This window comes from Burkholderia stagnalis, from assembly GCF_902830275.1.
GTDB lineage: Bacteria > Pseudomonadota > Gammaproteobacteria > Burkholderiales > Burkholderiaceae > Burkholderia > Burkholderia stagnalis.
Window position 1 is genome coordinate 55019 of the sequence record NZ_CADESW010000003.1, and the last position, 57671, is coordinate 112689.

Annotated in this window: 47 protein-coding genes (1 of these 47 cut by a window edge); 19 read left to right on the forward strand and 28 right to left on the reverse strand. The window is 64.3% G+C overall.

Annotated elements, in window-relative coordinates; genetic code table 11:
• Nucleotides 1-108 precede the first annotated feature (108 nt).
• The 3 genes from HWY45_RS07325 to HWY45_RS07335 form a co-directional block, all read right to left on the reverse strand.
• Nucleotides 109-768 (reverse strand): methyltransferase family protein, encoded by a 660-nt coding sequence (locus tag HWY45_RS07325; protein WP_059879498.1) that lies wholly within the window; start codon nt 766-768, stop codon nt 109-111.
• Nucleotides 769-838: 70 nt separating this feature from the next.
• The gene (locus tag HWY45_RS07330; protein ID WP_170304049.1) at nt 839-1003 is read right to left on the reverse strand and encodes a hypothetical protein; all 165 of its coding nucleotides are present in this window, start codon (nt 1001-1003) and stop codon (nt 839-841) included.
• A 186-nt stretch (nt 1004-1189) separates the two neighbouring features.
• The gene (locus HWY45_RS07335; RefSeq protein WP_059879495.1) at nt 1190-1609 is read right to left on the reverse strand and encodes an HIT family protein; all 420 of its coding nucleotides are present in this window, start codon (nt 1607-1609) and stop codon (nt 1190-1192) included.
• Between the two features lie 285 nt (nt 1610-1894).
• Between HWY45_RS07335 and HWY45_RS07340 the strand changes: the two genes are divergently transcribed.
• Complete coding sequence (locus HWY45_RS07340; protein WP_230946796.1) at nt 1895-3067, forward strand: NHL repeat-containing protein; 1173 nt, start codon at nt 1895-1897, stop codon at nt 3065-3067.
• A gap of 227 nt (nt 3068-3294) precedes the next feature.
• Nucleotides 3295-4692, forward strand: coding sequence for a serine hydrolase domain-containing protein (locus tag HWY45_RS07345; RefSeq protein WP_059879492.1), 1398 nt, complete (start codon nt 3295-3297; stop codon nt 4690-4692).
• An 11-nt stretch (nt 4693-4703) separates the two neighbouring features.
• Here HWY45_RS07345 and HWY45_RS07350 read toward each other — a convergent pair whose 3' ends face one another.
• The 4 genes from HWY45_RS07350 to HWY45_RS07365 all read right to left on the reverse strand — a co-directional run bounded on the left by HWY45_RS07350 (nt 4704) and on the right by HWY45_RS07365 (nt 7911).
• Nucleotides 4704-5327: a glutathione S-transferase family protein gene (locus tag HWY45_RS07350; RefSeq protein WP_059879489.1), complete on the reverse strand. Its 624-nt coding sequence runs from the start codon at nt 5325-5327 to the stop codon at nt 4704-4706.
• A gap of 158 nt (nt 5328-5485) precedes the next feature.
• Entirely contained in the window at nt 5486-5956 is a 471-nt protein-coding gene (locus HWY45_RS07355; RefSeq protein WP_059565808.1) for a DUF2269 family protein, read from the reverse strand.
• Entirely contained in the window at nt 5953-7206 is a 1254-nt protein-coding gene (locus tag HWY45_RS07360) for an SDR family oxidoreductase (protein WP_059879617.1), read from the reverse strand. The genes HWY45_RS07355 and HWY45_RS07360 overlap by 4 nt, the downstream gene beginning before the upstream one ends.
• Nucleotides 7207-7377: 171 nt before the next feature.
• Nucleotides 7378-7911 carry a GbsR/MarR family transcriptional regulator gene (locus HWY45_RS07365; RefSeq protein WP_059565809.1) on the reverse strand — a complete coding sequence of 178 codons (534 nt, stop codon included), beginning with the start codon at nt 7909-7911 and terminating at the stop codon, nt 7378-7380.
• Nucleotides 7912-8059: 148 nt separating this feature from the next.
• On the opposite strand from HWY45_RS07365, the gene fabV reads away from it, so the two are divergent.
• Nucleotides 8060-9262 (forward strand): enoyl-ACP reductase FabV, encoded by a 1203-nt coding sequence (gene fabV, locus HWY45_RS07370; RefSeq protein ID WP_059565810.1) that lies wholly within the window; start codon nt 8060-8062, stop codon nt 9260-9262.
• 806 nt (nt 9263-10068) lie between these two features.
• Here fabV and HWY45_RS07375 read toward each other — a convergent pair.
• A complete protein-coding gene (locus tag HWY45_RS07375) occupies nt 10069-10308 on the reverse strand; it encodes a hypothetical protein (RefSeq protein ID WP_059982516.1) in 240 nt (79 codons plus the stop codon).
• A gap of 305 nt (nt 10309-10613) precedes the next feature.
• Nucleotides 10614-10793: a hypothetical protein gene (locus tag HWY45_RS07380; protein ID WP_124546231.1), complete on the reverse strand. Its 180-nt coding sequence runs from the start codon at nt 10791-10793 to the stop codon at nt 10614-10616.
• A gap of 302 nt (nt 10794-11095) precedes the next feature.
• Here HWY45_RS07380 and HWY45_RS07385 point away from each other — a divergent pair, with 302 nt between their 5' ends.
• The 10 genes from HWY45_RS07385 to HWY45_RS07430 are packed head-to-tail and all read left to right on the forward strand — an operon-like array spanning nt 11096 to nt 22527.
• A complete protein-coding gene (locus HWY45_RS07385; RefSeq protein ID WP_059879483.1) occupies nt 11096-12505 on the forward strand; it encodes an undecaprenyl-phosphate glucose phosphotransferase in 1410 nt (469 codons plus the stop codon).
• A gap of 52 nt (nt 12506-12557) precedes the next feature.
• Nucleotides 12558-13709, forward strand: coding sequence for a polysaccharide biosynthesis/export family protein (locus HWY45_RS07390; protein WP_059879480.1), 1152 nt, complete (start codon nt 12558-12560; stop codon nt 13707-13709).
• Nucleotides 13706-14203: a low molecular weight protein-tyrosine-phosphatase gene (locus HWY45_RS07395; RefSeq protein ID WP_059879477.1), complete on the forward strand. Its 498-nt coding sequence runs from the start codon at nt 13706-13708 to the stop codon at nt 14201-14203. Before HWY45_RS07390 ends, HWY45_RS07395 begins: the two co-directional genes overlap by 4 nt.
• Nucleotides 14200-16497 carry a polysaccharide biosynthesis tyrosine autokinase gene (locus HWY45_RS07400; RefSeq protein ID WP_059879475.1) on the forward strand — a complete coding sequence of 766 codons (2298 nt, stop codon included), beginning with the start codon at nt 14200-14202 and terminating at the stop codon, nt 16495-16497. Before HWY45_RS07395 ends, HWY45_RS07400 begins: the two co-directional genes overlap by 4 nt.
• The gene (locus HWY45_RS07405; protein ID WP_059879472.1) at nt 16494-17744 is read left to right on the forward strand and encodes a glycosyltransferase family 4 protein; all 1251 of its coding nucleotides are present in this window, start codon (nt 16494-16496) and stop codon (nt 17742-17744) included. The genes HWY45_RS07400 and HWY45_RS07405 overlap by 4 nt, the downstream gene beginning before the upstream one ends.
• Nucleotides 17741-18904, forward strand: a complete 1164-nt coding sequence (locus HWY45_RS07410) for a polysaccharide pyruvyl transferase family protein (RefSeq protein ID WP_059879469.1) — start codon at nt 17741-17743, stop codon at nt 18902-18904. Before HWY45_RS07405 ends, HWY45_RS07410 begins: the two co-directional genes overlap by 4 nt.
• Nucleotides 18898-20190: a lipopolysaccharide biosynthesis protein gene (locus HWY45_RS07415; RefSeq protein WP_059879466.1), complete on the forward strand. Its 1293-nt coding sequence runs from the start codon at nt 18898-18900 to the stop codon at nt 20188-20190. The genes HWY45_RS07410 and HWY45_RS07415 overlap by 7 nt, the downstream gene beginning before the upstream one ends.
• 34 nt (nt 20191-20224) lie before the next feature.
• Entirely contained in the window at nt 20225-21322 is a 1098-nt protein-coding gene (locus HWY45_RS07420; protein ID WP_230946794.1) for a hypothetical protein, read from the forward strand.
• Nucleotides 21319-22344, forward strand: a complete 1026-nt coding sequence (locus tag HWY45_RS07425) for an acyltransferase family protein (protein WP_059879462.1) — start codon at nt 21319-21321, stop codon at nt 22342-22344. Before HWY45_RS07420 ends, HWY45_RS07425 begins: the two co-directional genes overlap by 4 nt.
• 39 nt (nt 22345-22383) lie before the next feature.
• Complete coding sequence (locus HWY45_RS07430) at nt 22384-22527, forward strand: hypothetical protein (protein WP_155631916.1); 144 nt, start codon at nt 22384-22386, stop codon at nt 22525-22527.
• A 223-nt stretch (nt 22528-22750) separates the two neighbouring features.
• Here the strand turns inward: HWY45_RS07430 and HWY45_RS07435 are convergent, their stop codons facing one another.
• From HWY45_RS07435 to HWY45_RS07465, 7 genes are all read right to left on the reverse strand, one after another.
• The gene (locus HWY45_RS07435) at nt 22751-25813 is read right to left on the reverse strand and encodes an ATP-binding protein (RefSeq protein ID WP_059879459.1); all 3063 of its coding nucleotides are present in this window, start codon (nt 25811-25813) and stop codon (nt 22751-22753) included.
• Between the two features lie 1067 nt (nt 25814-26880).
• On the reverse strand, nt 26881-29943 hold the full coding sequence (locus tag HWY45_RS07440) for a hybrid sensor histidine kinase/response regulator (protein WP_059879612.1): 3063 nt from the start codon (nt 29941-29943) through the stop codon (nt 26881-26883).
• 148 nt (nt 29944-30091) lie between these two features.
• Nucleotides 30092-30766: a response regulator gene (locus tag HWY45_RS07445; RefSeq protein WP_059879456.1), complete on the reverse strand. Its 675-nt coding sequence runs from the start codon at nt 30764-30766 to the stop codon at nt 30092-30094.
• 170 nt (nt 30767-30936) lie between these two features.
• Nucleotides 30937-33543: a fimbria/pilus outer membrane usher protein gene (locus tag HWY45_RS07450; protein ID WP_311767918.1), complete on the reverse strand. Its 2607-nt coding sequence runs from the start codon at nt 33541-33543 to the stop codon at nt 30937-30939.
• Between the two features lie 164 nt (nt 33544-33707).
• Entirely contained in the window at nt 33708-34466 is a 759-nt protein-coding gene (locus tag HWY45_RS07455; RefSeq protein ID WP_060080943.1) for a fimbrial biogenesis chaperone, read from the reverse strand.
• Between the two features lie 107 nt (nt 34467-34573).
• Nucleotides 34574-35083, reverse strand: a complete 510-nt coding sequence (locus tag HWY45_RS07460) for a fimbrial protein (protein ID WP_425129105.1) — start codon at nt 35081-35083, stop codon at nt 34574-34576.
• A gap of 760 nt (nt 35084-35843) precedes the next feature.
• Nucleotides 35844-36863, reverse strand: coding sequence for a fimbrial protein (locus tag HWY45_RS07465; protein WP_230946793.1), 1020 nt, complete (start codon nt 36861-36863; stop codon nt 35844-35846).
• Nucleotides 36864-37345: 482 nt separating this feature from the next.
• Here HWY45_RS07465 and HWY45_RS07470 point away from each other — a divergent pair, with 482 nt between their 5' ends.
• From HWY45_RS07470 to HWY45_RS07485, 4 genes are all read left to right on the forward strand, one after another.
• Complete coding sequence (locus HWY45_RS07470) at nt 37346-38677, forward strand: TolC family outer membrane protein (RefSeq protein ID WP_063895621.1); 1332 nt, start codon at nt 37346-37348, stop codon at nt 38675-38677.
• A gap of 48 nt (nt 38678-38725) precedes the next feature.
• On the forward strand, nt 38726-39985 hold the full coding sequence (locus tag HWY45_RS07475; protein ID WP_059879447.1) for an HlyD family secretion protein: 1260 nt from the start codon (nt 38726-38728) through the stop codon (nt 39983-39985).
• 46 nt (nt 39986-40031) lie between these two features.
• Nucleotides 40032-42167 carry a peptidase domain-containing ABC transporter gene (locus tag HWY45_RS07480; protein WP_230946791.1) on the forward strand — a complete coding sequence of 712 codons (2136 nt, stop codon included), beginning with the start codon at nt 40032-40034 and terminating at the stop codon, nt 42165-42167.
• A gap of 272 nt (nt 42168-42439) precedes the next feature.
• Entirely contained in the window at nt 42440-43003 is a 564-nt protein-coding gene (locus tag HWY45_RS07485) for a flavodoxin family protein (RefSeq protein WP_059879441.1), read from the forward strand.
• Nucleotides 43004-43581: 578 nt separating this feature from the next.
• Here HWY45_RS07485 and HWY45_RS07490 read toward each other — a convergent pair.
• From HWY45_RS07490 to HWY45_RS07515, 6 genes are all read right to left on the reverse strand, one after another.
• Nucleotides 43582-44502, reverse strand: coding sequence for a fimbrial protein (locus tag HWY45_RS07490; RefSeq protein ID WP_230946790.1), 921 nt, complete (start codon nt 44500-44502; stop codon nt 43582-43584).
• A 162-nt stretch (nt 44503-44664) separates the two neighbouring features.
• Nucleotides 44665-44844 carry a hypothetical protein gene (locus HWY45_RS07495; RefSeq protein ID WP_150999117.1) on the reverse strand — a complete coding sequence of 60 codons (180 nt, stop codon included), beginning with the start codon at nt 44842-44844 and terminating at the stop codon, nt 44665-44667.
• Between the two features lie 211 nt (nt 44845-45055).
• Nucleotides 45056-46186, reverse strand: coding sequence for a fimbrial protein (locus HWY45_RS37285; protein WP_150999114.1), 1131 nt, complete (start codon nt 46184-46186; stop codon nt 45056-45058).
• Complete coding sequence (locus HWY45_RS07505) at nt 46102-48690, reverse strand: fimbria/pilus outer membrane usher protein (protein WP_059879439.1); 2589 nt, start codon at nt 48688-48690, stop codon at nt 46102-46104. Before HWY45_RS07505 ends, HWY45_RS37285 begins: the two co-directional genes overlap by 85 nt.
• A gap of 111 nt (nt 48691-48801) precedes the next feature.
• A complete protein-coding gene (locus tag HWY45_RS07510; protein ID WP_175038370.1) occupies nt 48802-49578 on the reverse strand; it encodes a fimbria/pilus periplasmic chaperone in 777 nt (258 codons plus the stop codon).
• 97 nt (nt 49579-49675) lie between these two features.
• A complete protein-coding gene (locus HWY45_RS07515; RefSeq protein WP_279607674.1) occupies nt 49676-50158 on the reverse strand; it encodes a fimbrial protein in 483 nt (160 codons plus the stop codon).
• A gap of 474 nt (nt 50159-50632) precedes the next feature.
• Between HWY45_RS07515 and HWY45_RS07520 the strand changes: the two genes are divergently transcribed.
• Entirely contained in the window at nt 50633-50926 is a 294-nt protein-coding gene (locus HWY45_RS07520) for a hypothetical protein (protein WP_150999112.1), read from the forward strand.
• Between the two features lie 28 nt (nt 50927-50954).
• Here HWY45_RS07520 and HWY45_RS07525 read toward each other — a convergent pair whose 3' ends face one another.
• Complete coding sequence (locus HWY45_RS07525) at nt 50955-51290, reverse strand: YhfC family glutamic-type intramembrane protease (protein ID WP_230946789.1); 336 nt, start codon at nt 51288-51290, stop codon at nt 50955-50957.
• 67 nt (nt 51291-51357) lie between these two features.
• On the reverse strand, nt 51358-51681 hold the full coding sequence (locus HWY45_RS07530) for an H-type lectin domain-containing protein (protein WP_059879432.1): 324 nt from the start codon (nt 51679-51681) through the stop codon (nt 51358-51360).
• A 342-nt stretch (nt 51682-52023) separates the two neighbouring features.
• On the opposite strand from HWY45_RS07530, the gene HWY45_RS07535 reads away from it, so the two are divergent.
• Nucleotides 52024-52584 carry an AidA/PixA family protein gene (locus HWY45_RS07535; protein ID WP_059879429.1) on the forward strand — a complete coding sequence of 187 codons (561 nt, stop codon included), beginning with the start codon at nt 52024-52026 and terminating at the stop codon, nt 52582-52584.
• Nucleotides 52585-52677: 93 nt separating this feature from the next.
• Here the strand turns inward: HWY45_RS07535 and HWY45_RS07540 are convergent, their stop codons facing one another.
• The 4 genes from HWY45_RS07540 to HWY45_RS07555 form a co-directional block, all read right to left on the reverse strand.
• A complete protein-coding gene (locus HWY45_RS07540) occupies nt 52678-54915 on the reverse strand; it encodes a TOMM precursor leader peptide-binding protein (RefSeq protein WP_059879426.1) in 2238 nt (745 codons plus the stop codon).
• 87 nt (nt 54916-55002) lie between these two features.
• Nucleotides 55003-55365, reverse strand: a complete 363-nt coding sequence (locus HWY45_RS07545) for a BMA_0021/BMA_0022 family TOMM bacteriocin (RefSeq protein ID WP_059565833.1) — start codon at nt 55363-55365, stop codon at nt 55003-55005.
• Between the two features lie 20 nt (nt 55366-55385).
• The gene (locus tag HWY45_RS07550; protein ID WP_059879423.1) at nt 55386-55730 is read right to left on the reverse strand and encodes a BMA_0021/BMA_0022 family TOMM bacteriocin; all 345 of its coding nucleotides are present in this window, start codon (nt 55728-55730) and stop codon (nt 55386-55388) included.
• A gap of 33 nt (nt 55731-55763) precedes the next feature.
• Nucleotides 55764-57671 carry the 3' end of a TOMM system kinase/cyclase fusion protein gene (locus HWY45_RS07555; RefSeq protein ID WP_230946788.1) on the reverse strand. It continues 2445 nt past the right edge of the window, so the window shows 1908 of its 4353 coding nt (coding positions 2446-4353); its start codon lies beyond the right edge, outside the window; it ends in the stop codon at nt 55764-55766.

The window sequence follows — 57671 nt, forward strand, 5'->3', positions numbered from 1 at the left end:
GGGTTTGCGGCTGTTACAGATACGCTCCGGCCCCGTGAAATCGCCCCGTGCGGCGTCGCGCGGATGCAACCGGCGGTCGGTCGTACCGCCCCGGCAAACGGCAAAGGGTCAGTAGACGCCGGGAATCAGGCGCCAGGTGTGCGCGCAGTACGCGTCGTACTCGGCCCCGAAATGCGCACGCAGCAGCGCTTCCTCGGCGCGGATGCGCGCGACGAGCGGCGGAATCGTCAGCACGGTCAGCAGCACGCCGGCGCCGGCGCGAAACGCCAGCGCCCAGCCGAGCGAATTGACGAGCAGGCCGAGATAGCTCGGGTTGCGGATCACGCGGTAGAGGCCGTCCGTCACGAGCGCATGGCCGGGCTGGATCGCGACCAGCCCGCTGAAACGGCGGCCCAGCACGAACACGGGCCAGATGCGCAACGCGCCGCCGGCGATGAACAGCGCCACGCCGGCCCAGCGCAGCGTTTCGCCGTCGAGGGTCCACACGTCCATGCGGTCCGTCCACGCGGGCACGTATGCGGCGAGGAAGCCGAGCGCGCCGAACGCGGCGAGCACCCAGCGATTGCCGCGATCCTCCTGCTCGCCGGGGCTCAGGTTGGCGCTGCTGAACAAGGCGACGACGGTCATCACGAGCGTCGCGATCGCGACCACCGTCAGCGCGGGATGCGCGAAGAATGCGGCGAACCCGCCGATGCCGAGCACCGCGAGCCCGAGATAGGCGAGCGTGGCCGCGACCGACAAGGCCGCGACGCCTGGCGTAAGCGACATGGGTGCCTCGCTTGGACGAGCCCTTTCCGCTGAAGTATAGGAGGACGGCGGCGCGGCGCCTCGTGCAAGGTCAGCGAATGCGGAACGAGCCGCCGATGCCGACGCTGACCGGCGGCGCGTAATAGGCCGGCGCGTAGCCGTAGTAAGCCGGTGCCGGCGCATAGCCGTAAGGCGGTGCGACGACGCAGCCGCACAGGCCGCTGATCAATGCGAAGGTGACGAGTAGTCTGGTCATGAACGGTTTCCCGGCGTGCAGGACGATGGACGCGTGCCCGATTCGAGCGGGTCGATCCACCTTCCCTGTCGCTCGATCAAGCAATGAATCGAGTCTAGCGCCCGCGCTTCGACGGCGCGTTTCGCGCGCCGTTACACGTGTTACCCGACATGACCGCCGCAACCTCCTGCTGCGGCAGGCGCGCGATTACACGAAGCGTTCGCGAATGCGCTTTGCGATCGATTCGAGGGCCGCCGCGTCGGCGACTTCGCGCGCGTGCATGCGCAGCGCGACGTCCTCCCAGCGCGGGATCACGTGGAAGTGCACGTGCGCGACCGTCTGGCCGGCCGCGCGGCCGTTGAACTGGCCGATGAACATGCCGTCCGGCTGCAGCGCGTCGCGCACCGCGGCGGCCACGCGCTGCGTCATGCGGATGGACGCGGCGGCCGCGTCGCCGGACAGGCCGAAGATGTCCACCGCGGGCTCCTTCGGGATCACGAGCACGTGGCCGTCGGCCTGCGGCATCAGGTCCATGATCGCGATCGTCGCGTCGTCTTCCGCGACCTTGACGCACGGCAGCTCGCCGCGAAGGATCCTGGCAAACGGGTTGTTGTTGTCGTAGGGCATGGCAGTTTCCGGTTGGCGTGGATTCGGTTGGTCGATCGATGCCGGACGATTATCGGCCGACCGCGGGACGGATTTCAACTCGTCAGGCACCGCCCGCATGGCGAACAACAGTGCGTGACAGTTCGCATGCAGTGCGCGAAAACACCCGGAATAATCGCCTGCCGCAAACCGTTTACTCCCAGCGTCGGTTCACGCCGCAACGCCGCGAGCCGGCGCCGGACACCCGTCGACTGCGCTGGCTTGCAGCCCGGATGCTTTCACGTGATCGCCAACCGGAGTCATGCCATGAACCCTCTCCCCGCCTGCGGCTCCCTCGACCCGCCCGTGAGCCGGCCGGCCGTGACCCAAAGCACGCGCGCGATGGCGCGCATGTTGCGCCGCGCGGCCTGCGGCGCCGGCCTGGTCGCGCTGTCGTCTGCCTTCTCGTGGGCCGGCGGCGAGACGATCCTGCCGCCTACCGCGGTGATCTCGTCGACGGTGCCGACCAACGGCGACGTCAATCCGTACGGCATCGCGTTCGTGCCGCCCGGCGTGCCCGCATGGAGCCCGCTGAAACCGGGCGACGTCGTCGTGTCGAACTTCAACGCGTCGTCCGGCCTGCAGGGCACCGGCACGACCATCGTGAAGCTGACACCCGGCGACACGCCGACAACCTTCTTCGGAGGCGCGAACGTCGGGCTCACCACCGCGCTCGCGGTGCTGCGCAGCGGCTTCGTGCTGGTCGGCAACCTGCCCGCGCCTGACGGCAAGAACGTCGTCCCGCCGGGCTCGCTGCTCGTGATCAATCCGCAAGGCCATCTCGTCACGCAACTCGTGAACGCCACGCTGCTCGACGGGCCGTGGGACATGACCGTGATCGATCGCAGCCCGCGCGTGACCGCGTTCGTGTCGAACGTGCTGAACGGCACGGTCGCCCGCATCGACCTGATGATCGACAACAATGGCGTCAGGATGTTGCCGAGCTCGCGCATCATCGCGTCGGGATACACGCACCACACCGATCCCGCCGCGCTCGTCGTCGGCCCGACCGGGCTCGCGTATGACGCGAACCGCGACGTCCTTTATGTCGCGGCCACCGGCGACAACGCGATCTTCGCGATCCATGGCGCCGCATCGACGAACGGCAATGCCGGCGTCGGACGGCTGATCTATTTCGACCGGGTTCATCTGCACGGCCCGCTCGCGCTCGCACTCGCGCCGAACGGCCATCTCGTGACCGCCAACGGCGACGCGGTGAGCGCCGATCCGCAGCAGCCGAGCGAGATCGTCGAATTCACGGTGGAAGGGCGCTTCATCGCGCAAATGCAGGTCGATATCGTCGAAGGCGCGGCCTTCGGCCTCGCGTTCGGGCGCAGCAGCACTGGCCAGATTCAGTTCGCGGCCGTCAACGACAACACGAATACCGCCACCGTCTGGACGCTGCGCCTGGACAACAACGAAAACAACAACAATCAATGACGTCGTGAACGAGCGCGTCGCGAGTCCCGCATCGCCGCGCGCGCCGCGCGAACGTCAGCGCTGCGCTTCGATGCGACGTGCAGTGCTTGCGGGCCGGCTGCGGCATCTGCCGCACGCCGGCCTTCTTGTTGCCGCGATCGCCATGCGGGCGCGATTGCCACCCGGCGCCCGAACCTGCGACACTGCCGGTTCGTGACCCGCCGGCCCACCACCGAGGACGCTCGCGCATGACCCTCCCCTTCAAGCCGCTGATTCGACGCGGCGCCGTGCTCGCGCTGCTGGCCGCGCTCGGCTACGCAGGCTACATGCTGTCCCGGCTCGCGCCGATCGCCACCGGCTATGCGGCGAAGGCGCTGTGTTCGGGCGTGTTCGTCTCCGGGCGCCCGGCCGCGTCGGTGATCGACGTCGACATCATGGCCGGCGTGCATCCGCTGCTCAAGCTGGTGCGCCCGTCGATCGACCCCGACCGTCATCTCGCGCGCGCCACCTTCGCCGGTTTCGCCGAACGCGAGGCCGTATTCCGGCCCGGGCTCGGCTGCACGCTGGCGCTCGGGCCGTCGACCCACGCACTGCCCGCCGCGGTGGCCGACCCGGACCCGCCCGCGCCTGCCGCTCCGCCGCCGGTGCTGCCCGCCGGCGTGGACGCGCGCAAGCTGCAGGACGCGCTCGCGCACGCATTCGACGAACCCGATCCCGTTCACCCGCGGCGCACCCGTGCGATCGTCGTGCTCCATCGCGGCACGGTGATCGCCGAGCGCTATGCGCCCGGCTTCTCGGCGGACATGCCGTTGCCCGGCTGGTCGATGACCAAGACCGTCACCGCCGCGCTGGTCGGCATGCTCGTCGCGCAGCACCGGCTGTCGCCGGACGCATCGGCGCTGCTGCCCGAATGGCGCGGCGACGGCGATCCGCGTGCGCACATCACGCTCGACGAACTGCTGCGGATGACGAGCGGCCTGCAATTCAACGAGGACTACGACGACCCGCTGTCGGACGTCGCCGTGATGCTGTTCACGCAACCGGACACCGCGCGCTTCGCGGCCGCCAAGCCGCTCGCGTCGCCGCCGAGCGCGCGCTGGCAGTATTCGAGCGGCACGAGCGCGATTCTCGCGCGCGTGATGCGCGACGCGATGGGCGGCACGAACGCCGACTATCTGGCGTTTCCGCGCCGCGCGCTGTTCGCGCCGCTCGGCATGCGCCATGCGGTGTTCGAGCCCGATGCGTCGGGCACGCTCGCGAGCGCGTCGTTCATGTACGCGAGCGCGCGCGACTGGGCGCAGTTCGGCCAGTTGCTGCTGCAGGACGGGATGTGGGATGGCAAGCGCCTGCTGCCGGCAGGCTGGGTGCGCTACATGACGCGCGCGACGCCGCAGGCGCCGCGCCGGGAGTACGGCGCGCAACTGTGGGTGGCCGTGCCGGAGCCGTTCAACGACAGCGATCCGCACGCGCGGGCGCTGCCGGCCGACGCATTCCATGCGGTCGGCCACGAAGGCCAGTTCGTCAGCGTGGTGCCGAGCCGGCAGCTCGTCGTCGTGCGGCTCGGGTTGTCGCGGCCGGAATCCGCGTGGAATCACGAAGCGTTCCTGACGCGCGTGCTCGACGCGGTTCCGGCGCGCGGCGAATAGGCGAGGTCAGCTCAGGGCCACTTGCTGCCGCCGTAGGCCTCGAAGCCCGGACGCGCGGCGAGACGCTCGATATAGCGCGACAGCGCCGGAAATGACGGATGCGCGAACGGCGTGCCGAACCAGCGGTTCACCGACAGCCCGATCGGAATGTCCGCGAGTGTGAAATGCTCGCCCGCGACGAATGCGCCGGTCGCCTCGAGCTGCGCGTTCAGCACCTGCGTATGCTTCGTCCAGTTCGCGATCGACTGCGCGATGGCGTCGGGATTCTGGTGATCGGGCGACTTTCGCACGAGGCCGAGAAACGCGGGAACCCATGAACGGTTGAGATCCGACGCCTGCCAGTCGATCCATTGATCGACCCGCGCACGCGCCTGCGGCTCGGCCGGGTACAGCCCCTCGCTGCCGTAGCGGTTCGCGAGATAGCGAATGATCGCGTTCGACTCCCAGAGCACGAAATCGCCATCCTTGATCACCGGCACGAGGCCGTTCGGATTCAGCGCGAGGTAGGCCGGATCGTCGGTCGAACGGAAGCCGGCGCCCCAGTCTTCGCGTTCGAACGGGAGGTTCAGTTCGGTGCACGCCCACAGCACCTTGCGTACGTTGATGGACGGAATCTTGCCGAGAATTTGCAGCATGCTGGCTCCTTGCGAGGTCGGGTAGCGCGAATCCGGAATCGTCTGATTATCCCGGATTCCGCGGGCTGCATGCATCGTCGCGCGGTGATCCGCGGCACGTCGTCCCCGGTGAATCCGGCTCATCGATTTTCGAGGCGCCGCATTTGCGCGCGCGCCGCTCACATCGGCTTCAGCACCATCAGGAAATAGACGAGCAGCATCGCGAGAAACGCCGGGTAGCCGAGCAGTTCCCAGGTCTTCGCGTAGCGCCAGTAGCGATCCGGCAGGTCGGCAGCGCCGTTCGCATGCGCGACCTTCGCCATCGCGGCCAGCTCGATCTGCAGCCACACGACCGGCAGCCAGCACGCGCCCGCGAGCAGGTACAGGCCGAGCGACGCGACGAGCCAGGGCGTGTGCCACGGCCAGCCGGCCGCGTGCGCGAGCCACAGCCCGGACGCGGGCTGGAAGATCACGGCCGGCGTCGTGAACCACCAGTCGGCGCGCACCACGAGCCGCGACACGGCGGCGATCGCCGGCACCGAGCGCGTGCGGTTCGCGAAGAACAGGTAGAACGCGGTGCCGAGGCCCGTGCCGACCATCAGCACCGACGACAGGATGTGCAGCGCCTTGACGACGAGATAGGTATTCATGAACGGTTCTCTTCACTGAACAGGATCAGCAGGATCGCGAGTATCGGCAGGTTCTTGACGATCGGCCCGAACGGCTCGGACAACTGGTCGGGCATCGCGACGGCGATGATCGTCGAATAGGCGGCGACCAGCGCGATCTGCGCGGCCCACAGCCGCCGGCCCGGCGCGGCGACGGTCGCGACGCCGAACGCGAAATCGAGCGCGCATGCCGCGTAGAGCGCGACCAGCGCCGGCACGCCGGTCAGGTGAACCCGCGCGAGCAGCGCGAGGCTGCCGGACAGCGGGTAGACGAATGCGCTCGCCACCGCCGTCCAGAGCCAGACGATCGCGAGCGCCCACGTCAGCAGCGGGCGCCGCCACGCGGCGAGCGCTTCGCGGCGCAGCGCCACGGCCTCCGTGCCGATGAACGCGCGCAGGCCGCGCGGCGGCCGGCCGAGTGCGGCGGTGGACGCGGCGACGTCGCCGGTATTGCCGGCTTGCAGCATCGACCACGTGTCGCGCGTCAGCATCGCGCCCGGCATCCAGCCGGACAGCGCCGCCGCCGCCGCGACCAGCACGCCCGGCGCACGGATGCGCAGCGCGGGCGGAAACCCCATCGCGCGCCGGTACGCCGCCAGCATCTCGCGGTAGTCGACTTCGTCCGCGCCAACCAGGTCGACGATTCGCCCGCACGCGGCGGACCGGTCGATCAGCCGCGCGACGAGCTCGGCCAGGTCGTCGACATGCACGGGACGCAGCCGTTGCCGGCCGCCGGCGGGCAGCACATGCACCGGCAGGCTCGCGAGCGCACGGAACAGGCGCGCGGACGTGCCCGACGTGCCGTACACGAGCGCCGGCCGCACGATCCGGCCATCGACCGGCAGCGTCTGAAGATGGGCATCGGCGGCAAGCTTGCTCGCGAAGTACGCGGTGTCGGCGCGCTCGACGCCCAGCGCCGAAATCTGCACGACCTGCCGCACGCCGGCGCGGCAGCACGCGTCGAACAACGCGCATGGCGCCGCGCGATGCACGGCGTCGAACGTCGCGCCGCGCCGCTCGCGGAGGATGCCGACCGCGTTGACCACCGCATCGATGCCGTCGAGCCGCGCGTGCCAGTGTTCGGGCCGCACGTCGTGCGCATAGTCGATCGCGATCTCGCCGGGCCCCGTCGCGCGCCGCACGCCGCGCACGACGCGATGGCCGTCGGCCTCGAGCCGCGTACACAGCGCGCGGCCGATGAAGCCGTTCGCGCCGCAGACCAGGATGTTCATGACGTGGCCTCCGGTGTGCGCGACGGACGGCATGCGATGGGCGCCGTGAACGGAAACATCCGACACGCGATTGCATTCATTTTCATCCTCTATTTACAGTTATTTCTGTATAGACAGAAATTCATGCCCCGAAAAAAGCGGGCTGCGCGCCCGCTTCGACTGACCCTCGATTTACTTCGGCGACTTGCGCCTGACGGTCTGGCTGATCTTCGCGCCGATGCCGAGCGCCTTCATCAGCGTGTCCGGCTTGAGCCGCAGCATCTCGTCCGACCACGTCGTGAGCGTCTCGACGAACTGCAGCGTGTCGCGGATGCGCTGCTCGGTCTCGCGGCTCTCGTCGGCGATCTCCGGGCTCGCCAGGCAATCGCGCAGCACGTCGAGCGTCGGCTCGATCTCGCGCTGGCGGCGCCCTTCGACGATCAGCTTGAACAGCTCCCAGATATCCGTCGACGTCTCGAAGTGATCGCGCCGGTCGCCCATCACGTGCACCACCTTCGCGAGCCGCCACGCCTGCAGTTCCTTCAGGCTCGTGCTGACGTTCGAACGCGCGACGTTGAGCGTCTCCGCGATCTCGTCGGCGGCGACCGGCCGCCCGAGCAGGTAGAGCAGCGCGTGAATCTGCGCGACGGTGCGGTTGACCCCCCAGCGGGAGCCCATTTCGCCCCAGTGGAGGATGAATCGTTCGGCAATCGGTGTGAGTTCCATGGCCGGAAATTTAGGCGTTTCAGTTATTTCTGTCAAGACAGAAATAAAATCCGGCCGGCTGACAGCGAGCGGGCCGCCGCATCCATTACAATGCGCGGAAATTTTTTCTATTTCCTGGCCGTTTCCGCCTTTCTCACAAGAGGTTTTCATGATCATCAAACCGCGCGTGCGTGGCTTCATCTGCGTGACGACTCATCCCGTCGGCTGCGAGGCCAATGTCAAGGAACAGATCGACTACGTGACTTCGCACGGCCCGATCGCCAATGGTCCGAAGAAAGTGCTCGTGATCGGCGCGTCGACCGGCTACGGCCTCGCCGCCCGGATCACGGCCGCGTTCGGCTCGGGCGCGGACACGCTCGGCGTGTTCTTCGAGCGTGCCGGCAGCGAGACGAAGCCGGGCACCGCCGGCTGGTACAACAGCGCCGCGTTCGAGAAGTTCGCGGCCGCCAAGGGCCTGTATGCGCGCAGCATCAACGGCGACGCATTCTCCGACGCCGTCAAGCAGGTCACGATCGACACCATCAAGCAAGATCTCGGCAAGGTCGACCTCGTCGTCTACAGCCTCGCCGCGCCGCGCCGCACGCACCCGCGCACCGGCGAAGTCATCAGCTCGACGCTGAAGCCGATCGGCAAGTCGGTCAGCTTCCGCGGCCTCGACACCGACAAGGAAGTGATCCGCGAAACCGTGCTCGAGCCGGCGACGCAGGAAGAGATCGACGGCACCGTCGCGGTGATGGGCGGCGAGGACTGGCAGATGTGGATCGACGCGCTGCACGCGGCCGGCGTGCTGGCCGACGGCGCGAAGACCACCGCGTTCACGTATCTCGGCGAGCAGATCACGCACGACATCTACTGGAACGGCTCGATCGGCGCCGCGAAGAAGGATCTCGACAAGAAGGTGCTCGCGATCCGCGACACGCTCGCCCCGGCCGGCGGCGATGCACGCGTGTCGGTGCTGAAGGCGGTCGTCACGCAGGCGAGCTCGGCGATCCCGATGATGCCGCTGTACCTGTCGCTGCTGTTCAAGGTCATGAAGGAAAAGGGCACGCACGAAGGCTGCATCGAGCAGGTCTACGGCCTGCTCAAGGACAGCCTGTACGGCGCCGCGCCGCACGTCGACGACGAAGGCCGCCTGCGCGCGGACTACAAGGAGCTCGACCCGGACGTGCAGGCGAAAGTCGTCGCGCTGTGGGACCAGGTCACCAACGACAACCTGTACGAGCTGACCGACTTCGCCGGCTACAAGACCGAGTTCCTGCGCCTGTTCGGCTTCGCGATCGCCGGCGTCGACTACGACGCGGACGTGAATCCGGACGTGCCGATGCCCGGCATCATCGACACGACGGCCTGAGCGACGCCAGCCGCTCGGGGCCCGTCGCGCGCGACGGGCCCCGGGCCACACACGCACCGCGCGGCCGGCCCCGGCTGCGCGTCAGAGCGGCGCCGCTTCCTGCACGCATTTCGTCGTGCGCGTGCAGCACGTGCACGTGTCAAGGAAATGCACGCCCACGAAGTGGCGATGGACGGATACAAAATGAGCGCGATCGAGACGAAGGCCAATGAAATCGGGCCGCCGCAAAAAGCGCCATGCAGCTCGCATCCCGCTTCCCTTTCGCCCGCACCACGCTTGATTGGATTGGACCGGCACCAGGCCATCGCGCCCTGGCTCGCCTATCCAACCAGCCACGCTTCCACCGCGCTGCGCGTACCTGGATCGAAACGCTCCGAGCAAGCTTCAATCACGATGCACCGACTACGACCGGCGTAGGTCGCAAAGCGCACTCAGCGGCAAGTTCCTGTTGACCGCATGGCGGAGCCGGGCGAAATCACGCCTCTCGTCGAGCAACTGGAAAGTGCGTACGGCACGCATGAGCGAGATGAACTTGCCCCGACTTCACGGGCAGCAAGAAGCTTAGCAATTCTACATTCAGCCGCTCGACGGATTTTCTCGATGATGCGCCGCAGGCGCGCACGGTTCCGACGGCGCCTCGACGACCGGCGCCCGTGCTGCGTCACGCCTACGCTCCCGCATGCAGCTTGCGGCATCGCATCACGTCAAGCGTCGAACATTCCGCAAGTCAAAAAAAAGGGCAGCGAATCGCTGCCCTCAAGATACCTCTATCTGTTTATTTTAATTCCAGGTTCAACGCCCTCGAATCAGAACTTGAACTTGAAAGACGAGCTGTAGCGCCCAATGACCACCCCGACGCCGTTCTTGCTCGAGCTCGTGGGAGAAACGGGCTGACCGTCGATCGTCACGCTGGCGCCCTTGCCGACGCCGATGGAAACGCCGACACCGTTATTCCCCGACGTACCAGCGTTGCCGCTGATGCCGCCGGCGATCACCAGGCCTGCACCCGAAATCTGCTTTGCTTCAAAAACATTCAATTCACGCATGTTATGCAATCCTCTAATAATGACACGTGCGAACCTCGTCGACTCCGGTATCGTCCGTACGTCGACTGCCGCACCATTGCAATGTAATGAGCCGCCGACGCAAGCGTCAATTTGACTTGTCTGAATCTGACTGCGCAGTGTGCAACCTTGCCCCGGGGGACGGAACTGGGTTGGCGGTCTGGTCTGCGCTCGATCGCGATGGTCGAGGCCATTTGGGAAATCGGTAATACCAAGGCGACCGAGCGGCGTTACTACGCGTCAAGCCGGCCTTCCGACGCGACACGACTGGCACGGGCCGTGCGGGCTCACGGCGTATCGAGAACAGCGCGCTGAACATGGCCTTCGGTAAAGGTCCATACCACGTTCGCGTGAATCGTGCCGCGAGGAACTGTGCGATCCCGCGTCGCATCCGCATGAACCTGCTCGAGCTTGCGATAGTTCATGCGGCTGCTCTGCCATAAGCCACCGGCTGCCTTGACTTTCATACATATCAGAAACACCAGGCAGCCCGTTTCAGACCAATCCCATTTAAATGCTTTCCCCAGTTTCCGATAATTGACCGCGTCGGGTTAATCAGCATGTCTCGTGAACGTTCATGGCGCGACGTTCAATTTAAAGCACCGGCGCGATGCGTTCGCCCGACCGGCAGATCAAGCCGCACACCGTCCATCGATTCCCATCCGACGCAACGACAACAGCCTCGTCCTGTTCCGCCTGGGCGCGTTGCGTTGCGTCGAGATCGGGCGACGGCAACGCAAAGTCAAACAAAACCGTAGCAACAGCTCAAATGGATATGTCATTCGAAGCGCGGCGCTGGAACGCGTCGCAAACCACCGGAGGATCGATTGCGCGAGTGTCCGATGTCGTGCTGATCTCGGCCGGCGCACTGGTGGCGGCATTGGTCTTTCCCGCCACAGGAAGCGATCAGTCATCCGAACTTGCGATCGTCGCGCTTTCAGCAACTTTCGCGCTGGTGTTGTTTCCCGCATTCGGCGTCTGTCGAGCGCCGCTGGGCCGGTCGAAATGCCGCACCGCCGTACTCACCGTGCTCGCGTGGCTGCTCGCCCAGGCCGGTGCGGCACTCGTGACGCACGTGCTGACTGCCACGCCGGCACCGCTGCACTGGTACCTGCTCTGGGCAGCAACGAGCGGAGTCGCGCTCATCGCGTCGCGGCTCGTTGCCGGCAGGACACTCGACCGAATCGGCCGTTCGCGCGAGTGCGACCGCCCGGTCGCCATCGTGGGTGCGGGCGCGCACCGAGACATGGTGCTCGACCGGATCGCCCAGGCGCCGTCGACCGGATTCCGCGCCGCGGCCGCGCTCGATCTCGATGGCACGCTCCGCGACAGCGACGCCGGCCTGCCGTGCTTTCGCACCCTTGACGCATTCGTGCAGCACGTGCGAGCGCATGCGATACCCGAAATCTGGCTTGCCTTGCCGATCGACGAGGCACGCGCCGTCATGACCGTGCTCGACGCGTTCCGCAACGATCTCGTCGACATCCGGTTCGTGCCCGATGTCGGCAAGCTCGCGATGTTCGATGGCGAAATGATCGACCTGGTCGGCGCGCCTGCGATCAATCTCGTCGCATCGCCGCTGTCGTCGGGTGCGCTGCTCCAGAAGGCGATCTTCGACCGCCTGTTCGCGGCCGCCGTCCTTGTCGGCACTGCCCCGTTGTTGTTCGCGATCGCGGTCGCAGTCCGGCTGTCGTCGAAAGGCCCGGTGCTGTTCCGGCAGCAGCGCAAGGGCGCGAACGGCAAGGCGTTCACGATCCTCAAGTTCCGCACGATGCAGCTTCACGACGAAGGCGGCGCGATCCGGCAGGCAACGCGCGGCGACCCGCGCGTCACGCGAATCGGTGCGCTCCTGCGCCGCACGAGCCTCGACGAGCTGCCGCAGTTCATCAACGTGCTGCGCGGCGAGATGTCGGTCGTCGGGCCGCGCCCGCATGCGCTCGAACACGATCATCTGTACCAGCGGATCGTCGACGGCTACATCCACCGCTACCGCGTCAAGCCCGGCATCACCGGCTGGGCGCAAATCAACGGGCTACGCGGCGAAACCGATCGCCTCGAGAAGATGGAGCGTCGCGTCGAAGCCGATCTCTTCTACCTGCGCAACTGGTCGTTCGCACTCGACATGCGCATCGTCGCGGCCACCGTTCTGCACGGCTGGACGCACCGCAACGCGTACTGATACGCACGCGGCGTCTTCGATCGATTTCGCCGCCACATGACAAGGATGACTGATGAAAACCGCCATGAACGCGCGGAATGGATCCGCATGTCCATACGGCGCGCGTGCGCTGCTGAGCGCGACGCTTTGCATCGCATTGTCGGCCTGCGCCGTCGCGCCCGGCATGCGGATGGGCACGCCGCCCGTTGCGACCGATGGCCGGGCGGCCGACGACGCGCCGTCGTTCCGGCTGACGAAGATCGACACCGCCCTGATCCGCCAGCTCGATGCGCAGGAGACGCGCCGGCAGGACACGCAGTCCGACCTGCTCGCCGCGCCAGCCGGCCAGTACCGGATCGGCGCCGGCGACGTGCTGCAAATCACCGTGTGGGATCACCCCGAACTGGCGTCCGCGCAGGGCGCCGCGCCGCAAGGCACGCCGCGCGCGGCCGATCCCGTCGCCGGCTTCGTCGTCGATCCACGCGGCAACCTGTCGTTTCCGTTCGCGGGCGAACTGCACGTCGCCGGGCTGACCGTCGACGCGGCACAAGCCGAGATCGTCCAGGCGCTGTCGCGCGTCTACCGCGATCCGCAAGTGACGCTGCGCATCGCGTCGTTCCGCTCGCAGCAGGTCTACGTCGACGGCGAAGTCCGCACGCCCGGCGTCCAGCCCGTCAATGACGTGCCGATGACGCTCTACGAGGCCCTCGGCCGTGCGGGAGGCCTCAGCCAGAGCGCCGACCAGAGCCGCATGACGCTCGTACGCGGCGGCGTAACCTATCCGCTCGACCTGAGCCGGATGCTGCGTCACGGCCGCAACCCGGCCGACGTCACGCTCGCGGCCGGCGATCTCCTGCACGTGCCGGCCCGTAACGACTATGGCGTCTACGTAATGGGCGAGGTCAACAAGCCGGCGCTCGCCGTGCCGCTGCGCGACGGGCGGCTCACGCTCTCCGACGCGCTGTCGCAGGCAGGCAGCATCAACGCCGGCACGGCCGACGCGGCCCAGATGTTCGTGATCCGCGGCTCGGGCACGGATCACCCGCAGGTATTCCATCTCGATGCGCGCTCGCCGGTGTCGATGGTGCTCGCGAACGAGTTCGAGCTGCAGCCGAAGGACATCGTCTACGTCGACGGCAACGGTCTCGTGCGTTTCAGCCGCGTGCTCAGCCTGCTGCTGCCGGGCGTCAACACCAGCGCCGCCGCGGCGCTCGCCGTCAAATGAGGCCCGTCGCCACCCTGCTCGTCGTGTGCATCGGCAACGTCTGTCGCAGTCCGATGGCCGAGGCGCTCTTTCGTGCGCGCCTGCCGGGCATCGACGTGCAGTCGGCCGGCATCGGCGCTCGCGACGGCCAAGCGGCCGATCCGCATGCGGTCGACCTGATGCGCGCGCGCGGCTTCGACATCACCCCCCACCGCGCGCGCCGCCTGCTGCCGTCGCTCGGCGCACGCGCCGACCTGATCCTGGCAATGGATCTCGATCAGAAGCGCTGGCTCGAGCACTACCTGCCGGCACTTCGCGGCCGCGTATTCCGGCTCGGCACGCCCGTCGCGTCGACCGGCCAGCCCGACGGCTTCGACGTGCCGGATCCGTATCTCGGCCCGCGCGCGTCGTTCGAGCACAGCCTGCGACTCATCGAGCGCGGCGTCGACGCATGGTGCGCGCGCCTCGCGCCGTCGCTCCCTTCCACTCCCCAGCCTCCTGATTCGAACCGATGACATCCCATCCCTCCCACGAGCGTCCGCATGATCGTGACGCCGAGCTCGATCTCGCCGGCGCGATCGATGTCCTCGTTTCCCAGCGCTGGCTGATCGCCCTCGTCACCGCAATCTGTGTCGGCGCCGGCACGCTGTACGCGTTCCTCGCTCACCGGCAGTACCAGGCCGACATCATGGTGCAGGTCGAGGACAGCGGCGACACGTCCGCCGCGAAAAGCGTGCTCGGCGACGTCTCGTCGCTGTTCGACATCAAGTCGAGTGCCGCGGCCGAAGCGCAGATTCTCGCGTCGCGACTCGTGGTCACACGTGCGGTCGACGAACTGCGCAGCTACATCGTCGCGCAGCCGAAGCGTTTCCCCGTCGTCGGCGAATTCGTGTCGCGCTTCAACACGGGAATCACGCGCCCCGGCGTGTTCGGCCTGGGCGGCTACGCATGGGGCGGCGAATCCGTCGAACTCGCGCGCTTCGACGTGCCGCGCTCCGTCGAAGGCGAGCGCTTCGAACTGTCGATGCTCGACGGCGGCCAATACCGGCTGACCGGCGCGGCACTGTCCGCCCCCGTCACCGGCACGATCGGCCGCCCGGAGACATTCCAGAGCGCCGACGGCCCGATCGCGATCGACGTCGTGCGCATCGACGCCCGTTCCGGCACCCGCTTCACGGTCGTGCGCGAATCGCGCGCCGAAACGATCGACGCGCTGCGTCGCGGGCTCGACGTCCAGGAGAAGATCAAGCAGTCGGGCGTCATCGTCGCGACGCTGCGCGGCCCCGACCCGCAGCGCGTGCAGGCGCAGCTGCAGGCCGTCGCGAACCACTACATTCGCCAGCATATCGAACGCAAGTCCGCCGATGCCGCGCAATCGCTCACCTTCCTCAACGCACAATTGCCGGTGCTCAAGAAGCAGCTGCAGGATGCCGAGCAGCGCTACACGAACCTGCGCAACGCGAACGGCACGATCGACCTGGACGAGGAAGCGAAGCTGCTTCTGCAGCAATCGGCGGATGCGACGACGCGCCGGCTCGAACTGCAACAAAAGCGCGACGAGATGGCGTCGCGCTTCGCGCCAGGCCACCCCGACATGGTCGCGCTCGATGCGCAGATCGCAACGCTCGCGCGCGAACAGCAGGCATTCGAACACCGGGTCCGGCGCTTGCCCAATCTGCAGCAGGATGCCGTGCGACTGATGCTCGACGTGAAGGTCGATACCGATCTTTATACGGCACTGCTCGCCAACACCCAGCAGCTCGAACTGGTCAGGGCCGGCAAGACGGGGAGCGTGCGACTCGTCGACACGCCGATCGTCCCTGAGGACGCCGTCCGCCCGAACCGCCCGGTCGTCATCGTCGCGGCCGCGCTGCTCGGCCTCACGCTCGGCGTCGCGCTCGCATTCGTCCGCGATTACCTGTTCGGCGGCGTGCGCAACGCCGACGAGGTCGAGCGGCATCTCGGCATCGACGTCTACGCGACCATTCCCGATTCCGCGGGTCAGCGGCAGATCGCCCGGCGTATCGCCCGGCGCCTGACCGGGCCGCATCTGCTGAGCGCGCTCCATCCTCACGATCCGGCGGCCGAAAGCCTGCGGAGCCTGCACACCGCGCTTCGCTTCACGATACAGGACGCGCGCAACAACATCCTGCTGCTGACGGGGCCCGTCCCCGGCGCAGGCAAGTCGTTCGTCGCGGCGAATTTCGCGGCGCTGCTGGCCGCCGGCGGGGAACGCGTGCTGCTCGTCGACGGCGACCTCCGCAAGGGCTATCTGCACGAATCGCTGGGCGTCCCGCGCGAACCGGGCCTCGCCGAACTGCTATCCGGCGCCGCTGCGCCGGAGGACGCAATCCATCGGAACGTGCTCCCGAATCTCGACTTCATCGCGACCGGCGCGATGCCCGAACATCCGGCGCAATCGCTCGCCGACCATCGCGTCGCGGCGCTGCTCGACACGCTCTCGGCCCGCTACGACCGCGTTGTGATCGACTCTGCACCGATCCTCGCGGTCGCCGACGCCGTCGTGCTCGGCCGCCACGCAGGTATCGTGCTGCTGGCCGCGCGCGCAGGATCGACGCGCATCGCCGAACTGGGCGAAGCCGTTCGACGGCTTGCGCACAATGGCGTCGAAGTAAGCGGCGTCCTGCTCAACGGCGTCGACCCGCGCGCAGGCGGCTATGGTTCGCGCTACGGCGCTTACCGCTATACGCATTACCGCTACGCGCCGCCGCGCGGCGGCGTCGCCGCGTCCGTCGGGCAGTCGCTGCGCGGGCTAGTTTCCCGGTTCCGGCGCGGAGGCCCGCGATGAGCGATACCCGTCACCTCGAACGCGCGGCGGCCGGCAATGCTCCCCGTACCCCCACCCTGCTCGCCGACGAAACCCGTGCGCCGTCGCACGCGGCCCGCGCACCGCGCCTGCGCATCGCGCTCGTCGTCGAAGCGGCGGGCGGCGGCGTGGCCGTGCATCTCGCCGACCTGATCGAAGGGCTGAGCGCGACCGACGGAGTCGAGCTGCACCTGATCGCGCCTGACGGCCCGCGCTTCGACGACCGGATTCTCGATGCCCGCGTGCTGTCGCGCTGCACCAGCGTTCATCGCGTGCCACTGCAGCGTGCCGTCGGTTGGCGTGACGCACTGGCAGTCGCACACGTGCATCGATGCCTGCGGCGCATCCGCCCGGATATCGTGCACAGCCACAGCTCGAAGGCCGGCGCGATCGCCCGGCTGTGCATCGGCCCGTGGCGTCAGGTCTATACGCCCCATGCGGTCTACACGCTCAATCCGTCGCTGACCGATGCGCAGCGCCGCTTCTACGGCACGATCGAGCGATGGCTCGGCCGGCTGTGCACGCACGGCATCGTGGCCGTGTCGCAGGACGAAGCGCGGCATCTTCAACACGCACTCGGAATACCCTCGCATCGCGTCCGGACGATCGTCAACGGCGTCCCGCCACCCGACACGCTGCCGCGTCGCGACGCACGGCGGGCGCTCGGCCTGCCGGACGACGCGATCGTCGTCGGCTTCGTCGGGCGCTTCGATCACCAGAAGGGCGTCGACCGGCTCGTACGAATCGCACGCGGCGTGTATCGCCGGTGCGGCCACGCCGTGCAGTTCGTCGCGATTGGCCCCGGCAATTTCAGCGCCGCGGCCGGCCCCGACGCGGACGACCTGCCGCCGACGCTTCGCGTCGCGGGCGCGGTCGAGCGCGCGAGCCGCTACTTTTCCGCATTCGACCTGTTTGCGCTGCCGAGCCGCTACGAAGGCTTTCCGTACGTCTGCCTCGAAGCGATGGCCGCGCGCGTGCCGATCGTCGCATCGCGGGTCGCCGGCGCGGTCGAACTGGTCGATGCGCACGGCATCGGCGTCATCGTCCCGAACGACGACGACACGACGCAGTTCGCGCACGCCGTCGTCGCGCTCGCCGACGATCCGGCGCAGCGCGATCGCATGCGGGCGAACTGCGTGACGGCACTCGACCGATTCTCGGCCGCGACGATGGTCCGGCACACGCTCGATTTTTATCGCGCACTCGTTCCACAAGGAAAGACCGCATGACTTCGCCCTCCCACATCGCGCTGCTCCATGCATACAGCACCTGCAACTCGGGCGACGGCCTGCTCGTCGACCTGTCGGTCGGGCTACTTCGGGAGGCCTTCGGCGACGCGACCCGCGTGTCGATCGTCGCGGCCGATCCCGCATCGTTCACCGCCTACGACGACGTCCGCGGGGCCCCCGTGCTCGCGGACCGCGGCTGGCGCCGGCTGACCGCCGCGGCCGGCGCCGCGCTGCACATGCGCTCGAACCGGCTACTGCGCCCGCTGGGCGAACTGCTCGACGACGCCGACCTGATCGTAGGCGTCGGCGGCGGCTACCTGCGTGCGCGCAATACCATCGAAGCGCTCAAGCTCGAAGCCGGGCATCTGCTGCAGATGCGCGCTGCGCACGCATCGGGCAAGCCAACCGTCTATCTGCCGCAAAGCATCGGGCCGGCGCTGTCGGCGCACCCGGTGGGCGCCCATCTGCGCTCGCTGCTTGCCGCCTTCGATTCGGTATTCGTCCGCGACGACCGCTCCGCGGCCTTTCTCGCCGCGAACCCGAATACGCGGCGCGCGCCCGATCTCGCAGTGCTCGATTTCGCGCATCGCGGCGACGCGATCCCGCCGCAAGCGGAGCATGCCGTGCGGCACGTCGCGTTCGTGCTGCGCCGCGCGCCCGCATGGTCACCCGCACGACGCGCCCGGTACGATGCGTCGATCCGGCAGCTCGTCGAACGGATGCGCACGTCGTGCCGGGTCAGCTTCGCGGTGCAGAGCACCGGCCGCGGCAACGACGATCTCGCCTACTACCACGGCCTCGGCATTCGCGACGCGCTGGTGCCGCTCAGGACGCTGCTCGAGCACGACCGTCCGGACATCGTCGTGTCGGTCCGGCTGCATGGGGCGCTCGAATCGATCCTGCACGGCGTTCCGGCATTCCACGTCAGCTACGAGCGCAAGGGCTTCGGTGCGTACTCGGACATGCGGCTCGACGACTGGGTCGTCAACGGCGCGAACTTCGATCCCGCGTACGTCGCCGATACGATTCTTGCCCCCGGCGCGACGGCCGCGTTCTGGGACGCCGCCCAAACCGGCTTCGCGGGCATCCGTGCGGCCCGCGCGCGCGTGATCGACGCGCTGCGCGCCGCGCGTGACATCGCCGGAGGCGAACGATGCTGACGCGTCTTTTCCTCCGGTTCTCGGCGCTCGGTCTGAAGTTCGCGCTCACGATCGTCATCGCGCGCACGCTGGGCTTCAACGCGGTCGCCGTCTACGGGCTCGCGGTCGCCGCGTCCGTCATCGCCTCCAAAGCGCTGGGGCTCGGCTTCGGCCCCGAACTCAACCGCCGGCTGAGCGAAACCCACCCGCTGGCCGCGATCGGCGAAGCCCGCACGGTAGGCGCCACCTATGGGGTGTTGTACCTGCTGATCGTCGCGGCATTCGCCGTCTCGACGACGAACGATGCCGTTGTCGGGCTGCTCGACCGGTTCTCGCTGTCGACGCCGCTGGCGTGGTGCGTGCTGCTCGTCGCCCTGTCCGAGCATGCGGCGTTCGAGGTCAACGGCTGGCTGTTCTCGCTACATCGGCCTCGCATCGGCTCGATGCTGCTGTTCGTGCGCACCGGCGCCTGGGCCGGCCTCGCGTGCGCCGGCCTGCTCGCCGGCGTCCTGCATTCGATCGAGGTCATATTCGCGCTGTGGATCATGACCAACGCGGTCGTCGTCGTCGCGGCGTGGCACAAGATCGCCGCCTTCGACCGGCGTGCGCGCGGCATCGGGCTGCCCGGCGCAGCACGCTCCCCGCGCCCCGTGCTCGCGGTCTGGCGACACGGACTGCCGTTCTATGTGGCCGGCGTGATCCTGTCGTCGCTGCAATACGCGGAGCGCTTCATCGCGGGTGGCCGGATCGGCGCCGACGTGCTCGGCCAGTATGTGTTCGCGTGGTCGATCGCGAACGCCGTGCAGACCGTCGCGTTTGCGACGGTGGTGGTCACGGCCGGCCCGCGCCTCGTCCGCACGCTGATCGACGCGCCGGATGCGTTCTCCCGTCGCACGATGCATGCGGTGGCGGCAAGCGCCACCGTGACGCTGCTCGCGTCGGTCATCATCCTTGCCGCGCATCGCACGCTGTTCGCGCTCGCGCACGAACCGACCGATTCGGGACATGTCACGCTGCTCGCGGTGCTGCTCGTCTCGTTCGTGCTGCGTGCGGCCACGGACGTGCTCTGGGCCGCCGCGATCGCGCTGCGCGCCGGCGGCATCGTGCTGGCGGCGATTGCCGCGCTCGCGCTGCTCTACGTCCCGGCCGCCCGCTATCTGATCGACCAGGCGGGCGTCGAAGGCGCGGCGCTCGCACACCTTGCGGCAAGCATCGCGGTCACCGCCGCGCTCGCGCTGATCGTCGCGCGCCGTGCGGATGCAAGACGCATCGCACGCCCAATGGAGCATCCGTCGCATGCTGGATAACCTGCTCCGCGCCGGCCCACGACTCAGCCGCGGCATGACACGCGCCATCGCAACGCTGGCCGTGCTCGCGTACTGGATCATCTACGCGAAGGCCGGCGCGTTCCTGCCTGAATTCGTTTTCCGCGACGCGGAGAAAATCCAGAGCCAGATCGGCGGTGCAAGCACCTACGAGGGCACGTCGTTCGACGCCGTCGCGAAGTTCTACGCTGCGCTCGGCGCAACCGGTACGCACCTGTTCGTGGCTGCCGTCGGCGCACTGTGCATCTGGCGCGTGATCGGCCACGGCAGGCGCGTCGGCTCACTGGCGGCGTGCATCGTCCTGCTCGCGCCCTGCGTGTTCTTCAACCTGTTCGTCGCGAGCAAGGACACGATCGTCGTGCTGATGGCGATCGTGCTCGCCGGCGTCGCGCAACGCCGCTCGACGGCGGTCACGCTCGTCGCGGCCGTTGTGCTGTACGGCGGTTACGCGATGCTCGTACGCAGCTATTTCGCGCTGATCCTCGCGCTCGCGATCGGCGCGCTGCTGTTCCGGCGCGCATCGTGGCGCGGCAAGGCATGGCTGGCGATCGCCGTGCCGGTCGCGCTGTTCCTGTTGCCCGACGACGCGTATTACCTGCTGCAACATCCGCGCGACATGGCGGCCGACTACCTGGCCCACGGCTCGCCGTTCGGTGCACGCACGAGCTTCCACAACCTGTTGCCGCCGGATTCATTCATGGCGTTCTGTGCGAACTACGCCTACGGCACGTTGCGCCTGAACCTGCCGGCGCTCTTCATGCCTGGGCCGAAGGAAATCGCGATGCAAGCGTTCGTGTGGATCGCGCTGGCCGCAGTGTGGCGGCGCGAGCGCGCCAGCGCACGCTCCACTGTCGATCTGCTCGCATGTCTCGTCATCGGGCACGTCGCCGTGTCGATGCTGTTCGAGCCCGATCTCGGCAGCTATATGCGCCATCTTTCGAGCGTTGCGCTGTTCTGCACGATGCAATTCGCCGCTCGCTTGCCGACCGGTGCATGCATGCATCGTGCGACGCCCAATGTATCCGCGCCCGGTCACTCGCGGGCGGATGGCACGCCGGGCCCGGGTCATACCGCATTCCGCCAACCGCCGCACTTTCCCGGCCCCCGCACATGAACATGCTCACCCGGCCCGGCGCCTACTTTCCGAACATCCAGTGCGCGCGCGCCTGCGCAGCGCTCGCGGTCGTCGGCTATCACATGGGTGTTCTGCCGGCCGGACAGGCCGGCGTCGACGTCTTCTTCGTAATCAGCGGTTTCATCATGTCGCAGGTCGCGCCACGCGAAGGCCATGCGTTCTTTCGCAAACGGCTGATCCGGATCGTTCCGCTGTACTGGCTGACGACGCTCGGCGTCTATGCGATCGCGACATGGCAGCCGCAGTGGCTCAATTCGACGACCGCGCGCGCCGACTATCTCGTCAAGTCGCTGCTGTTCATTCCGTACCTGAAGGAAAGCGGTCATTGGGGGCCGCTGAACTTGAACGGTTGGACGCTCGAATACGAAATGCTGTTCTACGTCGTCGTCGCGCTCGCGCTCTTGCTGGTGCGCGGCCGCCATGCGACGGCGTTCGCGGCGCTCCTGCTCGCCATGTTCTGCGCTTACGTCGCCGTACACGGCACACGCAGCGCAGTAGTCGATCATTTCGGGCAGCCGCTCGTGCTCGAGTTTGGTCTTGGCGCGCTCGTCCACCGCGCGCTGGAAACCGGAATCGCGGGTCGGGCCTCTCCGCGAGTCTGGATCGGGCTCGTTGCCGCGAGCGTGACGGTGATCACGCTGTTTCAGCTCCTTTGCGGCACACCGGCCGGCTTTGCCCGCGTAGCGGGATGGGGCGCACCGGCCGGCGTGCTGATCATCGCGCTCGTCGCGCTCGATCTGAACGGCCGCTCGGTAACGAGCCCGTCAGCCGCGGCACTCGGCGCCGCCAGCTATTCGATCTACCTGCTCCATCCGTACGTGATCGGTCTCGCGACCAAAGTAGCGGGCGCGCATGCCGATCTCGACACGCCGCGCGGCGTGCTGGCAACGATCGCCATCATGACAGCCGTCTGCGCGTGCGGATATGCTTGCCACGCATGGATCGAGCGGCCGATCGTCACTGCGCTGCATCGGTCATTGCCGCGCCGTCGCAAAGCGTAAACATCCCCGAACCTGGCTGAGAGGTTTTCCCGATTCAACATGTTCGACGCATGGTCGCGGCATCTGGCGCACGCAAAACTCATCGAGGACGCCGAGCACAATCAATTTATTCTCGTGAGTATGCTCGCCGCCCCGAACAGCACCTTGTTCAAGGAAACGATGAGTCTAGTCGGCAAGCGCTGAACGTAGACGACCGCTGTACTGCGATCGGGTAACACACGAATTTAACCGGCCGCAGTACACGGCCCGCTCGACCAACTTATTGGCACGTCCCACTAACCGATAGGCCTCACGATCTTCGTCGGCATAGCGGATCAAATTCGCGTCGCGGGCCGGGCGACCTTTGCATCGCAAGCGGGCGAGCGGGCGGCGAAATAACCTGCGGCCCGGTATGACCGGTTTGCGTTTATTCGTCGTGCAACACCTTTTCGGGGCCAAGTCGTTCTGCCGGTTGGTTGGCTCCGTGCAAACGATTGTCCCCGGTGCCCCGCCGCCGCTTCGCAAGCGCGCCGTGCAGATGCGCGAGCGTCACCGGCTTCGTCAAAACGCGGCGCACGCCGGCTTGCACGCAGCGGCGCTTGTCTTCCGGCATCAGATGCGACGTCACAACCAGCACATCGCAGGCGAACTCGCGATCTCGAACGGCCTCGGCAAGCGCAAGCGCCGACATGTCGGGAAGGTCGGCGCCGATCAGCAGCACGTCCCAACTGTCAGCGGCCAATGAGTCGAGCGCAGCCTGCGCCGAGCCAACTTCGGCAACGATGCAACCAAGCGCGTGCAATTGCTCGCTCAGCAGGGCGCCGTTGACGATCTGATCGTCCGCCACGAGCACCCGCAATTTACCGCCGATCGCATAATGCGCCGAGGCTTCGGGCCTGCGGGAGGGACTTTTCATTGGGAAGTCTCTCCCCAACTCACGGCCCCCATCATCGCTTTGCATCAGCGTCAAGTACAAACCACTAAGCGAATAGCATGACACGCGAACCATGTCGCCAACGCAATACGGCTCGAGCGGGCCATCGCGCGTCGCCAGGATAGTTCGCGTGCCGCTGGACACACCGTCGAGGTCGACATGCGGCCACATGTCGGGATCGCCGAACAGGATCACCGTGCCAAGCCGATCGACGCCGTGGTCCTGACCATCGAGCGGAACGTCCTGGATGCGGACGTCGAAGCCCCATGACGTCAGATGCGGCAATACGAAATCGCGCCACTCAGGATGTGAGGGGACGAGTGTCAGAATTCGACCATTCGACGCGCGTCGCGCGTCGAACGCCAAAGCGTCCATTCCGAGTGGAAGCCGCACCGTGAAGCAGCTTCCGGCGCCCGGCTCGCTCGTCACCGAGATTCGTCCGCCCATCGCCGTGACGAGCCGGCCGCACAGCGCGAGTCCAAGGCCTGTTCCACCGAAGCGCCGCGTGATGGACATGTCAACTTGTGAGAACGGTTTGAACAGTTTGCGCATATGCTCGGCGGAGATGCCGATCCCCGTATCCTCGATCTCGATCACGATTTCCGACGCCTCGCGGCCATCAGCGATCACGCTGACTCGCGCAGTAACACTGCCCGCGTGAGTAAACTTGATCGCGTTGCTCAGCAAGTTGCCGAATACCTGCGCCAGACGTGTCGGATCGCCGCGCATTCGCAGTGCGACGGATGCATTGATCTCGCAAAACAACTGCAGCCCCTTCTCCTTCGCGACGAGCGAGAACGCATCCAGCTCACGCTCGATCATTGCGATCACATCGAATTCGATCGATTCGACCGACATCGAGCCGGCTTCGATCTTCGAGAAATCCAATATGTCGCTGACGACGGCGAGCAGGTTCGTTGCAGACGTACGCAGCGCGCGCAGACGGCCCTGCTGGGACACATCGAGCGCCGAGCGCTCGAGAAGCTCCAGGTTCCCGAGGACCACGTTCAGCGGCGTGCGGATCTCATGGCTCATTGCGGCAAGGAACGACGATTTCGCGGCATTGGCCGAATCGGCCGCGCGAACGGCCTCTTCAAGTTTTTGCAACAGCTGCCGCTTTGCAGTCACGTCGACGAACGCGGCGATCAGCACCTCCCTGCCCTGATAGCGTCCACCGCACGCCATGAACTCGAGGTGAGGATTGGTCGCTTCCGCACCGGGCAGCAGGATGTCGCCGGCAAGCGCTTTGGAATCCGCATCGCCGACCCGCCACGCACCGACCACCTGGCTCGACAGCACGTGATATTCACCGCCGATCCGTTCGACCATTTCTGTCAGGGCGGGGCTCACGAGCATGAAGTGCTCGTCATCGCGCGCAATCAGACCCAGTCCGATCGGCGCCATCTCTATGACGCTGCGGCACAGCGCCTCGCTATCGAATACGCGCTGCGACCGGGAATAAAGCGGCACGAACTCGCGCCTGTGAAAGCGCAGCAGCAGCGTCCACATCACCGCCAGCGCCACCAGTGTCGCCGCCGCGACCGTTCCGGCAGGCCATGCCACGCCATGCACGATGCCGACCCATGACAGCGCGTACGTGAGCGTCCAGCCTGTCGAGCCGAGCTGATCGCGAAACAGCAAAAAGCCGTCACGAAACATGGGAGCGCCTGGCGATGCCCGACTATGCACCCGGTTCAGCTGCAGCAGGCGCTGCACCCGCTCGGTGTCGCCCATAACCGTCGGATCCATCGCGACCAGCCCACCGTTGGACGTCGTAATAAAGAAGGCGCCTGCGGGACGGTAATCGTCGAGCCACGACAGCAGATAGTCGGGGGAATATTCGGTTACCAGTACCGCAAATGGCTTGCCGTGATCATGCGCCTCGGCCGCGATCCTGATCTTCGACTGCCTCGACACGGGGTTGATGAAGGGCGGCAGCCAGTGCACCTGCGGGCGGGCGCCATCGACGCTCCGAGATGGCTCGTCGAAATGGATGCGCAACGCATCGAGCACGCGAGCGCGACCTTCCGGTGAATTCAGGGCCGGGTAATCGTGCTTCAGGTTCGGCACCAGCGCGAATGCGCCCGTGCGCGTGCTGTAGTGATAGCCCTCCAGCGTGTATCCTCGATTGATCGAACTGGCCGCGCAGATGCGAGCCAACAGCACCGACATCGAGAGATATCGCGCGACCTCGCTACGATTGGTGGTTTGCTCCGGCACGCCGAGTACGAGCGACGAATAGGGCTTGGTCGCAAGTTGTTGACCGCTGTTGAAGAATTCGTTGAGCATGGACTCCGGCGCATTGCCCACCTCCCGCCAGATGAGCTGCACGTTCGTGACGCTGTTACGGAACGACGTCTCGCTCACCTGGATCGCGTTTAGTGTCTGCTCCAGCCCGCTCAAATAGGTGCGTCGCTCCCCTTCGGCATAGGTGTAGACGATCCACGCCATGCCGAGCCCGCTGGCGAGCAGAATCAGCAATGTGACGATGATCCCACCACCGAACACGGAGATGCTCTGGTAGCGGCGTAAAGTTTGGAGAGGACTGTTTGGCATGATGCGTCATGACGGAGGCCGCGAGCGCAGTGAAACAATGGTGAGCTGATATGGCGTCCGGCGTGTTGTCGACCTATTGAAAGACGTGATTGCCAATATGCCAAATATCCGGCCGATCGTTCGTGTCCCACAAAGCATTTCATACACGTCAAATTCGCCGACACAGCGATTTCGAACTTGACCGATATTTCGGTCGTTACGCACGCTCGTGTTCCGTTGTTAACTGATCTCACGAAGCATGTAGATGCCGGCAGAATAGGAGATACGGCATGCCGGCGGGCCGGCGGCGGAGGCGGCGCCGAGCCGGGACGAGCTCACACGCCTTGGCTGTGCTCGCCTGATCTTCGTCACTTGCTGACGCTGGAAACGTTTTGGGTGCTTGATCGCGCCACGGCGATTCAACTCAGATGGTCAACGTGATGGCTGATTCGCAGCCCCATCGCGAATTCTGGCCTCTTGTTCCCACTCGTAGATTGCGTGTCGCCTTTGTACGTGCGACATCATCAGGTACTCGTTCACTCCCATAAGAAAACTCTTTCTCGATTTCTCAGGAAGTGACGCAAATTCCAACAGTAAATTCAGTACCTTCTTTTTGTTGCGCATGGAAATATCTCCACCGGGGCTGATCCGCCATGAGGGGAGTCAACCCCGTCCTATTACCTGCGCTACCGAACCACCACTTCTTGCGGATCCGGATTCCTGACCCGGTCGATTGCAGCCAAGTACGACGTGCGTTCACAGATCCATTTTCGATCTACTGTTCGAGTCGCCCCTTACACACTCGGCTTCCGGGGGCACCACTCGACGCGCGCACGATGACCTAATGCAGGCTTGACTCTCAACAGAGTCCCCATCTTAGGATTGTTAGTGCAGCAGTACCATTGGACGAATTCGAAATTTCGGAACTTATAGGCACGAGTACACTCGCGAATTCAGTTTCATACGTGTCGTCGCATCGACGTTCCCGGTCGAGGTACGAACGGCCATACGCACACCATCGCGCCGTCAATCACACGTCCGCGAAATTGCTCATGACGAAGAAGAGCCTGAGTGTCGCTGCCATTCCGTTACGGAGAATCGACTTGCGCATCTCCACGCGCAAGACGTCTTAGCCCCAGGGCAATCGCTTCTTCGATTGAAGGCCAGATTCGCTTGAGCGCATCTGGTCCATTGTCACGCATGGTCGATTCAGCACGCGCGCACGCATCCCGTGCAATGACGTCGCGGACCAGCGCGAAGCCACCTCGCATCGAATGGAGCTCGATCTGGATCGCGTCCATGTCGCCGCTCGTCAGCGCTGCGTTGATTACCACGAGCGAGTGCAGTGTCGACGTGTGCAGTGTCTGGCGAATCTCGTCGGTAACTTCCAGGCGGCGTACCGAGCTCTCCTGCAGCGTCGGCGCAGCGACGTCACGCCGCGCATGTCGCCGCAACGCCGCATCAAGTACGCCGATCGATAGCGGCTTCAGCACAACCTCCGCGGCGCCAACCTTCTCGCAACGCTGGCGGTCTTCGTCGGTCGCATGGGCGGTCATCGCGATCACCGGGACGCCTGCGCCCTGCTCGCGGAGAAAATTCGAGAGTGCGAAGCCGTCGAGTTCCGGCATCCCGAGATCGGTCAATACGATATCGTACGGCCGTTCAAAGTACGCTCGCATCGCCTCGATGCCGTTGGTGACGATCGTCGCATCGTAACCCAGTGTGTCAAGCTGGTCGCGCAGCAGCGCGCGGCTCGCCGGATGATCCTCGGCGACCAGCACACGTAACGGCTCATCGCCGTCGCCTCCCTCCTCGCCGGCTTCGTCCGCCGTCGGTTCGGCGCCGATATCGAATACGGACGCCGGATCCGAGCACGCGTCGAGATCCAGCAACTCACTGCGCCAGCCGTGCTGCGCAGCCGGCAGCGGCAGTGTGACAACGAAATTCGAGCCTTCGCCGAAACGACTGTCGACGGACAGCTCTCCATCCATCAGCTCGACGATACGCCTACATAGCGGCAGCCCGAGCCCAGTGCCCCCGAAACGTCGATATGTCGTCGCATCGGCCTGAATATAGACATCAAACAGCGTCGACATGCTCTCCTTCGGAATGCCGACCCCCGTATCGCTGACGACGATCTCGACACGCGGGTTCCCTGCCGCGATCGGCGAGAGCCGCGCATCCACCGTCACCGTGCCGTGCTTCGTAAACTTGATCGCGTTGCTGACGAGGTTCGTGACGATCTGCCGTAGCCGCACGGGATCGCCGACATAGCCATCGGCCAACTCGGGGGACAGACGACACATCAGCATCAGATGTTTCGCATCGGCGAGCGGCTGGAAGATCGCGGTGACGTCGCGCAATAACACGCGCAAATCGAACGCAATGTGCTCGAGGACCATCTGGTTGGATTCGGCCTTCGACAGGTCGAGCACGTCATTGATCACGCGCAGCAACGCGTCCGACGACGACATGATCGTCCCGAGCCGGCGCCGCATTGGCGCGGACATCTGCGCCCGCTCCATTAATTCAAGGTTGCCGACGATCGCGTTGAGCGGCGTGCGGATCTCGTGGCTCATCGTCGCAAGAAACGTCGATTTCGCCTTGTTTGCATACTCGGCCGCCTCACGCGCCTCGCGCAGCTTCTCCTCCATCTGCTTTCGGACAGTGATATCGACCAACGTGCAAAGCAGTACGTCGACGCCACGGTATCGCGTTCGCACGATATTCACGGCAAAATAGACCGCCCGTTGGCCGACCACGTCGATGGCCAACTCTCGCATCATGAAGCGCGGCGCGTCCGGCGCCCGCGTTCCGTCCTGATACGCACGCCAAATTCGCTTGCCGAGCGACATACCCGAATTGCTGTCTTCGTATTGGAGAACGGCATCGTTGCGCACCATCGTCTCGCCGTCAGCCATCGACAGCAAAATAATTCCTGCCGGAGCCGCACGAATCAACGTGCGGTTGAGTGACTCGCTTTCGATCAATCGAATCGCCCGGCGGTTCGCGGGACGCAGTGCCCGCCGATCGAAGCCGACGATTCCGATCCAGAGAATCGAAATGGCAATCAACGCAAGTCCAGCCGTCAGGCCGAGTGGCTCGAGGATTGCAGCCGCGACGCTCCGCCACGAGAAAGTCGCCATCAACATGAGATCGGAGCTTGGCAAGTAGTCCCCGATGACGAAACGGGTGCCGACGCGGCGTACGGCCACGTGATCTCCATACGGAATGCGCGCATGGTCGATCGCACTGGCTATCATGTCGCGGCTCGGCTCTGCACCGGCCAGAAAATTGGCACGCGCATCGATCAGCGCATATTTGTCGTCGTCGGACTGCGATGCGAGAATTTCGCCGATACGCGCGCGACAGTTCATGATTGCCCAGGCGAACTGCTGCCCCTTGCCATCGTATAGGCGCTGGGCAAAGCGCAGTACACGGCGCCCCAACAGCGGATCAATGCGGCTTTCGATAAGGATCGCGTTCTTGTCCGCACTATCCTGATGTTCCGCAGTGAAATCCACGTTCGACGGCGCGACTTGTCGCATCAGCGACGTCAACGAGAACCCGTCAGGCAGGTCGAGCGCACGCTCGACGAGTTCGGAATCGAAAATGCCGAGGAATTCTTCGTTCGTCGCGACCATATAGCCGGATAGACCCAGGTCGACCGGAGTCTGCGTCGCCGCGACATTGAAATGCGGCAGAGCCACCGAAAGATAACGCCCATACTGACTCGCAGGATGCTCCGGCGTGATATCGGCCATTCCGACGAACCAGGCATGGCCGAGCCGGTATCCGATCAAGCGACCGTGGTCGTCGGCGAACTTCTGCAATACCTCGTGCGGGACCGGCTCTGCGGCTATCCAGCGCCCCTGTGCCGTGTTGACGAATTGACCGAACAACGATCGTGTCGACATCAACTCGGCATGCAGCCGAGCCTCTCGCTTCAGAAACTCCCCCCGCACCTGCGTGAAGTGGCCGAGTACTTCGAGCCGCGCGATGAGTACCATACACGCCAGGATGAACACGGTGATTGCCACGCCGCTGCCGTACAGCAGGAATTGCTGCTGACGCCGGACCCGGTCCGGTTCGAACGGTTTGCGACCTGCGGCTGCAATCCTGGCTCCATGCCGCTTCGGCTTTTCCTGCATGCGTATCATCCGAGGGTATTCATCACCTATTGCAAAGGGGCCATTCGCGCCGATCTGATTTCATCCGCAATGCTTCAATCTGCGACAGGTGAGCAAGTCAGTAGCGCCGCGTGATCGCCGGGTAATCGCACAGGATTCGCATGCGCTATTACCCTGTATGGGGCGTGCTCGACGCGGGCGAATTGGTAAATATTACTGCATCGGCATAGCGGAGCAGATCGATATCGCGAGTGATGCCGAGCTTCTTCATTGCGCTTGCCTTTTGCGAACTGATGGTCTGCTTACTACGATGAAGCTGTTCGGCAATTGCGTTCACCGTATTCCCGGCACAAAAGAGACGAATGACTTCGATCTCGCGCGGAGACAGTCGCCGGACAACAGGTTTGGCGTCTGCGTCGTCCTGAAGCAGGCTCTTGATGAACGGAGACAGGTAATGCGCACCCACATAGGCGGCATGCACGGCCCCGACGATGTGCGATATCGCATCCGACTTGCTCAGGATACCATTCACCCCCTGGCTTCGAATCGCGCGCAGGATAGTGGGTTCGTCGAGCATCGTGATCGTCACGATGCGCAGTGCCGGATAGCGGCGCTGCAGAAATGACAGCAGCGCGAGACCGTCGCCGTACTTGCCGCCCGGCATCACGTAGTCGAGCACCAGCACGTCGCTTGGATGGCCATCGAGGGCCGCGACCAGCTCTGTCGAGTTGGAAGCGGTCTGCACGACCTTGATCGTGCTGTTCCCCTCGAACGCTTGTGCAATCCCGAGTGCCACGGCCGGATGATCGTCCGCCACCATCACGCGTACAAAGAATTCCTTCATGAATCTGTTTCCTTGATGATGTCGGGCACGTAAGCCGTTCGCCTGCTTAGCACACGATAGGGCTTGTGCCATCATGTTGAAGGACAGCTATATTCGATCTGCCAGGTGGTATGCGGTCGGTTGCAGGGTCAAGCAGAGTCGATTTCGCTGACTGCGTCATGCCTCAAGCATTACTGGCCTGCAACGCACGTCGAATAGAGCTGGCGCACGCCACGCTTGGCCGAGCTGTGTTTTGCATTCGGCAGCGTGTACTGAATCGAGCAGATCTGGTCGCTCGCGTCGTTCCATCGCACCGTCAACGTGCCCTTGTCATCGAGCCCGCGCGCGAAGATCCGGCTTCCTTGGCCGACGACGCCGACTTCGTTGCCCTGCGCATCGACGACAGCCGCGCCGAACGGCAGTGCGCTGCCATCGCCGAGCCGCGCGTCGATCACCGCTGACTTGCCCGACGCCGTTGAAAATTCAATCAGCGGCACGGCACCCGCGCGGGGCGCGATCTGCTGCGTGGTCGCCTTCAACTCGACGTCGGTAGACAGTCCTTCCGGGTCGAGCTCGACCGAATTGAGCGAATACGGCGACAGGAACGGCACGATCGCGTAGCCGCGCCCGTCGACACGCGCGCCCGGCGAGTTCATCAAACGCGCGCCGGCCGCGTCGTCGGCCTTGACGATCGCGAAAGTTTCCGACAGCGGCTGCGACAGCGTGAGCCCGCCGCGGTGGGCGACCATTCCGCCACGGATACCAAGCGAGCCCTGCTGATAGCCCGATCCCGCGCCGGCCGTCGCCGACAGCTCGCCGAACGCGCCGCGATAGACGACGCTGCCGCTGCCGTCGTTGCTCGTGTTGCCGTTGCCCGACGCCCGGTTCGCGGTGACGCTGTACGACACGTTGTCGTCGCGGCCCGCGGAACCCGAGATCGTCGCGAGCGCAAGGTTCTGGCCACTCGTGCTGTGCGAGAAGCTGGTCGTAGCCGTCACGGGCGACGTGCGGCCCAGCGGGATCGTCGCGCTCACGTAGTACTGCGTGTCGCTGCGTCCCATGCTGTTTTGCTGACGCAGCACCGACACGCCATAGGTGATGCGCTTGAACGTGTTCGAATACGTTGCGGAATAGGTGACGTCGGTGCCGCCGCGGTTCCAGTAATTCGTCGCGGATGCGCTGAGCCCGAGTCGCCCCCCGCGTTCGCCGAGCACCTGGTTGACCGTCAGCGACGTCCGGCTGCGCTGCCGCGCGACCGCATCGACGGGCCCGCCGTTCGCGACGCGCTCGCGCGCGAGCATCGCGTCGTTCAGCCCGAAGAAGCCGCTCGTCGAGTAGCGGTACGCCGCAAGCGCGATGTCGGTCTGCGTCTGCGTGATCGACTTCGCATAACTGACGCGCGCGCTGGTGCCGCTGAAGCGCTTCATGCCCGGCACCGACGTGCTCGCCTGCGTGACGTCGAAACCGAACGCGCCAAATCGCGTGTTGAGCGCCGCGCCGATCATGCCCGACAGGTAGCCTTGCGCGACGGTCGCGCCGGTGTACGCCGTCACCATGTTCGTCAGGCCCTGCTGCCACGTCGCCTGCATGAACAGCGGGTTGCGGTCGCTCTGCGTGTCGCGCACCGTACCCGCGACGAAACTGTAGCGGTGAATGCCCGGCCGCAACGACATCGGCACGGCCGCATACGGCACGCTGAATTGATGGACCGAGCCGTCTGCTTCGGTCACTTGCACGATCAGGTCGCCGCCATAGCCGGTCGGATACAGGTCGTCGATTTCGAACGCACCCGGGGCAACCGTCGTTTCGTAGATCGTCATCCCGTTCTGACTGATCTTCACCTTCGCGTTGCTGTTCGCCACGCCCCGCACGACAGGCGCAAAGCCGCGCACCGAGTCCGGCAGCATCCGGTCGTCCGATGCGAGCTGCACGCCGCGAAACTGCGTCGAGTCGAACAGCTCGCCCGACGTATACGATTCGCCGACGGTGAGCTGCGACTTCAACGCGGTGAGGTCGCGCCGCGCGTAGGTTGCGATGTCCTGATAGCGTGCGCTACCGCCCGTCGACCAGCTATACGAGCCCTCGTGACGAAAATGCCACGCGCCGATGTTGACGCCGCTCGTCAGCCCGACGTAGCCCTGCGTGAGCGTCGGGCCGCCGCTGCTGCGGCGGCTATACAGGTTCGCGTTGTAGTTCAGCATGCCAACGGTCACGCCGTGGTCCCATCGCTCGGGACCGACGTAGCCGCGCGGGACGCGACGCAGCGCCGTCTGCGGAATACTGAGGCGCAGACGCTGCTCGCCGAATTCGAACGCCGCACGCGCGTCGGGAATCGCGCTATCCACTTCGACGCACGCGCGATCGTCGCGCAGCCGCGACAGCACGCCCGGCGCGAGCCGCTCCATATCGACGCCGATCGCTTCCAATTGCGCTTCGTCGAAGCACGGCTGTGCGTCGGCCGATTGCGCCGATGCACGGAATGCAACTTGCATCGTGGCGGCGAGGTTTTCGTTCACATATACGTCGACGCTGTACATGCCGGGCGTCGTCGTATTCCCTCTTTCAAACCGTGATACGTCGACCTTCCCGCGGGCATCGCGAGACAAGAACCCACTGTCGAACTCCACGCTGGCCACCTGCGTGGCCACCGCTTGCGATTCGGCATGCACGTCCGAATGTACGGGTGCACTATCCGCATGGGCTGTCCAGCCTGCAAGAGCGGACAGCACCATCGAATAGAGTACATTTTGACGTGGCATGCGGAATGCGCTTTCGTTCGTTTTGAAATGTAGGTTCATGGTCGATTTTTTATTTATTTCGCTCTACGAATTTATCAGTGGATTTCTCCGCAGAAAAAATTCTCCAATATCGATCAACGTTGCCGAACAGTCTCTGAACGAGTCACGGGAATTCGACATCGACTCGCCGCGCAAGCTGCTGCGATCCCAGACACCGCGGTCAATCAGTTGTGCGCCGCGCCTCCAACCGTGACCTGTTTAGTCGGCTTGATCGTCCCCCAGTCATCGATATAGCCGTAATCGACGACGGCACTTGTCGGGGCAGCCACACCTGCCGGCAGCGGAAACTCCGCCGTTTCACCCGGCCGCACGAAATTCGGCTTCAGCTCATGCTTTTGGCCGCCTACGTTGATATCGACCACACCGAGGTTCACGACGTAGGGCGACGGATTGGAAGCCTTCAACGCGTATCCATTGCCGTCGGCCTGGCGTGCAAACGTCCACTTCAACTGATCCGCTGCCGCCTCGGGATGCCCGGCCAGACCGCTCGGGCGATACATCACCTTGATTCTTGAACGGAACGCGAGCTGAACCTTGTTCGCGGAATCCTCCGCACTCGCTTTCGGCGGAATCTCCAGCACGTTGAGCCAGAACAGCGATTCGCGGCCAGCGGGCAGCGATTCCTGCGTCTGAATCAGGCGCAGCGATTGTCCTTTACCCGCTTCGAGCCGAAACATTGCAGGCGTCAGCACGAACGGCACCGAAATCTTCTCCGGCGCTTCCTTCTCGTTGCCGGTATCGATCCATGCCTGAACCAACGCAGGCGCATCGCCATCGTTCATCAGGCGCACCGTCACTTCACGGCTGTCGCCGGGAAAGATCACGCGGGTTCCCGTAATCACGACGCTGGCTTGCGCACTCCCCATCCATAACGTTGCCAACAACGCGAACGCAGCCGTCGCCTTCGGTAGCTTCCAGTTCATAGGTCTCCCGTTGGAATTGAGCGCCGACAATCACTCCGCGTGGAGGCAGCCGACATGAGGATTGGATGAATGCCGCCCGGCGTTGCGCCAGGCGGCCGATCGCTGGATTACTGGTAATCGAGCGAGTACTGCACGCGCGTGTTTGCCGAACCCGCGACCGACTTGCCGGTGGCGTAGTATTCCGCGAAGTAATTCAGCGTTGCCGCACCGTCGGTCAGCGCCACGACCTGCGAGTTCTGCTGTGACCCCGGGTAACCCGCAGCGATGGGTTGCTGCTTGTCGTTCAGCAGGTTGATCTGAACATTTTTAGCCACAGTGTCGGCCTCGCCGGCCGATACGAGGTTCAGACGGCCGCTACCGGCGTCGACCGTGTCACCGGGCTCGAACACGGTCGAAACCTTCGTCGAATCGCCCGTGCAACCGCTCAGCACGATCGAGAACGGCGTGCGGCCGGCCACGTTGCCTGCGCTCGCGAGTGCGCCCGCGGATACGCTCGGCAGTTTCACGGTCATGTTCTTGTTGCCCGTTGCGCCGCCGCCCGCACCGATCGAACAGGTGGTCGCCAGCACCTTGCCGGTGAAGGCGATTTCGCCGTCGGCCGCCATTGCCGGGGACATCGACGCGAGGATACCCACTGCCGTCACGCCCTGAATAATACGTGCGATGCTGATTTTCTTTTGCATGTGATTACCTCAAATATGATGAAAAAATCGAAGTTAAATGATTTTAAGAAATTAAATCCATAACCCGAAAATTACGGATCACATTTCAAGTACAATTATCCGGTTCTGACGAACTCGTGACTATTTGACAAGAACGAATTTCCCTAACCATATTCTCGTACTTGTACGAATTCGGTCGGTAACGTCACACCGCAAGGCGCCCCCCGGCTATGCCTGCTTCAGGCGCGGCCGTGCGCGCAGCATGAGTGATGCGGGAACGCACAACGTCTGCGCTGTTGAAGCCGAGATGAGTTCAGCGCGCGAGGCCCGCACGAATTGAATTTATCGCAATCCCCCGACGATTGGCGATACATGTCATCGACAATCAAATTCGAATCAACGCAAACGGCATCGGACAAAATCCCATCCTCCACCGACGCGCATCCCGAAAATTATCGCGCTCACGACCATCAAAATAACCGACGTGCTTAAATTGAATTTCCAGCCATTCGATTGACGAGGCGGCAACGAATGGGGGTAGTTGTCACGCTCCTCGTCGATCGGGCCGAGCGATGCGCTCGTTCGGCCCGGATGGCGACGCCCTGGGAAGCTGCACACCCATTGAAATGGCGAACGATGCTGCGACGGGTGGGTCGGAACGACACGCCCGCCCGATGAACATCGCCATGTCGCCGCGCACGTACGGCCGCTACTGCTACTGGTAGTCGAGCAGCACGAGTGCGCCCGCCTGCACGGTTCCGCCAGTGATCTTTTCTGCGGTCTGCACATACTCCGCATTCAGCGGGATGTCGATCTGCGGCGCCGCGCTGCCGTTGTAAGGGGTCGCGATCGAACGATCGAACGCCAGCGGCAGCTGGGTCTTGGCGTCGCTCAGCTTGATTCCCACCCCGCTTGCGGTCGAATCGGGCCGCAATTGCAGCGCGCCAGGGATGCCACTCACGGGGCCGTTCAGCGGCGATACCTGATAGCCGACTCGGTTATAACCCGCCGGACAGTTGGTTAATCGAAGCGAAAAAGATCGGCCTCCGGCCGTCGAGCCCACACCCCGAAAGCTAGTTACGGAAGCATCGGGCAAATTGACGGTTTGATTCGGGACGGAGCATGTTCCATTGATGAAATTAACATCGGCCGCAAGGTAAATAATATTAAGATCTCCCAGGATGCCGGATTTGTACCTGATCGTGAAATAACTGCTTAATATCCCGGGCTTGAGCGTGCCATTCTTCGGGGTTCTGCTATCCCGGAATAATTGAACTTCGACTCTGCTTCGTACCGACTGTCGCACTTTATCGGTCATCGGCACGCCATCCAACAACACGCGCGTCGACAATCCATCGACCGTCGTTTCGATATCGGGACCAGGTTTCGTACTCCACGAGCTTCCCTTGTTGAAAAGCGTGGCGCTAGTTATCTCACAAACGTCTTTCGCGCAAAGTTCCTGTGGCGTATAGTACTGCCGAGCAAGAATAGCTCCGGTTGCCGTATTCGATGGCGCCGCTATTCTGCCTTCACCGAATGCCGTAAGAGCGCATTGCGCAGTCAATGGCCAAAATGCACATACCGTCAGAAAAAGTGCGGGCCCGCGCAACAAATTCATGATGCGACGGGATTTCGCATTGGTGTTTCCAGACAATCGAGTGCGCCAAGTGGTCGCCATCTCGGGTGGTGACATTTCCGGCAATCTCGCGGACAGGTAATTTTTAATTCGGATCAAGGTAGATCTCCGGCGAAAGATGTTTCTGCGTGCGCGCTCACACCACCGCACACATAAGATCATGAACATGCTAAGGCGCCATCGATACACGACAAATACGACATGTACTAAATCACTATATATCCATATAGGACAAGTACGATTCTGCTGCCGACATTCACTGCAGCGGCAAAAATCAATGCATAGTTCATCGCGATGCACGTACGTCAACGCGACGCCAGCTCCGATGACTGAATATGCTCCACACGCAAACCATCCGTCGATTGCCTGCATCGCATTAAGACATTTCTTTAAATATCCAGAAATTTAATAATCTCGGCCCCTCGATCAGATCAAGGCCAATTTCGGAATTTATCCCGTGAATTCGATGCAGCAACTGACGGTGCTGCGCATGCCGACTGACGCGAAACCGAGCGCGCAGTCGACGTGACAGTAGCCGCAACGAACACATACGCATCTCGGTCGAAGCGCACGCAAACAGAATGACCCTCAAATTTTTAATTCGCCTGACGGTCGCGCTTGTGCCGCTGTCCATCACATGCCCCACGCAGGCCGCGGATCTGCTCGACGCGGTCGAGGCCGCGCGGGGGTTCGACGCGGGCATCGCGGCCGCGGGCAACGCGCAGCTCGCCGGCCGCGAGAAGCGCTGGCAAGGGCTCGCAGGATTGCTGCCGCGTGCGCAGATCGACGGCAACTACACGAAGCAGGATCAGCCGAGCGCGCCGTACGCAGCCGCCGTTCGCCGGCATAGCGTGTCGGCCACGATCACGCAGCCGATCTTCGACGTATCCCGGGTTGCCGAATTCAAGCGCGGCGGTGCGCTCGCCGATCAGGCCGACATCGAATTCGAGAAGGCGCGGCAAACGCTGATCACCGACGTGTCGGACGCGTATTTCGACGTCCTGTACGGCAGCGAAGTGCTGCAGGCTGCCGAATCCGCGCAGCAGGCGTTCCAGCGGCAGCTCGATCAGGCGCAGGCCGCGCTTCGAATCGGCGACGGCACGCGCACCGACGTCGACGAGGCGCGCGCGAATCTCGACGACGCGCTCGCGCGCAAAGTCAGCGCGCAGAACGATCTCGAAATCGCGAGCGGCGCGCTGAGGCGGCTCACCGGCCTCACCGCCACCGCGATCGCGCCGATCGCGTGGCAGTGCGCGTCGCGGGCGCCGCCCGTCAATCTCGCGGGCGCGATGGACGAGGCCGCTCGTTACAACGTCGACGTTCGCCTCGCCGGGAAGCAGGCCGAGCAGGCGCAGGCCGACGTGATCGCGGCGACCGGCGCGAACCTGCCGGTCGTCAACCTGCAGGCGAGCTACGGCACCCACTGGAGCCGCGGGTCCGGCGAGAACGACTGGGATCAGGTGTTCGGCACGACATCGAAGACGCGGTCGTCGATGATCGGCGTGACGGTCACGATTCCATTGTTCGCGGGCGGCGGCCAGTTGTCGGCGAACCGCGAAGCCTATCGCCGGCGCGACCAGTCGCGCGACGCGCTCGAGGATGCGCGTCGCAAGGCGCGCGAGCGCGCACGAATCGCCTATCTCGGCATCACCAACGGCATCGCGCTCATGCGTGCGCGCGAACGTGCGCTCGCGTCGGCCGACAGCAAGGTGAAATCGACCCATCTCGGCCGCGAAGTCGGGTTGCGCACGCAGATCGACGAACTGAACGCCCAGCAGCGCTACTTCGAAGCGATCCGCGACCTCGCGGACGCACGCTACCGCTACCTGCGCGCACGGCTGCAACTGTCGGCCGCGCTCGGCACGCTCGGCGACGCGGACGTCGCCGCGATTGCATGCCGCACGGGAGGCTGACCATGCACGCCTCCCCGTCCTCCTGTTCTCCGCTTCCGGGAGCCGCACATGACTGATTCGCTGTTTCGACAGGAAGCGCTCGACGCGACCCGGCACAAGCTGATGGGCACCGTCAGCCTGTATTCGCCGCCATGGCGCTGGCTGACGATCGGTGTCGCGACGGCGACGACGCTCGCGCTCGTCGCGTTCCTCGTATTCGGCACGTACACGAAGCGCGAGCGTGTCGCCGGCCAGCTTCTGCCCGCGAAGGGGCTGCTGACGGTCGCACCGCCATTGATGGGCACCGTGATCGATACGCGCGTGCGCGAAGGGCAGACCGTCGCGGCCGGCGCCGAGCTGATGGCCGTATCGGCGGAGGTTGCGACCGAGCTCGGCAGCACGCGCGAGCGCGTCGGCGAGCAATTGAGGCTCCAGCGCACGCGCCTGGAGGCAGATCTCGCCAGCCAGTCGCAACTACGCGACGAGGCGAATCGCGGCCTGCGGGCACGCGCGGCGGCGCTCAACGACCAGCTTGCACAGATCGCCTTGCAGAAAACCCAGCGCGCACGCCAGATCGAGCTCGCGCAGCGGCAGCTCGGCAAGCTGCAGTCGATGCGCGAACAGGGCTATGCGTCGAACAGCCAGGTCGAGCAGCAGGAAGCCGCGCTGCTCGACGCCCAGGCGCGCGTGCAGGATCTCGCACGCCAGCGGCTCGACGTCGAGCAGCAGCTCGACCAGATCCGCCAGCAATTGCGCGAGCTGCCGCTCAATACGCGCAACCAGCAGAACGACATCGAACGCAAGCTGGCAGACGTCGACCAATCGATCGCAGAGAACGAGGCGCGCCGCGCGGTGATCCTGCGCGCGCCGCAGGCGAGCATCGTCGCGGCACTGCTCGCGAAGCCGGGGCAGGTCGTCAACGCGGGCCAGTCGGTCGTGTCGCTGCTGCCGCAGGGCGCGCAGCTCGAAGCGCAGCTGATGGTGCCGAGCCGCGCGATCGGCTTCGTGCGGCCGGGCGCGCGCGTCGTGCTGCGCTACCAGGCCTACCCGTTTCAGAAGTTCGGCCAGCAGTTCGGGCGCGTGTCCGACGTGTCGCGCACCGCGCTGTCGCCGCAGGAGGTCGCGAACCTGACCGGGCAGACCAACGTGCCCGAGCAGCTTTACCGCGTGATCGTCGCGCTCGATCGCCAGGACATCGCCGCGTACGGCAAGCGCGAAGCGCTGCGCCCCGGCATGGCGCTCGAGGCCGACGTGCTGATCGACAAGCGCCGGCTGATCGAGTGGGTGCTCGAGCCGCTGTACGCGCTCGGCCGCCGCGCGTCGGCATGAGCGCGCCCCACGCATTCGTTACGGAGCCTGTTGAACGATGAAATGGATGGATGCCCTGCAATTCGGCTGGCAGCGCCGCCTGCCCGTCATGCTGCAGACGCAGGCGGCCGAGTGCGGGCTCGCGTGCGTCGGGATGATCGCGAGCTACCACGGCCACGATCTCGACCTCGTCAGCCTGCGTCGGCGCTTCAACCCGTCGCTGAAAGGCGCGACACTCAACGACGTGATGCTGATCGCCTCCCGTCTCGACCTGACGTCGCGCGCGCTGCGGCTCGAACTCGACGAGCTCGGCAAACTGCGCCTTCCCTGCATCCTGCACTGGGACATGAGCCACTTCGTCGTGCTGAAATCGGTGTCGCGCGGCAAGATCACGATCCACGATCCCGCGCGCGGTGCGTACGATGTCCCGCTCGCCGAGGTGTCCGACCACTTCACCGGCATCGCGCTCGAATTGATGCCGTCGCCGTCGTTCACGCGCACCAAAGCGCGCGAATCGATCTCGATGGCGAAGCTCGTCGGCAGCGTCACGGGCATCCGGGCGGCGTTTGCTCAGGTGCTGCTGCTGTCGGCGGCGCTCGAGGTGTTCGGCATCGTCACGCCGTTCTACATGCAGTGGGTGATGGACCAGGTGCTGGTGTCGGCCGACGCCGACCTGCTGACGCTGCTCGCCGTCGGCTTCCTGCTCGTCGTGCTGTTCCAGCACGCGGTGTCGGCACTGCGCTCGTGGGTCGTCACGTGGTTCTCGAGCCTGCTCGGCGTACAGTGGACGGCGAACGTCTGCTCGCACCTGTTCCGGCTGCCGATGACTTACTTCGAACAACGCCACATCGGCGACGTGGTGTCGCGCTTCGGCGCGATCAACACGATCCAGAGCACGCTCACCACGCAGTTCGTCGGCGCGCTGCTCGACGGCGTGATGGCGATCGTGACGCTGGCGATGCTGTTCGTCTACAGCCCGACGCTGACGTGGCTCGTGCTCGGCCTGTTCGCCGCTTACGCACTGATCCGCTGGATCGCTTACCGGCCGTTCCGGCAGGCGAACGAGGAACAGATCGTGTACGCGGCGCGCGCGGAATCGAACCTGCTCGAATCGATCCGCGGCGTGCAGGCGATCAAGCTCGCGAACAAGCAGGAAGCGCGCGTCGCCACCTATGCGAACGCCGTCGTCGAGCGCACCAACAAGGACGTCGCGATCGAGCGGCTGTCGATCGGCTTCTCCACGCTGCAGGGCGTGATTGCCGGCGCGGGCCGCGTGGTGCTCGTGTGGCTGGCTGCGAAGCAGGTGCTCGACGGCCAGTTCTCGGCCGGGATGCTGGTCGCGTTCATCAGCTTCGCCGAGCAATTCCTGGCGCGCGGCGCCGCGCTGATCGGCACGCTGATCGACTTCAGGATGCTGCGCCTGCACGGTGAGCGTCTCGCCGACATCGTGCTGACCGACGTCGAACCCGACATGGAGGGAAAAGTCGCCCGATCGGCGGATGCGGGCTGTACGACGCCGCCCGCGATCGACGTGTGCGACGTGCGCTTCCGCTACGCGGAAACGGAGCCGTGGGTGCTCGACGGCTGTTCGTTGTCGATCGCGCCCGGCGAATCGGTCGCGCTCGTCGGGCCGTCCGGCCAGGGCAAGACGACGATGGCGAAACTGCTGCTCGGCCTGCTGACACCCGAGCACGGCAGCGTGCGCGTGGATGGCGTCGACATCCGCAAGCTCGGGCTCCATCGGCATCGCGAGTTGATCGGCTGCGTGATGCAGGACGACATCCTGTTCGCGGGCTCGATCGCCGACAACATCTGCTTCTTCGATCCGCAGCCGGATCAGGCGCGTATCGACGAAGCCGCGCGGCTCGCGCAGATCCACGACGACATCGTTGCGATGCCGATGGGGTATCAGAGCCTTGTCGGCGACATGGGATCGTCGCTGTCGGGCGGCCAGCGCCAGCGCGTGCTGCTTGCGCGCGCGTTCTATCGCAAGCCCGCGATTCTCGTGCTCGACGAGGCGACGAGCCATCTCGACGTCGAGCGCGAACGGTCGATCAACGATGCGGTGCGCGCGATGAACGTCACGCGGATCATCATCGCGCACCGGCCGGAAACGATCCGCAGCGCGGACCGGGTGATCGTGCTGGAGCACGGGTGCGCGCGCGAACAGGATCACGACGCGGTCGCTATCTCGTGCAGCTAGAGCTTGCAACAGTCAGAAAGGTTTCGCGGCAGCCATTCGAGCCGAATGACCACGCGCCTCCGTGACGTTGCGGCATCGGCACCGATCCTTCACCAGCACCGCCCTGCTCCCGGATTCTCGCAGGATGCGGGTAGAAACCTGCTGGAACACTGACGATTTGGGCACCCGGAGCCGACCGATGTGGGCACGTCACACACGCAACCGGCTTGCAAATATATGTTACCTTGGCTGTAACACATTCACTGCTTTTTCAACCTGACAAGGTGTTTTCCATGGTCAACGTAGCCGTCGTCTTCCACAGTGGTTATGGCCACACGTCCGTTATCGCCGAAGCCGTCGCGCGTGGCGTCGAGAAAATCGAGGGCGCCGTCGTCAAGCTGATCCCGGTCGATGCCATCGATCAGCATTGGTCGTATCTCGAGCATGACGCCGACGCGATGATCTTCGGCTCACCGACTTACGTGGGCAGCGTATCCGCGCAGTTCAAGGCCTTCATGGATGCGTCGACGAAGCAATGGGGCAAGTGGCGCGACAAACTCGCGGCCGGCTTCACGGTATCTGCATCGCAAAGCGGCGACAAGCTCGCGACGCTGCAGCAGCTCGCGCTCTTCTCGGCGCAACATCACATGATGTGGATCAGTCTCGGCCTCATGCCGGGAAACAACAGCAGCACCGGGTCGGTCGACGACATCAACCGGCTGGGCTCGTTCCTGGGCGCGATGACTCAGGCCAACGCCGATCAGGGAGGCGACACCATCCTGGAAAGCGACCGGATGACAGCGGAATTGCTCGGCGAGCGTGTCGCGAAGGCAGCGAAGCGCTGGAATAGCGCATAACGCCGTCGCCAAGAATACCGGCGGATAGCCCGACGGCCGCCATTCCATGCAGAAACGCGGCGACCGTTCGGGCACTCGATCACCGAGGATTCACCGAGTTGTTTGAGAACAGCGGTCGACATCGAGTCAATTCGAGCGGCTGCATAAATGGATCGGTTCGAAAGTCGCGTTCGTATCGCTTGCCGGTGCGCTGGGGCGATTCGTATAGACACGAGCGGCCCATGTGCTCACAAGGGGCCGGTTGTATCACCGCTCAACGCCCTATGCGTCCAATCCGGTCATTCAGGCGCACGGCCACCTCATTCGGATTAGGCGCGGCGAACTGCTTGCCGGCGCTGTTTCACCTTCCGACTTTCCCGTTCGATCGAGTGGAATTCATGCGTTGTGCCATACGGTCACGCGTCGGCACGCTCATCCCGTGGCAGTGTCGTAGAAGTGCCGATACGGCTTGGAAGGTCTCGATTCTTTGTCGTTGAGGTCAGAGAGCAAGTATCCACGCGAACACTTGCTCTCAGACATTCCGCCGCGCACCGGAAGAGCGTCGTTATTCGACGGCTTACGAGGCAGACAATCCGCAGTTACTGATAACTCATGGTGAAGGTCGCAAGACCATTAGCCATTCCCGGCGTCACCTTCGGCGCTGTCTGGATATATCGGGCAGTCAACGGAATGGTGAATGTCCCGTTTCCGGCTTCACCGGCCTTCCACTGGTTTGTGTTGCCCGTAGCGCTGGAATCCGGGCCATATTTGATCACCGTGCTGCCGTTCAGCACCTGGATGCCAATACCGGTCGCGGTGGCGTCCGAGGCAAGCGATAGTGTGTCCGACACGTTTCCTGGATTGGTATGATCCGTCAGCGTCGTATAAACGTTTGTGACCGTGCCAGTTTCGCCGCCTGAGCACTGCAACACGATATTAAATGGCTTACTGGATGAAACTGAGCCGACCCCTGTAAACGTACTCGCCGGCATGCTTCCCAGAGGGACCGTAATCGCCGGAGTGGTTACGCTGCACGTGGGCACCTGCGGCTGGACAACGATACCCCCACCGAACCGCCATGAAAGAAGGGGCCCTTCGGCTTCCGAGTACATACGACCCAACTCGCCTGAGATTACTCCCCCTGATGTGATCGGGCCTGTCTTGATAAGGTAGATCCTAAGCGAGGAAATCCTGCCCGGGGGAATCTGCATATAATCGCGGCTGGCGCCGATATAGTCATACGAATCCCAAAAGCGATTACTTTCTGCCCATTGGAAAGAAATACCCACCCCAGGAATCGGCGTCGAGTAAAGATAATTGGAGCCGGGTATCGGGCGGCCGATCTGCTGACGGTAATACACCCCTCCAAAGCCCCCATGGCAGTATACTCTCCCTCCCCCTTCGGTAGCAGCAAAATCAATTTCTTTCATGAGAAAAGTCTTGCCATTCGGGACGTTTGGATTGAACGACACATTAAAGCCAGGCGCGGTGTACACAACGGGCTTTGGTTCGCCAGGCATCGAGGGCTCCCAATACCCACCACCTGGGGTTGTCACGGAGCATCTCGATGCCCAGGCCCAGGCCCAACCCGGCACAGCAAGCGTCACAGCGAGCAGACAGGCGTAAATAAATCTTTTCATCGATTTCTCTCAAAGACAAATATATAAGAGTGCAGGTATCTTTTACGGAGCACACACCGCGTCCACCACCGTCCAAGGCGCGCGATCCTTTTCATTCGCCTTCGGCAGCACGATGGACATCCTGCATTGCGCGTTGACGCCGTCGCCCCACTTCACGCTGATTGGGCGCCAAGCACCGCTTGCCGGCGCTGTTTCGCCTTTCAATTTTCCAGTTCGATTCATGTGAAATTCGTGCGTTGCGCCATACGATCATGCATCGGCACACCGCACCCTGCGGTGTAATCATCGAAGCGACGATACGCCCTGGAAGGTCTCGGTTCTTTGTCGTTGAGGTCAGAGAGCAAGTGTCCACGCGAACACTTGCTCTCTGACATTCCGCCGCGCACCGGAAGAGCGTCTTTATTCGACGGCTTACGAGGCAGACAATCCGCAGTTACTGATAACTCATGGTGAACGTCGCAAGACCATCAGCCGTTCCCGCCGTCACCTTCGGCGCTGTCTGGATATACCGGGCAGTCAACGGAATGGTGAATGTCCCGTTTCCGGCTTCACCGGCCTTCCATTGGTTCGTGTTGCCCGTAGCGCTGGAATCCGGGCCATATTTGATCACCGTGCTTCCGTTCAGCACCTGAATGCCAATACCGGTTGCAGTGGAATCAGTGGCAAGCGATAGTGTGTCTGATACGTTGCCGGGATCGGTATGATCCGTCAGCGTTGTATGCACGTTTGTGACCGTGCCAGCGTCGCCACCTGAGCACTGCAGCACAATATTAAATGGTTTGCTAGGCGAAACCGTGCCGACTCCACTAAACGTACTCGAAGGCATGTTCCCCAGAGGAACTGTAATCGCCGGTGTAGTCACACGACACGTGGGCACCTTCGGTTCGACCACAATGCCTCCATTTATCCGAATTGAAACTATCTGAGTACGATCACCTTCTGCAAACCACCCTGCTATTTCCCCAACTACGACTCCCGATGCCGTGATCGGACCATACTTGACAAACGTAACTTCTAAAGTGGCATATTTATTTAGGTACGGTACTGAGTTCCCTATACCGGGATCAGCGTAGGGGAAAAGATACCCATTTTGTCCGCCAGCGAATTGGTAGCGGAATTTCATCCCGATACCGGGTATTCCCGACCAATACGTATTGTTGGTTACAAGTGGTGTTGTACCCCGGTACCAAAGAGGCGAGATGGGGCTGGAGCATGTAACCGCCCCCCCGCCCGAGACTATCGGCACACTTCTCAAAGCGAGAATTGTGCCGTTCGGAACGCTCGGATCAATGTCTCCAGTATTAAAACCGGAAAGCTCGTACACCAAGGGGGCGGACGATGGTTTCCCGCCTGTCGGGGTCATGCTGCATCCTGCCCAGGCCCAGTTTGGTATCACGCAAACTGCGGCAAGCAGACATGTCCAACTAAATCTTTTCATTGCAGTTCCAAGAGAAGAATGTATACGCACGGGCCGCTCTATTACTGGCCACACACCGCGTCCACCACCGTCCAAGGCGCGCGATCGTTTTCCTTCACCTTCGGCAGCACGATGGACATCCTGCATTGCGCGTTGACGCCGTCACCCCACTTCACGCTGAACTCACCTGAGTCACTCTTCATGCTGCGCACGATGATCCGTCCGGCCTGCGCAACCGTGCCGACCTCCTGGTTCGACGCGTCGAACACCTGCGCGCCAAACGGCAGCGGCTGACCGTCGGCAGTCTTCGCCCGAATGATCGCGGAACGCCCGCCGCCTTCGGTCTCGAACTTCAGCCGCACGACAGCGCCTGCCGTCGGCACCGCGTACTGCGAGGTCGACTTGAGCTCGACGCTCAACGGCAAGCCCTTCGGATCGATCTCCACGTCGTTCTTCGCGAACGGCCTCAGACTGGACACGACGGCATGCCCCCACGGATCGACGCGCAAGCCTGCGCCGTTCGTCACGCGAGCGCCGTTTGCCCCCTTCGCCTCGACGATCGCCACGGTTTCGCCCAGTTGCGGCGAGAACGCGATGCCGCCACCGTAGGCGACGATGCCACCCGACACCCCGGCGCCATACTGCTTGTAACCCGTGCCGGCCGACGCACTGCCCTTCACCGACGCGATCGGAGACATGTACGCCACGTTACCGGCCGCATTGGTCGTGGTGCGCGTGGAACCGCCGCCCGTGCTGCCGATATTGACACCGTACGTCAGCGCGTTGTCCTCACCCAGCGCGCCGGACAGCGATTGCTGGACCTGCGTGACGCCCCGCGAGTCGCGCTGCAAATTGGTCGACGAATAGGGTGCGTGGATACCGCGCCCGAGCGGCAGGCTGACGGTCAGCATCACCGTGTTGTTCCACTTGCGCTGCGACAGATCGAACTGGCGCGACATCGATACGCCATAGTTGATCCGCTTGAAGTTGTTGTTGTATCCCCCTTGGAATTGCGTATCCCGCCCGTCGCGATTCCAGTAATCCTGCGTCGAACCCGACAGATAGAACGAGCCGTACCCTTGCGGCAAAGTCTGGTTGACCGTGAGTTGCAGCCGGCCGCGCTGTACGCCGCTCGTCAACATATGGTCGGTCATGCCGCGCCCGGCGAGATCCCGCAATGCGGCGGCATCCTGCAGGCTCAAGAAGCCGCTGCTCGAATAGCGGTACGCGGCCACTGTAATGTTCGTGTTCGTCGGGGCAAGCAGCTTGCTGTAAGTGATCCGCACACTTTGCCCGCTGCGATTCGGCTGGTTCGGCAGGCGCGTATTCGACTGTGTGACGTCCAGACCGACCGCGCCCAACTCGGTGTTCAGCGACGCGCCCAATGCGCCGGCAAGATAACCATCGGCGGCCTGAATGCCGCCATAGGCCGTCAAGGCATTCGTGAAGCCGTGCGTCACCGTGCCCTCGAACATCAGCGGCGACTCGTTCAACTGCTGGTTGCGGTACTTGCCCACGGTGAAGCTATAGCGGGTACTGCCCGGGCGCAGCGCATTGACAGGCGCCGCGTAAGGCACGTGCGATACATGCTTGCTGCCGTCGGCTTCGGTCACCTCGACCTCGAGATCCCCGCCGTAGCCGGTCGGGTACAGGTCGTCGATCACGAACGCGCCTGCGGCGACGTTGGTTTCGTAAATGACGTTGCCGTTCTGACGGATCTTGACCAGCGCATTGCTGTTCGCCATCCCGTGAACCGTCGGCGCATAGCCGCGCTGGGATTCCGGGTACATGCGATCGTCCGACACCAGCTGCGCGCCGCGAAAGCCGACGCTATCGAAAATCGTGCCGTTGGTGTACGCGTCGCCGACGACGAACTGGCCTTTCAGCCGCGTGATCGAACGCGCAACGTTGGTTTGGACACTCTGATAGTGCGTACCGTTGGTCGGGTTGTACGAGAGGCTGCCGGTATGCCGAAACCGCCACGGGCCCATATTGGCGCCCAGGGTCAGCCCCGTGTAGACCTGCGTCGACGACATTCCCGCCGTGTCGGTGCGGTAGACGTTTGCGTCGTACTTCAGCAGCGCGGCCGGCACCCCTTCGTCCCAGTAGCGCGGATCGACATATTCCCGCGCGTTGCGGATCATCGATGCTTGAGGCACGCTGATATCGAGCCGTTGCTCGCCGTTGTCGAACTGCGCCGTTGCGTCCGGCACCAGTTCCGGCAAAGTCAGGCATGCGCCAGCACCCGCCGCGGCGACGTTATCGATCGACGCCTGCGCCTCTTTCGACAATTTCGACAGATCGACGCCAATACGATCGAGTAGTGCGCGATCGAAGCACGGCTGCACGTCATCGCTACTGGCGCCCCGCTGCCTGAGCGTGACGTCCGCGCGACCCAGCCACGATTGGTTGACGTAGATATCCGTGCGGTACGTGCCGGGCGACGCTACGTTGCCTTTGTTGTAACGGCTGACGTCGACACGCGTCGCACCCCGCTGCTGCAGGAACAAATCGTTGAACTCAACCTCGCCGCTCTTCACCGCACCAGCGGTGTCATTCGCGGACGCTTCCGTGCAGGCGAACAACGCACACGCAACCAGCGCGCAGGGACGCAGGGGGAGAGAGAGAGCAGTTTGGTATTTTCGTTGCATGGATTACCTGGACGGGAATATCTGCGACAAGGCCAATCCGTGCAGCCAACTCGCTAAGGAAAACTAATATCTTGTGACAAGATGGAATAGGCAGATGCAGTCGTGCAGCGCTTAATCGTGCGGATGCGTGCGCGCAGGGGCGTCATCTCGTTGCAACATCGAGCTTCCGTCGACAGCGCCGCCAAAGTCATTCAACGTCGTGTAATGCACTTTCAGATCTGCCGCCGCGGGCACATCGCCCTTCAACGGAAAGACCCGGCTTTCCTGCGGATTGACCATGTCGGCAACCGCGGTTGACGTTTTGCCACCTGCGCTTGCACTGATTGCCGTGAACGAAACGTGGTACGGCGTCGGATTACGTGCCTCGAGCGCCGGATGGCCGTCTTTTTGCGTCAGACGCCATTCGATCTTTGCCGGTGCGTCTTCGACTGCTGCCTTGAGGTCTGTCGGGCGGTAAAACACCTTGATTCGCGTGCGAAGGACGAGCTGCAGCTTGTTGGCGTCTTCCGCCGCCGCCTTGGGCGGCGCCTCCAGCACGTTGAGCCAGAACAGCGACTCCTTTTGCTTCGGCAGCGGCTCCCCCATGTAAACAACGCGCAGCGTCTGGCCTTTGCCGGGATCGATACGCGACATGGGCGGCGTGACCGTGAACGGCGCATCGATATCCGACGGCGCGGCCTTGATATTCCCGCTATCGATCCAGGCCTGCACCAACGCCGGCGACTGCCCCTGGTTCGACAGCTTGATCGTGACCTCGGCATCTTTGGCGTTATAGATCAGGCGGGTGCCCGCCACGACGACCGACGCCTGCGCGTCCAGAGCCCCAGTCAACCCCAGCAGAACGCATCCGCCTGCAAGACATTTACGATAGGATTGCTTAATGTTCATGGAATTTTCGCGCTCCAACGGAGATGGATGAATGGGTGAGGCAGTGATAAACCTGCCTCACCCCGCTATGGGCGGGTGGTGACCCTACCCTCTCGCTTTACTGGTACACGAGCGAATACATGACCGACGAGTTTGCCGCACCGGCCGTTGCAGCGCCGGTCGCGACGTAGCGCGCGTAGTACTGCAGCGTTGCGGCGTTGTCGACGATCGACACCGACTTCGAGTTCTGCGACGCATCGGCGGCACCCGCCTTGATCGGCGAGAGATCATCGTTCGCCAGGCCGATCTGGACGTTCTTCGCGCCACCGGTGGCGACGATCAGGTTGCCCGTCGTCAGATCGGTCGTTGCACCCGGTTCGAAGAAGGTGTGGACGCTACCCGTCGGCGACGAGCACTTCGTCAGCGCGATGCTGAACGGCGTTTGACCGGCGGTCTGCCCCGCAGCGGACAGCGCGCTGGTGGAAACCGAAGGCAGCGCGACCGTGAAGTCCTTCGAGCCCGCGCCGTTGCCGTTGATCGTGCACGTTTGCGACGTCACGGCGCCGGTGAAGGTGATGGTGCCGTCGACTGCTTGCGCCATCGCAGGAATTCCAGCCATGACTGCAAATGCTGCTGCGATACCGACTTTCTGAAAGTTCATAACTGACCTCTATAAAGATTGATTTTCGTAACGAAATAGCCACGGCACGTTAATTCCAAGCGTGTTCTTGGTGATCAGTCTCGTTGCGTATTTCGATGCTCATTATCGAAATCTGCAGCTTCCGTGGCTATTTGACGGAGTACGATTTGTGCGCCGCCAATCCCATGACTTGTACGAAAATCACTAATTGATCTGGCTGGGCTCGCGTGAAGTGTCACAAACGTAAAACGACAGCGCGGCAGGGGCCCCCTGGGTGCCCTCATTGAGCCAGCGATGCTTATGCCAGCCCTGGTCGTCGCATCTGCTTTGAGCAGGGTCATACAGATGTCGCTCAGGATCGCAAAGTTCTGCGCGGCATGATTTACGCGAGCCAGGCATTGGTCTTAACCGAAGGCCACGTTCAGCACCCGGTGCATGATGTTCTCGATGCGCCAATACGCCCGCACGGCGCGCGCATTCCTTGCGGCGTCGGGAGGCTTGCTCGATACGTTGTCATGCCGCCCGGTCATCCTGGCGTCGCCGATTTCGCCAAGTGACCGCCATCATCACGATCGAACGCAGCTCGGGCCATCAGTCCGGATCCGATTCCCGGCACGTAAGGATGTCGCTGGCGATACACCGGTGCGTTTCGATTCAGCCGTGATCCTTGTCGATTTCCTGATGTTCGGTGGTTTGGTTGCGATACGCGTTCGGCATGCATTCGATTGAACCATGCGCATTTCGGGCCGACACGGCATCACAGCGCCACGTCATGCTTCGGCGACCCCGCGCCTCCATTCGGCATTCGGCTGCAACGCACTCCGAACCACAGCACGAGCACGGCGCACACGACCAGCGTCCCCTCGATCAACACGGTGTCCACATTCCAGTAACGGGCCAGGAACACGACCAGCAGGTCGAGCACGAAGTGGAGTGCGATCGCCACCGCAAGCCAGCGCTTCCCGCCGCCGACGAATGACCGCAGGACGATCAGCGACAGGCCGACGTGCACCGCCATCGCACTCGCACGCTCCACCAGTGCGAGCAAGGGTGACGCAATCGTCATGGTCCGGAACTGCGCGTCGATCGACATGTGAGACGCGCCAGCAGCGGCGCGTCACGCCGAAACAGCGCGGCCGTCGCTCAATCTCCGATCACGCTCAATAAGTCGGGATTTCCGCGATGTACGAGATATGGAGGTTCTGCCCCCAGCCGGCGCCCGAATACTCCGGGCGCGAATAATCTTCCCGGGTGATGTTGACGTTGAACCCGGTGGTGGTCACGTGGGTCACCGTCACCGAGAACGTGTCCGGATAGGTGGATGACACGTTGGGATCCTGGAGTGCCGTCACGATGACAACGGGCGTGCTCGAGAACCCGACCGGGAAGTTGATTTTCCGGTTGAGCGGCAGGTTATACCCGGTTTTCTGCGTGCCGCCCGGATAAGCGCCGACTGCCTGTTTCGCCACGATTCTTTCGCCCATTTCAAGCTCCTTGTGAACACGGCACGTTCTCGTCGTGAATGAGCCTCGCGTGAAAGCACGCCGCTCGGACACCAAGCTAGGTCGAGCGCACGGCAAAAGCGATTACGCGCAATTACGCGATTGAAGCGGGTATCCGGATTCGTCGAAACAGAGCCGCAAGCTCCGCGAGCCGTAATCACATGTAATCGCTTCGCGCGCCGGTCCTCCCTATGCTGCAAGCACTCTTCCGCAAGCCTTGATTTCTTCGAAGGTGCCGCCTTGCAAACCGGAAGAGACGCAGACGCCATTGGCGTCGCTACTCGGCAGGTCATTTTTCAATATATCAACGCGAAAGGAATTGCCATGGGTACCAGCAAGATCATCGATGTCCTGATCGCCCTCGACGTCGAGGAAATCCTGAAAAACTATCCGTCGCTCAGTCAGTCAAAGGAACAGCCGACCCTCCTTACCAATGCCGTAGATTGCATCTACATGCTGACTACTCGTGCGAATGCCGTCTATGGCTATGGCCCGAACCAGGGCGGCGCACAGGGCGAAGGCGGCAATGATTTGAATGTCAAGGCGAGCGTCAACGACAGCATCCGCTGGCGCACCGTTTCGCTTACCGACACGGCCGAGTACACGTGTTTTCTGTACGAGTACAAGCTGCTCTCCAGCTCCATCGGCAAGGATCTGCTGGGCAAGAAGACGTACGAAACCGCCAACGTGTCCGAGCCTTACCCCGTCGAGGGCTGGCCCGAAGTCATGCAGGTGCAAAGAGAGCCGCGAGCAGATTTCAAAGCGCGCGCCACCGTCCTGAACGCCGGCAGCGAAATCTATTATTTCTACGTGGCCATTTACGACAACCTCGGGCATCTGAAGGGCTACATCCGCTGGGATCCGCGCCTCACCGTCAGCGGCTGAACCCGAACCGGCGCCACGGGGCAAGGCGGGCGGAGCCCGCTCGCCCCGTCCACCTGACGGGCCCTTGCTTCCGCAGACGGACCAGCCATCAAGTCAGAGAAACAGCAGCGCCGGATTCAACGCCGATTCGTCACATGGCGCGTCGCGCCAATCCAGCGCCACTGGAACCGAGTAAAGCCGCCGCGCACCCAACCGCGGCCAGAAATGACACAGCCCCGGCGCGATGACCTGCGCCACGGACAACCCGATATCGGGCCGCGTCTTGTCGACGACGAGCACATCCATGCCGGCCGCCGCGATTTTCCCGACGCAATGCGCGATCGCCGCCGGCAACGTGTCGGCGTCGATCGGCGGCCACGTCGAGCCTGTCGTGCGGCGCACATCGTTCGCCGGATACAGGAAGCCGGTTTCCGAAAGCTTTTCCCTATCCCAAGGATGCGGGGCATCCGCTGCAATATCGAGCAACTGGTTGACTTCGGTCAGCGCGCGCTGCACGGCGATACGGGCGTCGAGATGGCAGCCGAAGCCGATCGAGAAGCGTCCATCGGCCGGATTTTCGGCCAACGCGGCCACGGCCGGCACGCCGAGATCGTGCGTGATGTCGAGCGCCCACAGACGCCACCCGAACGATTCGTACTCCCGCACGAGCGCATCGAAATACGGCTCTTCGAAACTCGCGAGATCGATCCCGGGGCGCGGACTCCGGTTGTACCACCAGATCGCGACCGCATCGCGCTCGATCAATTCGAGCATGCCTTGCAGAATCGCCTCGTCGAGGGTCGATCCCGCCGCGCAGCCGTTCGGGTTGTGCACGCATGCGACATCGGCCTGCGCGCTGTCGGGCGTCTCCGCATAGCAGTAGCTCAGCGGCACGAGGCGGCGCTTCCCGGAAACGAGCGACCACGCGGGCGTCCAGTCGATGACGTCGCGCGCCGTAAAGCGCGGCGGCACTTGCTTTCGGATATCGCGCGTCAGTGCGTTGATGGCCTCGCGCGCGTCGAATTGCCGTTCGCTGAACTGCTGAAGCGCGTTGACGTGAATCGGTTCGGCATCGCATGCCGGATCGGCGAGCAGCGCTTCCATGCTGCCGGTCACCTTTGCTTCGTCTCCCTGATAAACGCTGCTGAACCGTTCGAGCGCTTCGCACAGCGCGCTCGCGCGCGCCTGCTCGTCGGTGCGGCCCTTGCCGGAGCAGATCCGGTCGAAGCGGTTGCTGGCCGGCACGGCGGCCGGACACACGAGGAAGCCGGACGCATACACCTTGCGCATGCCGGCGTGCCGCTTCGGCATCGGGTGCAGATACGCGATCGCGCCGCTGATCGGCGAGATCAAAGACGCATGGCGTTCGAACACCTGTTGCGGATCGGCGGTGCGGTAGCCGCCGTCGGCACGCGCCAGCCGCGCATGATCGGCGAGCCGCGGCGCATGCGCCGCCTGCTCGCGCATCCACGCGGGATTGCCGCAGCGCGGGCATTGAGGCCGCCTGCGCACCGGGTGCGGCTCGGCAGCCAGCGTGTCGATGCGCTGCGCGACGATCCGCGTGCGCGCGCGCTCCGCCGCGGCGGGGTTGACGGCAATCTGCTCGACCGTCGCCGCGACGAGCGCCGCAGCAGCGGCGGCGGCGGCGCGCGAAGCAGCCGGCGGCGGACGCGTCGCACCGGTGCCGTGATGGCGTGCGAGCAACGCTTCGACGGGCCGGTTGAGGCGGATCCAGTAGCGCACGCATTCGATGCACGGCGCGTCGGCGCGCGCGTCGTCGCCGGCCAGCAGCGGCCCGATCAGCGTCTGCACGCCGTTGGCCGCCACGACGAGCAACGCCCCGCCGCGCGCCGCCACGCGGGCGGCGCACGCGGCGAGATCGTCGCGGTCGTGCGTGTCGGCGATCGCGACGGTCAGTTCGGCGTCCGGCGCGACGTCGATGCCTGCGGCCGCGAACGCCAACCTGAATGCGGCATCGTCTGCGCCGAACGCCTCGACCGCGACGCGCAGCTGCGCGACGCGCGCGCACGCTGCGTCGCCGTCGAGTCCGGCGCGCTCGAAGAAGCCGCGTGCCGCATCGTCGCCGTGCGGCGCGTCAGCGCGCACGTATGCGCGACGCACCAGATGATCGAGCCCGGCGAGCACGTCCCATTCTCCGAACTCGCCCGCGAGCGAGGTCACGATCTCGGCGATCGTCATCCGCGCCCGCAAGCAGGCGGCGATCCGCACGAAGATCGCACCGGACAACATCGCGCGCTTGAATTCGTCGACGACGAACAGCGTGTCGGGCCCCGCGTCGAGCACGCGCAAATGCGGCTTGAAACGCAATACGCGCGAAAAATCGTCGAGCATCGTGTGGCTCCGTGCAACGGGTGAACGCGGCGCGACCCGTGCCGCCTGCACGGGCCGCGCCGCGGTGCGCGGCTCGGCCGCGCGGGGTCAGCAGCAGGTGAACAGGTAGCTCGGCCCGGCGTCGCAGTAGGCCGCGAGCGCGACGGCCTCTTCATCCAGGTTCGTCGGCTGCTCCGGTATGCCGACCGTCATCGCGTTGCGCGGCAGGTTCCAGCTCCCGCCCCCTTTGCCGTCGCTCGTCCAGCCGCGGCCGGCTTCCGGCTTGACGACCTCGATGTCGATGATCCACGGGCACTGATAGCCGAAGTACTTCGCGAGCGCCTCGAGCGGATTCGCCAGCAGTTCGCCCTTGAATTCCGGGTCACGCCAGGAAAGCGCGATCGCGCGCAGATAGACCTTCTGAAACTCCAGCATCGATTCGAGCGTCGGATTGGCGTTGTTGTTTGCCATGTCGGTTTCCCCTGGGGTCGTCAATCCATGATGGTGATGTGGTTCGCGTTGTAGGCGGCCAGCGCCTGCGCGAATTGCTTCTCGTCCGCCGGCGCGGGCGGCAGGAACAGGGTGAGCTTGTTCTTATGGCCGGCGGTCCAGTCGCCGTTGACGCTCGGCGTCCAGGCCGACGATTTGGTCTGCACCTTCAGATCGAGCCGAAACGGAAAGTGGTAGTCGAAATGCTCGCGCAGCGCCTTGACCGGATCGGCCTCGAGTTCGTCGAGAAACGCCCGGGAATGCCACGTGAGGGCGATCGCCCGGATGATGACGGCCCGGTATTCGAGAAACTGCTCGTACGTCGGTAATCGAAGATCCTTGCTCATCGGTCTGTTCTCCTGATGGATGAATGGAACCACTTACGACAACGCATGCAACATCGCTTCGGCGCGCGTGACGATGCCGGTCATGCCCGCCGCCGTTGCAATTCCGAATGCGCGCCGGCACGCGGCTCGCGCGGCCTCGCCGCCGCGTCGCGGATCGGCCTGGCGCACGTATTCGCACCGCTTCAGCAGCAGTTGGGCTTCGTAATACCGTTCGCCGGTCGACTCGCACCATGCGAGGCATTGCCCGATCTGCGCGAGCGCCGCGGCGAAATCGCCGCGCCCGGCATCCAGCTCGGCGAGCAGCGATGCGTAGTAGGTCAGGCCGAGCAGCCCGCCCGATTGCCGCTGCGCATCGAGGTGCGCGACGATGCCCGCGCGATCCCCTTGCGTCCACGCGTGAATGATCGCGGCGTAATGCTCGACCGCGCGCAGCCGGTGCGCATCCGACAGCCGCAGAATCGCCTCCGACGTGGCGGCGGCCGCGTCGCGGTCGCCGGCCAACTGGTGCATGCGCGCGAGGTACATCATCGTGACGCCGAGCGTCGGCAGATGATCGAGGCAGGTCGCGCAGTGCACGGCCTCGTGCGCGATCGCGAGCGACGCCCGCGGATCGTCGTCGATGCACCAGCGCACGCTCGCGAGCGACGCCATCGTCCACGCGCGCGTATCGAGCCCGAGGATGCGCCGATGGCCCGCGTCGCGCCGCACGTCGTAGCCGGCCAGCACGGCTTCGAACGCCACCCGCGCGCGCGCATAGTGGCCGTCGACCCACAGGCTCATGCCGCGCATCGCGTCCGCCGCGACCTGCACGCCGGCATCGCCGCGCTCGGCGGCGAGCGCGTCGAGCCGCGTGCAGATCCCGCGCACGGTGGGGCGATCGCCGGCGACGTGGTAGCAGGTCGACAGCGTCCAGAGCGCGCTGATCGCAAGCTCCTGGTCGTCGAGCGTCTGCACTTGCCGCAGGAGCTGCTCCGCATGCTCGCGCACCTGCGGATCGGCCCAGCCGAAGCGCGCCATCGTCGCGTGCGTCAGCGTGGCGCGGATGCGCGCGCTGTCGTGCTCGCGTTGTGCATAGTCGGCGTTGGCGAGCCAGTCGAACACGGCCTGCCCGTAGCGGATCGCATCGTCGTACCGGGAACGTTCGAGTGCGCGGCGCGCGGCGTCGATGCCGTGGCCGATCGCGTCGGCGAAAGCGCCCGCGCGCGCGAAGTGCCCGGCAACGCCGAACGCATGCGCACCGCCCCCGCGATCGGCTTCCACGGCCAGCGCACGGCCGACGCGCGCATGGTTGCCGCGCCGCACGGCGGGCGGCATCGATTCATAAGCCGCGTCGCGAATCAACGCGTGGCGGAACGAATAAAACACGCGATCGCGCCGGTGCTGCGCATACACGATCCGCTCTTCGAGCAGGAGCCGCAGATGCGCGTCGAGCGTGGCCCGATCGTGCGGCGACGCGTCGGCCAGCAGTTGCGCATCCACCTCGAGCCCGATGGTCGCGGCGAGCTGCGCGGTATCGCGCGCGCCGTCGATCCGGTCGAACGCGAGGCCGAGCATGCCGCCGAGGCTGACCGGAAGCGGATAAGGGTCCGTTGCGCGCGGCCCCGCCGGCGAACCGTCCGCGCCCGTTGCCGCGCCGCTCGTGACGAGCTCGCGCGCGACGGCCTCGATGAACAGCGGGATGCCTGCCGTGCGGTGCGCGAGCTGGCCGAGCCAGGCCGGATCGAGCGCCCGTTCGCCGAGAAACGCCGACACCAGGTGCTGCGCATCGTCGCGCGACAGGCGGCGCAGCGCGAGGCGCTCGGTCGCGCCGCGCCAGCGATCGAGCTTGTCGGGGCGCGACGTGAGCACGATGCCGATGGCCGCCGCGCGCGGCGAGCGCCGCAAGTACGCAAGAAAATCCTCCGTCGAGCGGTCGATCCACTGGACGTCGTCGACGACCAG

Excerpts from the sequence above, each read along its gene's own strand:
- HWY45_RS07515 (WP_279607674.1), bottom strand. The coding sequence starts at position 50,158 with ATGGCGCAAGCAGTCGACGGCACCATCACCTTCACCGGCGCCGTGACG.
- HWY45_RS07365 (WP_059565809.1), bottom strand. The coding sequence starts at position 7,911 with ATGGAACTCACACCGATTGCCGAACGATTCATCCTCCACTGGGGCGAA.
- HWY45_RS07525 (WP_230946789.1), bottom strand. The coding sequence starts at position 51,290 with ATGTCGATCGACGCGCAGTTCCGGACCATGACGATTGCGTCACCCTTG.
- HWY45_RS07510 (WP_175038370.1), bottom strand. The coding sequence starts at position 49,578 with ATGAACATTAAGCAATCCTATCGTAAATGTCTTGCAGGCGGATGCGTT.
- HWY45_RS07520 (WP_150999112.1), top strand. The coding sequence starts at position 50,633 with ATGATGTTCTCGATGCGCCAATACGCCCGCACGGCGCGCGCATTCCTT.
- HWY45_RS07490 (WP_230946790.1), bottom strand. The coding sequence starts at position 44,502 with ATGCCTGGCGAACCAAAGCCCGTTGTGTACACCGCGCCTGGCTTTAAT.
- HWY45_RS07380 (WP_124546231.1), bottom strand. The coding sequence starts at position 10,793 with ATGAAAGTCAAGGCAGCCGGTGGCTTATGGCAGAGCAGCCGCATGAAC.
- HWY45_RS07390 (WP_059879480.1), top strand. The coding sequence starts at position 12,558 with ATGAAAACCGCCATGAACGCGCGGAATGGATCCGCATGTCCATACGGC.
- HWY45_RS07435 (WP_059879459.1), bottom strand. The coding sequence starts at position 25,813 with ATGCCAAACAGTCCTCTCCAAACTTTACGCCGCTACCAGAGCATCTCC.
- HWY45_RS07415 (WP_059879466.1), top strand. The coding sequence starts at position 18,898 with ATGCTGACGCGTCTTTTCCTCCGGTTCTCGGCGCTCGGTCTGAAGTTC.
- HWY45_RS07470 (WP_063895621.1), top strand. The coding sequence starts at position 37,346 with ATGACCCTCAAATTTTTAATTCGCCTGACGGTCGCGCTTGTGCCGCTG.
- HWY45_RS07340 (WP_230946796.1), top strand. The coding sequence starts at position 1,895 with ATGAACCCTCTCCCCGCCTGCGGCTCCCTCGACCCGCCCGTGAGCCGG.
- HWY45_RS07530 (WP_059879432.1), bottom strand. The coding sequence starts at position 51,681 with ATGGGCGAAAGAATCGTGGCGAAACAGGCAGTCGGCGCTTATCCGGGC.
- HWY45_RS07460 (WP_425129105.1), bottom strand. The coding sequence starts at position 35,083 with ATGTCCCCGGCAATGGCGGCCGACGGCGAAATCGCCTTCACCGGCAAG.
- HWY45_RS07410 (WP_059879469.1), top strand. The coding sequence starts at position 17,741 with ATGACTTCGCCCTCCCACATCGCGCTGCTCCATGCATACAGCACCTGC.
- HWY45_RS07450 (WP_311767918.1), bottom strand. The coding sequence starts at position 33,543 with ATGAACCTACATTTCAAAACGAACGAAAGCGCATTCCGCATGCCACGT.
- HWY45_RS07395 (WP_059879477.1), top strand. The coding sequence starts at position 13,706 with ATGAGGCCCGTCGCCACCCTGCTCGTCGTGTGCATCGGCAACGTCTGT.
- HWY45_RS07360 (WP_059879617.1), bottom strand. The coding sequence starts at position 7,206 with ATGAACATCCTGGTCTGCGGCGCGAACGGCTTCATCGGCCGCGCGCTG.
- HWY45_RS07375 (WP_059982516.1), bottom strand. The coding sequence starts at position 10,308 with ATGCGTGAATTGAATGTTTTTGAAGCAAAGCAGATTTCGGGTGCAGGC.
- HWY45_RS07455 (WP_060080943.1), bottom strand. The coding sequence starts at position 34,466 with ATGAACTGGAAGCTACCGAAGGCGACGGCTGCGTTCGCGTTGTTGGCA.
- HWY45_RS07400 (WP_059879475.1), top strand. The coding sequence starts at position 14,200 with ATGACATCCCATCCCTCCCACGAGCGTCCGCATGATCGTGACGCCGAG.
- HWY45_RS07540 (WP_059879426.1), bottom strand. The coding sequence starts at position 54,915 with ATGCTCGACGATTTTTCGCGCGTATTGCGTTTCAAGCCGCATTTGCGC.
- HWY45_RS07475 (WP_059879447.1), top strand. The coding sequence starts at position 38,726 with ATGACTGATTCGCTGTTTCGACAGGAAGCGCTCGACGCGACCCGGCAC.
- HWY45_RS07545 (WP_059565833.1), bottom strand. The coding sequence starts at position 55,365 with ATGGCAAACAACAACGCCAATCCGACGCTCGAATCGATGCTGGAGTTT.
- HWY45_RS07325 (WP_059879498.1), bottom strand. The coding sequence starts at position 768 with ATGTCGCTTACGCCAGGCGTCGCGGCCTTGTCGGTCGCGGCCACGCTC.
- HWY45_RS07445 (WP_059879456.1), bottom strand. The coding sequence starts at position 30,766 with ATGAAGGAATTCTTTGTACGCGTGATGGTGGCGGACGATCATCCGGCC.
- HWY45_RS07350 (WP_059879489.1), bottom strand. The coding sequence starts at position 5,327 with ATGCTGCAAATTCTCGGCAAGATTCCGTCCATCAACGTACGCAAGGTG.
- HWY45_RS07345 (WP_059879492.1), top strand. The coding sequence starts at position 3,295 with ATGACCCTCCCCTTCAAGCCGCTGATTCGACGCGGCGCCGTGCTCGCG.
- HWY45_RS07420 (WP_230946794.1), top strand. The coding sequence starts at position 20,225 with ATGACACGCGCCATCGCAACGCTGGCCGTGCTCGCGTACTGGATCATC.
- HWY45_RS07425 (WP_059879462.1), top strand. The coding sequence starts at position 21,319 with ATGAACATGCTCACCCGGCCCGGCGCCTACTTTCCGAACATCCAGTGC.
- HWY45_RS07550 (WP_059879423.1), bottom strand. The coding sequence starts at position 55,730 with ATGAGCAAGGATCTTCGATTACCGACGTACGAGCAGTTTCTCGAATAC.
- HWY45_RS07355 (WP_059565808.1), bottom strand. The coding sequence starts at position 5,956 with ATGAATACCTATCTCGTCGTCAAGGCGCTGCACATCCTGTCGTCGGTG.
- HWY45_RS07405 (WP_059879472.1), top strand. The coding sequence starts at position 16,494 with ATGAGCGATACCCGTCACCTCGAACGCGCGGCGGCCGGCAATGCTCCC.
- HWY45_RS07385 (WP_059879483.1), top strand. The coding sequence starts at position 11,096 with ATGGATATGTCATTCGAAGCGCGGCGCTGGAACGCGTCGCAAACCACC.
- HWY45_RS07440 (WP_059879612.1), bottom strand. The coding sequence starts at position 29,943 with ATGCAGGAAAAGCCGAAGCGGCATGGAGCCAGGATTGCAGCCGCAGGT.
- HWY45_RS07485 (WP_059879441.1), top strand. The coding sequence starts at position 42,440 with ATGGTCAACGTAGCCGTCGTCTTCCACAGTGGTTATGGCCACACGTCC.
- HWY45_RS07505 (WP_059879439.1), bottom strand. The coding sequence starts at position 48,690 with ATGCAACGAAAATACCAAACTGCTCTCTCTCTCCCCCTGCGTCCCTGC.
- HWY45_RS07330 (WP_170304049.1), bottom strand. The coding sequence starts at position 1,003 with ATGACCAGACTACTCGTCACCTTCGCATTGATCAGCGGCCTGTGCGGC.
- HWY45_RS07430 (WP_155631916.1), top strand. The coding sequence starts at position 22,384 with ATGTTCGACGCATGGTCGCGGCATCTGGCGCACGCAAAACTCATCGAG.
- HWY45_RS07495 (WP_150999117.1), bottom strand. The coding sequence starts at position 44,844 with ATGAATCGAACTGGAAAATTGAAAGGCGAAACAGCGCCGGCAAGCGGT.
- HWY45_RS07535 (WP_059879429.1), top strand. The coding sequence starts at position 52,024 with ATGGGTACCAGCAAGATCATCGATGTCCTGATCGCCCTCGACGTCGAG.
- HWY45_RS37285 (WP_150999114.1), bottom strand. The coding sequence starts at position 46,186 with ATGCAGGATGTCCATCGTGCTGCCGAAGGTGAAGGAAAACGATCGCGC.
- fabV (WP_059565810.1), top strand. The coding sequence starts at position 8,060 with ATGATCATCAAACCGCGCGTGCGTGGCTTCATCTGCGTGACGACTCAT.
- HWY45_RS07480 (WP_230946791.1), top strand. The coding sequence starts at position 40,032 with ATGGATGCCCTGCAATTCGGCTGGCAGCGCCGCCTGCCCGTCATGCTG.
- HWY45_RS07335 (WP_059879495.1), bottom strand. The coding sequence starts at position 1,609 with ATGCCCTACGACAACAACAACCCGTTTGCCAGGATCCTTCGCGGCGAG.